The sequence below is a fragment of the Pseudomonas sp. F01002 genome, assembly GCF_004402115.1.
Taxonomy (GTDB): domain Bacteria; phylum Pseudomonadota; class Gammaproteobacteria; order Pseudomonadales; family Pseudomonadaceae; genus Aquipseudomonas; species Aquipseudomonas frigoris.
This window is the reverse complement of sequence record NZ_SOPU01000017.1, coordinates 23,121-80,632: the sequence shown is the minus strand read 5'-3', so window position 1 is coordinate 80,632 and position 57,512 is coordinate 23,121. Positions and strand designations below refer to the sequence as shown.

The following is a 57,512-nucleotide window of genomic DNA, read 5'->3' as shown; positions in this document are numbered from 1 at the left end:
GGCCTGGCGGCAGGCGTTTCCGCATGCGGCGTTCGGACCGCTGGCAGAACAGCGTTTCAGCCATGGGCATACAGGTTCGCCGGAAGATGTGATTTTCAACCGCGTGCGCTCCACCAGTTTTGTTGCAGCATTACCGGCGGTGGAGCGGGCGAAGGTGGATGAGCAGATCAGGGCTCTGATTGCGGCGGAGCCTGATCTGCGTGGCAGAGACGTAGTCGCTGTGCCCTATGAGACGGCGGCGTTTGTGGCAGAGAAGGGCAGTTAGATCGGTGGTGAGGCCATTCGCGAGCAAGCTCGCTCCCACATTGATTTTGTGGACGACACAGATCAAATGTGGGAGCGGGCTTGCTCGCGAAGAACGATGACTCGGTATTAGCTCAGTAGACGGATCGGTTCTCCCGCAGACCAGGCCTGAATGTCCTCAATCATCTGCGAAAAGAACTGGTGATAGTTCTGTTGGCTGACATACCCGACGTGGGGCGTGGCCAGCACATTGTCCAGGGTTCTGAACGGATGATGAGGCGGCAAGGGTTCCTGCTCGAAGACGTCCAGCGCAGCGCCTGCCAGTCGCCGTTTCTGCAACGCCTTGATCAACGCCGCTTCATCGACGATCGGCCCACGCGCCGTGTTGACCAGCAGCGCCGAGGGCTTCATCCAGTCCAGCGCCTGGGCGTCCACCAAGCCTCGGCTACGATCGCTGAGTACCAGATGGACCGACAGCACATCGGCCTGTTCGAACAGTTCCTGTTTGCTGACGTAGGACACGCCGACCTCGGCTGCACGTTCGGCGGTCAGGTTCTCGCTCCAGGCAATCACCCGCATGCCGAACACCTGACCGAACTGGGCAACGCGAGTGCCGATGCTGCCCAGACCCAGGATCGCCAGGGTCTTGCCGTGCAGGTCGCCACCCAGGCTTTGCTGCCATAAACCGGCGCGCAGGGCGTTGGCTTCGACCACCAGGTTGCGGGTCGTCGCCATGATCAGCGCCCAGGTCAGTTCCGGCGCGGCGTGCTTGTAACTGTCGGTGCCACAGACCTGAATGCCCAGCGCGGCGGCCGCTTTCAGGTCCAGGGCGGCGTTACGCATGCTGCCGGTGACCAGCAGCTTGAGTTTCGGTAAGCGTCGCAGCAGGTCCTCATCGAACCGGGTGCGCTCGCGCATCACGCAGATCACCTCGAACTCGCCCAACCGTGCCGCCAGGATTTCGTTGTCGGCAGGGTAGTCATGGATGAAATTCACTTGGCCGATGTCGTCCAGCACCGACCAGTCCACCACGTCACGGGCCACGTCCTGCCAGTCATCAATCACCGCAATCTGCACTGCCATCAGCCTTACCTCATCAATGAACGGGGTTGGTTTTGTTCAGCCAGGCGAGCAGGGCCTGGTGGAATTGCGCCGGTTCTTCCATTTGCGGCGCGTGGCCCATGCCGGGGAATTCGACCAGCGTCGACCGGGGAATCAGTTTCGCCACCTGTTTGCCGAGGACGTTGTAGTGACCGAGTTTCGCCTTGACCTCGGGCGGTGCGATGTCGCTGCCGATGGCCGTGGTGTCGGACGTACCGATCAGCAGCAGGGTCGGCATCTTCAGGTCCTTGAACTCGTAGTACACCGGTTGGGTGAAGATCATGTCGTAGATCAGCGCCGAATTCCACGCTACCTGGGTTTTACCCGGGCCTTTGCTCAGGCCCGCATACATGTCCACCCAGCGGTCAAACTCGGGTTTCCAGCGGCCGTCGTAATAGGTACTGCGTTGATAGTCATGGATGCCTTGTGCGGTGACCTTCAACTCGCGCTCATACCATTGATCAACGGTGCGATAGGGCACGCCGAGGGCTTTCCAGTCTTCCAGTCCGATGGGATTGACCAGCGCCAGTTGCTCGACCTGATCGGGATATTGCAAGGCATAACGAGTGGCGAGCATGCCGCCGGTGGAATGCCCGAGAACACTGGCCTTCTGAATGCCCAGGGCCTTGAGCAGTTGCTGGGTGTTGGTTGCCAGTTGCTGGAAACTGTACTGATAGTTGTCCGGTTTACTGGAGGTGCAGAAACCGATCTGATCCGGGGCGATGACCCGGTAACCGGCCTCGCTCAGGGCCTTGATCGAAGTGTCCCAGGTGGCACCGCAGAAGTTCTTGCCGTGCATCAGCACCACGCTGCGTCCATTGGCCTTGCCGTGGGCTGCGACATCCATGTAACCCATTTGCAGGGATTTGCCCTGGGACTCAAAGGCAAAATGCTTGACCGTGTAGGGGTACTCGAAGCCTTGCAGCTCCGGCCCGTATTCCGGGCCTTCGGCGTGAGCAATGACAGGCAATGCAGCGGTCAGCAGCAGGCCGGGCAGCCAGCGGGAGCGGGTGAGGGACATGGGTGAACTCCATTGGAAATCGGCCGATGCTGGATCGGCATGATTAGGGCGACATTAAACACAGGCAATCGCCGTGGATGATCGTTCAACCCATCCAGCCCAATGTGGCCATGGCCAACACACCATAACGGGTGCCTTTGGCAAGGGTCACGATCAGCAGGAATCGCCCCAGCGGCTCGCGCATCACGCCGGCCACCAAGGTCAGCGGATCACCGATCACAGGCACCCAGCTCAGCAGCAACGACCAATGACCGTAGCGCTGATAATGGACTCGGGCTTTTTCCAAATGGCGCGGGCTGACCGGAAACCAGCGCCGATCACGAAACCGCTCGATACCGCGCCCCAGCCACCAGTTCACCAGCGACCCCAGAACATTGCCCAATGTCGCCACGGCTAGCAGCGACCAGAGCCAATACTTGCCGCTGAGCAACAGCCCCACCAACACCGCTTCGGACTGCAAGGGCAGCAAGGTTGCCGCACCGAATGCGGCGAAGAACAGCCCGATGTACGCACCGAACATCAATGGGCGGGGTAGTCCGCCACTACCACGTCAGAGCCGTCCTTTTTCAGGCCGATCACTTGATACGCATCGCTCGTGCCGTCCACTTCCATGCCCGGCGACCCCATGGGCATACCGGGTGCGGCCACGCCCAACAGATCGTCGCGCTTTCTCAAGGCCAGCACCTGATCGGCAGGGACATGACCTTCAACGAATTTGCCGTTGATCAAACCGGTATGGCACGACGCCAGACGCGGAGGCACGCCGTGCTGTTGCTTGAATTCGCTCATATTGGCCTCGACGTGATCCTCGACTTTGAAGCCGTTGGCTTCCAGATGGCTGATCCATTTTTTGCAGCACCCGCAATTGGCATCGCGGTGAACCTCGATCGGGATCAGGTCGGCGGCCTGGGCCAGGGAGGAAATGAACAGGGCGCTCAGGGCGACCAGACGCAGGTGGGTTCGCATGGGGAATCTCGTTTCGAATTGCGGCCAAAAAAATGCATTCTGACCATTTTTTTTGGCCAGGCATTCAAGGAGTGTTTCGAAGTAATACAAAACTGGCCAGCTCGATCATCGTAGGCCTCATCTGTCAGCCAGATGAGGCGCACATTACAAGATTGTCAGGTTGGCCGCTGAGTGCCGGGGACGGCACTCAGGGTAGGGCAGAATTAACGAACTCTGAACCGCCCCATGATCGCGCTCACGCGACTGTTGGCTTCCAGCAGTTGTTGGGTATTGAGCTCGCTGGCCTGGCCGCTTTTCACCAGTTCGTCGACCATGTGACGGATTTGCACCATGCTGCGGTTGATCTCTTCAGTCACCGCGCTTTGCTGCTCGGCGGCCGTGGCGATCTGGGTGCTAAGGCTGTTGATGTGGCTGACGTTGCCGGCCATTTCATCCAGACCGGTGTTGACCCGTGCCGTGGCATCAGCGGCCGACTGGCAGCGGGTCTGGGTGTTTTCCATGGCGGTTACCGACGAACTCACACCCTGCGTCAGGCGGGTGAGCATTTCATTGATTTGCGACGTACTGGCCTGAGTGCGGGCGGCGAGGGCGCGGACTTCATCGGCGACTACGGCAAAACCGCGGCCCTGCTCGCCGGCGCGGGCGGCTTCGATGGCAGCGTTGAGGGCCAACAGGTTGGTTTGCCCGGCAATGGCGCCGATGACCCCGAGAATCTCGGTGATGCGTTGAGCGTCCTGTTGCATGCTTTCGACTTTATGGGTTGCGCTGGCCACTTCGTCGATCAGCGCAATCACGCTGCTGGACGCTTCGCCCACCACGACCCGCGAACGGTCGGCGTTTTCGTTGGCGCGCTGGGTGAAGGCAGCGGTTTCGGCGGCGTTTTGCGCAACGCTTTCGGCGGTCGAACTCATCTCGGTGATGGCGGTGACGGTCTGATCGGTTTCCGAGGCGTGACGCACCAGTATCTGGCTGGTGTGGGCGGAGGTGCGTTGCAGGTTATCCAGGCTGGAGGCCATGGCGCCGGTGGCCAGGGTGACTTCGCCGATCATGTTCTGCAAGTAGGTGATGAAGGCGTTGACCGAGTGGCCGATGGCGCCCAGTTCGTCTTCGGCGCGAATGGTGATGCGTTTGGTCAAGTCGGCGTCACCGGCTGACAGTGCGTCGATGTTGGCCTTCAGGGCTTTCATACGCTGGACCAGTTGGCGAATCGCATAGATCTGTAGCAACACCAGCAGGATCACCATCGGGATTTGCAGCAGGCTCAGGGTGCTGAGCACGTCGTCGCGCTGGGCGGTGATCAGCTTGGTCGGCAGGGCGGTGGCGAGGAACCAGGGTGTCCCTTCGATCGGGCGCATGAAGAAGGTGCTGGCTTCGCCGTTGTTGTCGAACTCGCCCCGCTGCGACTGGTCACGGTTTTGCAAGCCGGCCTTCACCTGGGTAGCGAACGGCGAGTTGCCGGCCAGCTCACTGATGTTCTTCAGTACGATCGGCCCGCTGATGCGCGAACTGTTGCTGATGATCTTGCCGTCGGCTTCGACGATCAGCATTTCGGCGCCGAGGTCTTTCTCCTTGCGTGCCACCAGGTCATTGAAAAAACCCAGGGTCACGTCGATGGTCGACACGCCGTAGGCCGCGCCATTCTTCTGGATGGCCATGGCGCAGTTGGTGCGTGGCTCGGCGCTGGCGTCATCTTTATAGGCTGCCGCCCACGCGCATTGGCCGCGCGGGGTTTGCATGCCGCCTTTGTACCAGGTCTGGTCGTAGTAGTTGGGCGCGGCATCGCTGTTCCAAAAGGTGTTAACGGCCAGTTTTCCCGAGGCATCCCGGTGCCAGAACGTGCTGAACTTGTTGCGCCCGGCTTCGCGCTGACCGGGCAGCGGCCAGATCCCGCCGCCGAACACTTTCAGCTCGCCGTACTGGTCGACCAGGCCCGGCAGGACGGTGTCGATGGCGGCGCTGTCGAGCAGGGGAATGGTCTGGGTGATGCTTCGCTGTTGCGCCTGAACCTTGTTCAGTTCGCCCTGGATTTGCTCGGCGACTTCGGCAATTCGGTTGAGGGCCACTTGTTCTTCGGTGTGACGTAGCTTCGGTGCGACCAATTGGCTGATGCCGACCACTGTCAGCACGGACAACAGCAGGATGAACAGGACCAGAAACAGCGTGTAACGAGCCTGAATGGTACGGAATGCGGGCATGGGACCGGTCCTTAGTGCAGCGTTCTTGTTGTGGTCGTCGGTATGAAGTCGACGCTTCCAAGGGCTATCGGCTCGCGAAAGCCGAGCTTTAGGTACCATCGTGCAGGAACGGTGCGGGGTGACGGGCGGTGCGCGGTATAGTGATGGATACAAACTAACTAACCAAAGCGTACGTACTACTTGGTTAGTTGCTATTTCACTTTCCAAGTTAATGCCTGGATCAATGAAAAAGGGCACTTGCCTGATTATATCGTAAATGTATGAGAATTGTAAAAAGTCGGAAATAATTGTAGGTGTGGCTAGTGGCCAGGCTGATACTCGCCCGCTCTAAACCAGATTAAACAAGGAGCTTTTTATGGTCGCCTCACACGGACGTCTGCACCAGGTAGCGCAGTCGGAAGTTCGGACATGACTATCGGCTATACCGGGGCCTGGACGGCCAAGGCAGGGTTGCTGGTCAAGGACACGGCGGGCGGCAAGCCTGTGACGCATAACGCCAGGGTCAAGCAGATGCTGGCATTGGTCGGTACCAATCCAACCTTGCTGAACACCGCGAAAATGGATGAGCAGAAACTGCACAGAAACATCAAAGGCTTCGACCCGGAAAACGTCACCCCCAAACAGCTGGGCAATCTCAGTGCCTTCTTGAGAGGCAAAGGCCTGATTTCCGATATTACGTCGATGACGCTAATGAATGCCGGTGACAAGTTTGACCGCTTTGGGATACAGAAAGACCCGGATGCGAAATTCAACGCACTGGAGTATTTCGCCACCCAACTGGACACCATTCAGAACAACAGTATCAGGGGTGACAAGTACGCCGTGGGCCTGATCCCGGAATACAAAACGGCGATCTACGTGCTGCAGAATTTACAAACTTACGGCAAGGGTAACGGCACGACGGTGCCGACCGACAAAGGCGTCAGTTCCAAGGCGTGACGCCCGATTGTCCTGGCCCACTCAACTTGTCGAATGGGCCAGGTGTCGGTTACCGGTCAAGTAACTCCATGACTTCTTCCGGGTAACGTAAACCGGCCGTGGCATTGGTCGGGAATATCGCTTCCAGCGCTTGCAAGTCTTCGCCGCTGAGCTTCACATCCAGCGCGGCCACATTTTCTTCCAGGTATTTACGCTGTTTGGTTCCCGGAATCGGGATCACGTAATCGCCCTGAGCCAGTACCCATGCGAGCGCCAGTTGGCCGGCGGTCACGCCTTTTTCTGCGGCCAGGTCCTGCACTTGCTGCACCAGCAACAGATTTTTGGCGAAATTCTCGCCTTGAAAACGCGGGCTGAAGCGCCGGTAGTCGTCTGCCGCGAAATCATCAGGACTTTTCAGCGCTCCGGTGAGAAAGCCACGACCCAAAGGGCTGTAGGGGACGAAGGTAACCCCCAGGCGCTGACACGCAGCCAGACAACCGTTTCCCTCCTGGTCACGGCTCCATAACGAATACTCGCTCTGCAGCGCACTGATCGGATGAACCTTGTGTGCCCGCTCAAGCGTTGCGACCGAGGCCTCGCTCAAACCCAGGTACCGAACCTTGCCGGCTTTCACCAGGTCGGCCATGGCGCCGACGGTTTCCTCGATGGCCACCTGCGGATCGATGCGGTGCTGGTAGTACAAATCCAGGGTCTCGACACCGAGGCGCCTGAGGGTGCCGTCGATAGAGGCGTGAATGTAATCCGGTCGGCCGTTGACGCCCCGCGCAACCGGATTGCCCGGGTCGCGGACGATCCCGAATTTGCTGGCCAGAAACACCTGGTCACGTTTGCCGACGATGGCCTTGCCGATCAGTTCTTCATTGGTGTGCGGGCCGTACATGTCGGCGGTGTCGAGCAGGTTGATCCCCAACTCCAGCGCGCGGTGCAGAGTGGCCGTGGCTTCGCGGATGTCCACGCCAGTCGTGTAGAAATCGCTCATGCCCATGCAGCCCAGACCTATCGCGCTCACTTGTGGACCGTTTTTGCCCAGTTGACGTGTTTGCATGAAATCAGCTCCTTGTGAATGTGGAGTCCATTGTTGACCTCGACAGAAACTAGATAAACCGGCTAAAACTGCTATCACTGTTCGTAATTTCTAAATAATCAGCCGGTAAGCAAAAGCAATGGACCGTTTTAACGCCATGCGCGTATTCACTCGAATCGTCGAACTGGGCGGCTTTGCCAAGGCGGCGGATAGCCTGCAATTGCCCCGGGCCTCAGTGACCATCCTGATCAAGCAGCTGGAGGCGCATCTCGGTGTGCAGTTGCTGCAACGCACGACGCGGCAGATCAGCCTGACGCTCGACGGTGCGGCCTATTACCCTCGTTGCGTACGGTTGCTGGCGGACCTGGAGGAAACCGAAGCGGTGTTCAGCGCTGCACGCAACAACCCCAAGGGGCTGTTGCGCGTGGACATGCCGGCGGGCGTGGGACGCTTGATGGTGATCCCGGCATTACCGCACTTTACTGCCCGGTATCCCTTGATCGAGCTGGAAATCGGCTTGAATGACCGGCCAGTCGACCTGATACGCGAAGGCGTCGATTGCGTGCTGCGGGGCGGCGACTCACTGGACGATTCACTGGTGGCGCGGCCGTTGGCCATGCTGGACCAGGTCACGTGTGCCAGCCCCGACTACTTGAAGCGATTCGGAACGCCTCAGTGTCTGGCTGACCTTGAAGGCCATCAGATGGTGGAGTACTTCTCCAGCAGCAACGGCAAGCGTTATGGGCTGGAGTTCATGGTCAATGATCAGGTTCAGGCTATTAATCTACCCAAGCAAGTCTCGGTCAACAGCGCCGATGGCTATCTGGCCGCTTGTGAGGCGGGGTATGGTCTGGTCCAGACCCCGTATTACCACGTAGCCCGCCAGCTGAGCGAAGGCCGTTTGTGTGAAGTCCTCAGGACGGTGCCGACACCGGGGATGCCGCTGACGGCGCTCTACCCGCCACACCGCCAGTTGTCCCGGCGGGTGAGGGTGTTTGTCGACTGGCTGGTGGAGCTTTGCGCGCAGCCGGGCAATGACTTTTATCGAAAAGACTCATGCGGCTGAGCGGGCTCTGTTCAGCGCTTCGGCGCAACTCTGCGTGTTGGCTTTTTGCTGTAAATCGTCATGCAAACGTTGCATGTGCGGGCAGTGCAGGTTGAGGTGTCGAGACTGCGCCCCTCGATGAAACAGGGCGAACCACCCATTGGTGTTTGATGTAGGCATCAGCCCGGTAAAGGTGAAGCCAAGGGCCGCCAAATTGCGAAAGTCCTGGGCAAAGTGCCGTGACATCTGAAGTTTGGCCGAGATCAGCCAGTGCCTGGGCAATTGACCGATCTGGTCAAGCAGACGTTTGGTCAAACGCTGAATGACCATTTCGAATCTTTTATGGTGTTGCTTGAGTTGCAAGGGCAGAGAAGACAACGGCGTCGTGTCCGGATGAGTCCCGAACACGGAACACAAGTGCTGCATAAACCCCCGGCAGCTGTCAGGCCATGGGATGTCGGGGAGTGGACGCGTATGTCCTTCGGCGACGTAACAACCCATCACGATGGTTTCCGGCAGCGGCTCAGCGAAGGGCGAAGGGACGTAGTCAGGAAGCAAACCCGTGCTGTGGAAGCCGATGTTTGCTGCCATGCGTTGCGTGTAGGGATGGTGTGTCACTTGTTTGATCGAGACGCTCTTGAACCCCATGGAACCTGACCGCGACAGCAACTCCCGTCCCAGACAGGTTGCGATACTCTGCCCCTGCGCGGCGGGATGCACCACACTGAGGGCCAGCTCGGTGGTGTCCGCAGGTGTGTCATGGCACAACGCGGCATGCCCTAGAACGCGTACGTCGTCCACCGCCAGCACCGACTTCCAGCGCCCCTCGGCATTGTGCTGATTGATCATATTCGGCAAGTAAACATCCGGCTGGACGTAATGATCGCCATAGACCTCGCGAAACAACTGGCTCACGGCACGTGCGTCGGATGGCCGATAGGGTCGAAAAATCAAATGAGGCATCATGCGGGCTCCGGCGACGGTGCGTCATACACGCGCAAGTCCAGGACCCGCAGTTGTTTGCCGGAGCGTGGGTGAAGCTTCAATGCGGTGACCGCACAGGACAACACTCGCAACTCCAACAGACCCTCGCGGCTCAGTTCCTCGATGGCGGGATAGTGTTCAACCAGCGCCTCGTACAACTCTCGGCACACCGGTACGGTGGCCATTGATAGCGCTGAGGGAACCCACTTCACACTCAAAATATCTTTGTATTCGTCATGTTCGATCAGCAATTGCCATTGGTCGTTGTGGGCAATGCGCTGGACGATCTGCTGGATGTCATCGATCAGCAGCGACAGCACCCCGACTCGCACTCGCTGGCTGTGCACACTACGTCCCTTGAGGGCGAATTTGCGCTTCGGGGTTGAGACGGGTTCGCGCCAGCACGCGCGGTCGCCCACCGGATAACGCAGCAGTGGCATGAGCCGGCGAGTCAGATTGGTCACCACCAATAATCCGGTGCGATCGCATTCTTCGATGACTTCACCGGTGAGTTCATCGACGATCTCCAGCAAGGTTTGTGGTTCAAACACCCGATGCTCGCCCAAGGCGCAGTCGCGACCGCTGGCCCCGATAAGGCCGGCGTCTACACTGGCGTAGCCAATGGAAGCAATGCGCACGTTGGGAAACATGTCGGTGAGGATTGCCACCTGCGGGGCAAACAGGCTTTCGCCGCCGTACAGCAACGTATCAACCCCGCACAGTACTCGCCGATGCTGGTTCAGGTAGGCCGCCAGTCGCAGCAGCTGTGCCGGGACACCGACCAGCACGTTGATCCGATGCTGATCAATCGCATCGGCCAATACATCCAGCTCGACTTGCCCGGTAAATGGAAACTCGCAGATCGATCGCCTGACGTGCGCCAGTGAGTCGTGGATGAACAGAAAACTGGCGTAAAGATCACCGGAAAAAAACAGATTGGCGACACGGTCGCCGTCGTTCAGCTGAGAGGAGAAACTTTCTCCGAACGTACTGACCAGTTCTTGCCATTCGTTATAGGTGTACACCGTCAGTTTGCCCTGGCTGGTCGATCCGCCGGTTTTAAACACCAGCGCATCGTCGACCTTTGCGGTCAGGACCGGCCAATGACTCAAGTCATTGCTGCCAGACCAATAGTCCACGGCGTTGGTGAGCGGTATATCTTGTAACGTAATGCCCTGCGACGGTAAGTGTTCCAGTTGTTGGCGGTAGAAGTTTGAATGTTGCCTTATATAAGGCAGTAGTTGTTCGAGCGAATAAGTTGATTTCACTGGGGTCTCTCTTTTTTTTATCAGGCGTCTAGAGGTTAAAAACAAGTTGTGAGTAGTCGGCGGTATTTTTATTTTCTTTTATCAATAACCATCGGTGTTTTGCCGCTGTGTTTGTTTCGAGTGAACGCTTGCTCCGTGCACACTTGAACTTCGACAGTTAACAGGTTGGCATTTACGGCATTTGCCAGCGCTTCATGGTTCAGCAATGCGTTGCGAACCTGGTTGATGTCTGCATCCGTTAGAACGTTGAGTCGCTCGACGCCATCAGGGGCGTGGTCCAGAACAATCTGAATGGGCGCGCCGACGCTATCCTGCAGAGCCGACGGCGAAATGAACTCCGTGCCCATTCGCACCAGTTTTCCGTGGCGCTGGAGCAGTTCGAATCGGGGTGAGTCCAGCCCGCACGGGCAAGGTCCGGGTATCCAGCGACCGGTGTCGCCCACGTCATATCGGCGCACGGTTTGGCCCTGCCGCGCTCGTGAAGTAAACAGCAGGCGACCGATTTCATTCGCCTGAACCGGTTCATCCTGTTCGATCTGCACAATTTCCAGATGCTGGGTATCGCACATCAAGTGAAACACCCCGTTCGCGGTGGCTGCGCACGCATGCCCCAAGGGACCTGCATCGACGGAGCCATAGATCGCCGAGCGGATCATCGAGACCCCGCAGCTTTCCATTAGGCTCAGGCTGGTTTGGCCCGGATGCTCGCCGCCGAGGAACACTTTGCCAATACCTGCGTACGTGCGGAGTCGGGCCTGCTCGTTGAAGAACAGACGATGCAAGGTGCTCGGCATGCCAATCAGCACGGTGACACGCTGGTCAACGATCAGTTGGGCGATTTCGCTGAAGTCATCGTCCTGGGGCGCACCCATGGGGAAATGTGTGACGCCCATCTGTTCCAGTATTTTGGTAAAACTGAGGAAGCCTCCGTACAGGCTGCCGCCGTAAAACAGGTTCATGACCCGGTCCTGTGAAGGATCGAGCCCGGCGGCGAACAGGCCGTCGGCCGCTGCGCGCATCTGCCGTTGAAAGTCGCGATAGCTGAAACCGGCGAGGGCTGGAGTACCGCTGCTCCCTCCTGAGCGAAAATACAATTGCGCCGCAGCGCCCATCGGCTGGGTCGTGAAGGTGTTTTTGTCCATGATCGGCGCACGGGGGGTTTCAGGGGCGGGCGGGACCGGGTCGAGCGTTGCCCGGCCAGGCAAAACATCCGGCGACAGGCTCACCGAGAGGCGGCGACTCAGACGCGTCAACGCGTAGACGCCATCATGGGGCTCACCGGCGTAGCCGTCATGAATCGCCGCGCAAGGCGCAATACGGGTGACCCCAGCGTTGACCAGCGTTCGCACAAGTCCTGACGTTTCTGTCGGAGAGCAAATCAGTGCGCAGCTTTGCAGGACAGTGCGCCAGGGCAACAGCGTCTCGGCGATCATGTGTTGCGGCACGGGCTTGAGCAGCACAGTACGAAACAGCGGTGAAGGCGCGAGCGTCTGATGGTGTTCCCAGATGATCCGCCATCCGTGGCCGGCCCAGACCTGGCCGGTCTGGATCGCAAAACAATAATCCAGTTGCGCCATGGCCGTGCGGGTGGTGATCTCGCACGCTTCCTGGTCCGTGGGCACCAGCGCCGGCCAGTGCGATGCGCGACGCTTGAAGGCTTCGCTCAAACGCTCGCCCAGGTCCTGCAGGATGGCCGGGTCGTTGCTGTCCACCAGCAGCCATTGCGGGCTGGAACACGCTTGCTGATCCAGACTGCAAACCTCATCCACCAACGCATCCAGCGCCGAAGAGTTGGCCGCGTCAGGCGACAGATAAGCGAAACTGATCCTGTGCCCCCAATCAATCCAGCGACATCCAGTGGGGATCTGCTGACGAATAGCCTTGAGCGCCTTTTCACCGCCCCAGGCTGACACGCCATCGGCCTGGGCGCAGAGTTCGGCAATCCAAGAGGTGTCAACGGGCAGCACCGCGACGAATTCGCCAAGCCTGCCACTGGTGTCGCACTTCACAAAGGCAGCCAGCAATTGCGCAGTCAAACCCGCATCGCTGGCGCTGGGGCGTAACCAGTTAATGTTACCGGCCAGCAGGCCTTCGAGAACCGCGCAGAACGCCAGCATCGGCGCATTGCCCGGCGTCACATGCACCACCAGTCCCAAGGGGTGCCAGCTTTCAAAGCGCGGCTGCCGGTAGTCGATACACCTCAGCGAACGGGGTTGCGAGCCCAGTTCCCGCTCAAGCTTCGTGCTCAGGTTGCTGCGCTGGCAGAACTCGATCAGTCCCTGACATTGATCGTCGTCCAGAGGCAGGTTCAGACTGCGAGTCTGTAGTTGCGTGGCGAAACGAGCCGCGGTTTCGATGACGGTCTCGCTGTCGATCGGTGCAGAAAGCAATCCGGGCAATTGTTTTCGAAGGCTGTCGAGGGCGCTTTTCGGGCTAACGTCGTCACGCAGTTGGCCATTGATGAGGTACATATCAAGCCTCTCCCAGCAGTTCTGAGGCCGCCATGGCGCAGTTGCGGCTGGCGGTGGTGCCTGCGCGTCCGTGCAGCTCGAACCAATCGGTCGTCAGGCCGCATCCGCAATGTGCGCCGGGGTGTAATGTCGCCAGATCGCCCATGACCACAGCATGAGCAGGGCTTGACGAAATGTACGGGGAGACGAATTCCAGCAAGCCGCGTTGGCCGTATGGCCGGACCGTGAAATCGGATGGGTTGCGCACGAAAACCTTCGAGTAAATGGGCGCATGAAAATGATGGTGGGCACATTGGATGTAGGGCACGGCATGCTCGACGGCGCCGTAACCATCCCGACAGCGGGACAGGTCGATGCCCAGTTGCCGGTTGATTCGGGCATACAACTCAAGCAAGGGAATCTCTTGTGCTGCCTGGGTTTTCCAGCCGCCTCCCAGAAACACCAGTGACTGGGCGGGTAGCTTGAGATTCGGTGCCGTGGTGTTCTCCATGTGCTGTAGCGCATGGGAAAGAAACGCAGGAAATCCGATTATCCGTACGGGCAATCCCTCGTCGGCAAACTCCTGCAAGGCGCGAATCACGCCAAACAGGTCGAACTCGTGACCTTTACCCGTCCGGCGCAATCCGTAGACGACTCGATTGACGGGCGCATAGCTGCAGAGAAACTGGTCGGTGTAAGCAGTGCCCAAGGTGATGGCCGCCTCGGGCTCGTAGCTAAGGAGCAAATAATTGCAGGGGCTTTGCGGAGTATCCCAGCCGTAGTGCCGGAAAATGTGGCTCACCATGCCTTGGGCCGCCGCCATGCTGCGAGGGTCATAGCGCATGCGACTCCTCTGGCCGCTGGTGCCGGATGAGGTCAGCTCCAGCGCGCCTTCGCCGGTGGGACCGAACAACAAGTGGCGTTTGAAATAGTTTGCGAAAATCGGTGGCAACCTGGACCAGTCATCCAGTGTCTCCAGGTCCTGGGCATCGAGCCCGTTGGCGTTTAGCCAGCGTTCGTAGCCAGGCGTGTGGTGACAATGAAACAGGCTGATTTCCCCCATCGCCTGGTCGAACAGACCCTCGGGTACGGAATCCAGGCAATAGGGTTGCGTTAACGCGCAGAGCGCATCGGTGTGGGGTAAATGGATCATCAAAAGACCTACTGTGTGGTGTCAGACGGCAAGCGCGATGTGAGCGCGCCGCAGAAAGAGGCGTAGGGGCGCCAGGCTCAGTAGCCCCGCGATACCCGCCATCAAAGCGAACGATTCGTGGCTGTCACCGGCACCGGCGGCCGCAATAAGGGAGCCGCCGCCACCCATGACGGCGATCGAGATCATGCCGATCATGGCCGAGACCAGACCTTTGCTGTCGTCGCTGGCGAACAGTGCAAGCCGGTACAGCGCGGCATTGCTCATGCCAAGCCCAACGGCGTAAAGCGCCAGGCAGCTGATCAGCACGACTGTCGAAGCGCCGTAGACGCTGATGGCGACTAACGCGATGAGCCCACCGCAAAACGGCCAAAGCGAGTATCGAATCAGTTGTGGCAATTCAGCGTTGGCAATCAGTCGGTTGAGGATCAGATTGCCGAGAATGACGGAGCGAACACCGGGATTTGCCACAGGCCATAGTGCAGAGTTGAAAGCCCCTGGTTGTGGATCAGCAAGAGCGGCGCCAACCCGATCCAGGCAATCAAGGGCAGGCTCATCACGCCCAGCGCGACTGCGGCGCAAAGGAATCGCGGGTTAGTCAGCAGCGCGGCATAGCGGCGCAGAGTGCTGTGCCATTCAAAGCGCACGGCTTCCAGTCGCTGACCGTCGTGGCGCAGGGTGCCCACGGTTTCCGGCATGAACAGGTAAAGCCCGAGCCAGACCATCACGCCGCCGATACCCAGCAGTAAAAACAATTCCCGCCAGGACAACCACTCCAGCAGCAGACTGCCGAGCAACGGCCCCAGAAGCGGGGAGAGCAGTGCTACGTTCCCCAGCAACGCCATGATTTTGACCGCGTCGGCTTCGCAGAAAACTTCTTGCAGGGCCGGGTAGCTGACCGCGATGACAAACCCCAACCCCATGCCCTGAATCAGTCGCAAGCCATTGAACGCATAAATGCTTTGCACGTTGAACGCGGCGGCACAGGCCAGGGCGAATACCGCGCAACCGATGAGCAACATCCGGCGGCGACCGAAATGATCAGACAGCGGGCCAATCAGCCATTGCAGAAGCATGCCGCCGGCCAGATATAGATTGAAGGCGTAGGGGACATGGTCGGGGCTGGCATCCAGTTGTCGGGTGACGGTCAACATGCCCGGCATGATCATGTCGCTGGCCATATAGGTCAGCAGTTCGAAAAAAGTTATTGCAAGGCAAAAGCCAAACAAATGGTGGGGGCTGATATTGATTAAAGGCTTGTGCATGGCATCCCTGTTCTTTGCTCAAAAGTTAATAACGGGTTTTATTGCAATGCGCCGAGAGTAATCATCGAATATCAATAGCTCAATTGGTCGATTAAGACCGAAAGCTTCAATGGTTATCGCTATGTTTCGATGTGCACAGGGAAGGAAACAAGAAGTGAATACGCATGTACGAAAAATGCCCGCGACAGGGCGGGCATTTGTTCAGTGGTTATTGGGTAGGGTATTTGTCTTACGAATGAGTGTTCAATTATTCACACGATATGAAACTGCCAACCGTTATCGATGCTGGTAATAACCCGGTCCGCCACGGTCGTAATGATGGCCGCCGTGCCAGCCGCCGTGGGGGAAAATGATGCAGCCGCTCAGGGAAAGTATGGCAAGCAGCGGAATCAGCAGTGTGATTCGACGGAACATTTCAAAATCCTCATGGTTATCGCCACTATGAAGCCAAAACTCTTCATCGGCTGTAACATGAGACCCCGTTTGTAGCGTTCCATCCCCGGAGAACGGTAGGGGCTTGGCATGCGCTCTGATACAAACCGGATACATTTTTCAGGTTCAGGAACTCGCAATGACTCAGTCGCAACGTTTGAAATACTCGATTCTGATCTCCCTCGTGGTGTTGGGGATCATGTTCGGCCTTTCGTATCTGCAAAACGCAGGCGTCATCAGCGAGAAGCTGTTTCAGTACATCGCCATCGGCGTGGCGGTGATCGTAGTGGTGATCAATGGCGTGATGCGCCGCAAGGTCAAACCCTGAGTGACGCAGCCAAGCTGATTACTCGCGATGGAGCATGGCTACAGCGTCGGGATGCAGGCTGTAGCTTTTGTCCGGGGTGAGCGTGATCACGCCTTCGCTGCACAAGCGTTTCAACACTTCCCGCACACTGAGAAAGGACAGGGGAATATCCAGGTCCAGCAAGTGGCTGTGCACGCCACGCACGCCAAGGCTACGGTCGCTTTCGGCGGCGCTCAGCAAGGCGTCGATGACTTTGAGGCGGATCAGACTGGTTCGCAGACCATAGCTTTTGAGCAGTAACCTGATCCGCTCGTTGCCATTGCGCTCACTGCGTTGACTGAAAACACCGGAGCCCATGGCAGAGCCCTTTGGCGCATTGCTACCGTCCGTTGGCAGTTGCGAGTTGTACATGCAAAAACTCCTTTTCCGAGCCGGCCAGGAAATGTGATGGGTGCTCTCATTCAATAAGACGTACGAGCAGGGCAAATAATGAAGCCCCAAATGTAGAAATTTTGTCGCCATCACGTCAGTGGCCTGTGAGATGTCCGTGAAAAGCGCCTTTCAGGGCCTAAATTTTTGTCATTTGTTTCGTTCCTAGGGGAAGGCGCAGTGCGTGTATGACGCAGGGTGTTTGTCTTTTCGATCAGGAGCGAGCGTGATTATTTCCAGGCAGTTAACCCGGTTGAGCCTTGCAGGCGTGTTGGTAGGCTTGAGTCTTGCGGCAAACGCACGCAGTCAGCAGGAGCAGGCGAGCGCCGACATTCGCCGGACCAGTTTCGGTGTGCCGCATATCCGTGCCGACAACGAGCGCGGGCTCGGTTATGGCATTGGTTACGCCTACGCTCAGGACAACCTGTGCCTGCTGGCCAATGAGATCACTACCGTGAACGGCGAACGTTCACGCTATTTCGGCCCGGATCAGTTCACGGTCGAAGAACGCGAAAACCTGGTCAGCGATCTGTTTTTCAATTGGCTGAACACGCCACAGGCCGTCGAGGGTTTCTGGCAGGCGCAAACCCCGCCAGTGCGCGATCTCATTGAAGGGTATGTGGCGGGCTATAACCGTTCGCTGACAGAACGTCGGGTGCAGGGTTTGCCGCAGCAGTGTCAGGGCGACTGGGTACGCGAGATTACCGCCCAGGATCTGGTCAAGTTGACGCGGCGCCTGCTGGTCGAAGGCGGAGTAGGGCAGTTTGCCGAAGCCTTGGCCGGTGCCACCCCCCCTAAAGCCGTTGCACATGTGGCAGTCGAACCGGTGTCGTTCCAAATGGCCGCCTCGCGCATGCAGCGGTTTGCCCTGGACCGCGGCAGCAATGCCGTGGCGGTCGGCAGTGAGCGTTCTTTCAACGGCCGCGGCATGTTGCTGGCCAATCCGCATTTCCCTTGGGTCGGCGGGATGCGTTTCTATCAAATGCACCTGACCATTCCCGGCAAACTGGACGTCATGGGCGCGGCGCTGCCGGGGTTGCCGATGATCAACATCGGTTTCAACCAGCACCTGGCGTGGACCCATACAGTGGATACGTCCAAGCATTTCACCTTGTATCGCCTGCAACTCGATCCCAAGGAATCGACCCGCTATCTGCTTGATGGCAAGTCCTTGCCGATGCAGAAACAGACCCTGACTGTGAACGTGAAGCAACCGGATGGCCAGACTCGGCCAGTTTCTCATGTGGTCTACAGTTCGCAGTTCGGCCCGATCGTGCAGTGGCCCGGAAAGCTCGACTGGGACAACCAGTTCGCCTACAGCTTGCGCGACGCCAATCTGGATAACGACCGGGTCTTGCAGCAGTGGTATGCAATGAACCGCGCGGTCAGCCTCAAGGACTTGCAGGCCTCGGTGCACAAGATCCAGGGGATCCCGTGGGTCAACACCCTGGCGACGGATGATCAGGGGCAGACGCTGTACATGAATCTCTCGGTCGTGCCGAACGTCAGTGCCGACAAACTGGCCAGGTGCAGTGATCCGCGGGCCGGTTTGCAGATGATCGTCCTCGACGGTTCCAACAGTGCGTGTGCCTGGGACATCGACCCGACGGCTGCACAAAAAGGCATTTTTGCGGCAGACAAGTTGCCGCAACTGTTGCGCAAGGATTTTGTGCAGCACTCCAACGATTCGGCCTGGATGGCCAACCCGGCGCAACCGCTCACCGGTTTTTCGCCGCTGATCAGCCAGGATGGCCAGCCATTGGGGCTGCGCTCGCGTTTTGCGCTGGATCGCCTGAACACGTTGAACAAGGCAGGTCCCATAGCAGCGACGGATCTGCAACACATGGTGATGGACGACCAGGTGTATCAGGCGGCACAAGTGATGCCGGACCTGCTGCAGTTCTGTGGGGCGGCACTGGGTACCGATGCGCCAGCGCTCGCGCCGCTGTGTGCCAGTCTCAAGGCCTGGGATCGCAGTGCGAATCTGGACAGCGGCCTGGGGTTTGTGCATTTCCAGGATGTCATGGCGTCGCTACAGGAAACGCCTGATCTGTGGCGTGTGGCGTTCGATCCGAAAGACCCGCAACACACCCCGCGTGGCCTGGCGGTCGATCGTCCGGAAGTCGCAAAGGCAGTTCGCGAAGCGATGCAGGCATCGATAGCGAAGATCAACAAGATGGGGCTCAAGGCCGATAGCCGCTGGGGTGATATCCAGGTGGTCAGCAGCGGTGGCCAGCAGACACCGATTCACGGTGGACCTGGCACTCTGGGGGTTTATAACGCCATTCAGAGCGTGCCGAGAACCGACGGTAAACTCGAGGTCGTCAGCGGGACCAGCTATTTGCAGGTGGTGACCTTCGATGACAAGGGGCCGCAGGCCCAGGGGCTGCTGGCATTCTCGCTCTCCAGTGACCCGGCCTCCAAGTACTCCAGAGATCAGACCGTGGCATTTTCCAGGAAGCAGTTGAGTGTGTTGCCGTTCACCGAACAGCAGATAACGTCCCAGTACCAGGTTCAGACGATCCGCGAGCAGGATGAAAAAGCCGGGAAGGTGGCCGTACAGTAACGCTGATGGTGTTTGAACGAAGAATGAAGGCCGCACCTTGCAAAGGTCGCGGCCTTCAGCTTTTTGGGGTTTGTTGCGGAATGGAATTGAGGACCGGATTGCCATCCTTGTTGCGGGTCAGGTAGACCGGTAACACCTTGGGCAGGGAAGCCACCAGGTTGTTGAGCTCTTTGATGTTGTAGATGCCGCCGATGCGAATCGAGCCAGTGCTGTTGTCGGCCACCATCACCGGTTTACTCAAGTAGCGATTGATCAATGGCAATGCGTCGGTCAGCGCCAGATCATCGAGCACCAGTTTTCCGCTGCGCCACGCCATTGAGTTGTCATTGTCGTAGGTCTGACTGATCCGGGGAGTGAAGTCGCCGCGTCTAAAGCTCGCCTGCATCGCGGGCTCAAGGCGCAAGCCGTCACCCGTCAGGGCATCATTGCTGCTCACCAGCACCGAACCTTCTATCAGGTTCACACGTACCTGATCTTCATACATCCAGACGTTGAATTTGGTTCCGGTGACCCGAATCCTGCCTTCGGCCGCTTTGACAATGAAGGGGTGCCGAGTGTCATGGCTGACGCTGAAGAAGGCTTCGCCTTTTTTCAGCGTAATCCGACGTTGATCCTTGTAGTTACTGAACGTCAGCTCAGTGCCCAGGTTCAGTTCCACCTGACTGCCATCGCTCAGGGTGACCTGGCGGACATTGTCGTTCGCCTCGAAATGTTGGTAGGAATTGGGTAGCCAGCCCAGGTTCCAGCCGGTATAGGCCGCCAGCGGCAATGCCATGGCGCAAACCGCGGCGGCGATACCCAAGGTGCGCCAAGGCGTAGCAGCTTTGGCGCGGACCATCGGGACCACGGTTTCTGGACGTGGCAGGTCCCCCGCGACATCCCAGATCTCCAGCATGGCCTCGTACTCGAACGCGTGAAGCGGATGAGCGTCATGCCATTGCTCGAACGCCAGCCGCTCTTCAGCAGTGCAATCGTTGGCGTGCAGACGCATGCACCAATGCGCAGCGGCATCGGTGACAGCGTCGTATTCGGCTTGCGAGAGAGGGGTGTCGGTCATTGACTCATCCTGATTTCCTGCATTCTAACCTTGTGAGGAAGTCTGCGAGAACAACCGTCATGGCAATGACCCACCAAATGGGAGTTTATTTTTCTGATTCACGGGGTGCTGGTGTGCAGTTGGCGCCCAATATGGCTGATGAGCCATGCAACGCTGTCGGCGTTGCCGAGTTGCACCTTGAGTCTGACCAGTGGATCTCTCTTGAAAATTTTGCGGGCACCGCTCAGGTTTTCTCCGCCGGTCAAGGTCAATATATGCGCTTTTACCCGATCAGTATTTTCATATGAAGTGCTGCCCGGATCCTCCCACACACCGGTATCAGGATCTTCGGTCATGAACAGCTGAGTCAGGGGTGTCTTGATCGAGAGTGCGGTGTCCTGAAGCGTGGTCAATGCGTGCTTGAGGTTACTGGCGGTTGCGCTGGCCGTTCCAATCAGATGGGAGAATGGTCCGCCAGAATCGAGGTAAGCAATGTCTTCGGTGTTGCAGACGAGGTGGGAAAGCTCATGAATAAGGGTTACTGCTCGGGCATGCGTGTTGATAGGGAAGGCAGAGTCAGTAAGATGTGGGCGGTAGATGTCGAAACCGGTGTCGAAGAATTTTTCTGCCAGATAAATTTTCCGCTTTGCATCCGTTGGAACGGTGAAACCGAATGAAGTTGCCGCGCCACTGACCAGCCTGCCGACTACAAAACGGCTGCTCTTCGGCTTTCTGAGTGAGGGGTCCAACAAGGCCGCAAAAATGTCGCCCAAGACTTTCTCAAGCTGCTCCACATGCGCGGACTGCACCTGCGGTACATCAAAAAAATCCATGATGAGTTGATGCACTGGGGTAACCGTTTTGTCGGAAGACTTCAGCAATTGCAGGTTTTGAAAGCAGTTCCAGGCATAGGTGGTTGCCAGGTCCAGCGCTTCGTCAATCTGACGAGCCTTTTGCGGAAACAGTCGACGGATTTCGGGCATTCCATTGGCATCGACGTTCATGCCCGCCCAAACTGAAAATGCGGTGCGCAACCGATTGCCGATGCTGAAACGGGGCGTTGGCGTTTGCCTATCTAGAACCCATTGTTTCGACACGTTCTGAGTCAGCCGAGGCCCACGAATTTTTGTGTCAGCGATGCGCCAGTGTGTGCCGCGCTTTGCGACCGGATATACCTTTCCTTCAACCGGTGCGTAGGTTTTTTTTGTCGTCGGATGGGTATAGAGCCCAAGACTTGAGTTCAATGTGAGCGAATTCAGATCGACGTCCATGCTTTCATGACGCTTCAACTGCGTACGTTCGGGGGCTGTAATGGCAACGTTCTGCCATTTGAATCGGGTATCGGGCGTTTCTGGCGCAGGTGTACTTGGCGTAGAAGATGACTTCGCTTGCGCTTCCAGCGATTGTCGCAACGAGGCCAGTTGCGCAATGCCGCTGATAAATTCCTTTATCGCCGCCCCCCATTTGTGCGTTTGAAGGTCTTCGGCGGATTGCTTGATGTCGCGATAACTGCGCCACACCGTGATCGGGTAGGCAAGCTTGCCCGTCAAGAACGTAAATGCCTCATGCAAATCTTCACTCAGCACATGCTTGATGGTTGCCCATTCACCCTGCTTGTTGTCATCGATCTGACAACCGAGCAATCGGACTAATAACCCGACGTTGTCGTTGAACAAGTGTTTGAACAGATTCCCCTTGATCGGATTGGACGCCAGCGTCACTTCGGGGAGGCGGTTACTGGAGGTCATCATCCTGTACTCAAGCTGTATCCGATCAGGCTGCGGGAGGTTCATGAGTACCCAGTCGAGCAGACCGCCGCGAGTCTTCAGTTCTGTCAGCAGTTGTGTTTCATTCTTATATTCTTTCACTCCGTGCCGAGGGCTGTGAGGCGCGACAAGGACTTGTGGCGCGGTGCTATCGGCCGATGAGCCAATCAGATAGACGCCTGGCACTTTGATCGCCTGTCCACTCTTGATGCCCAGGAGTTCAAGTGGGCGGATGATCGCGTGGGCACCGTCGACTGCCGCGCGGGCGATAGCGTCAGGCATGTCCATGACTTGGCGTATCAGATCAAACCCCGTCTCGCTCAGGCGCTCCTGCAGTTTTTCCGTGTGGGCGTAATGCATCAGCTGCCAGGGTAATTGCGTGTAAAACCGCTTCCTGCGGTCCGTTGCATTCGCCTGGGTGTCTGCAAAGGCTTCGTTCAATGTCTTTTGTTGATGTTCACCCAGCTTCAAGTTTCGTATCAGGGCTCTGATGTAGCTTTGGTCCATGTCCTCGGGAATCTCGGTGTTATCAAGCGACACCAGTGTGAAATGGGTTTTGTCCAGATCCTTGAGATGGGTCAGTGCAAAGTCGGTCAGGGTTTGGGTGCTGGGCGCAGACCTCGAGCGTGCGCTGATCAGGATCTGGACCTTATCCGGATCGATGTCGAACGTATCTGCCTTGAGTTGTTTTTCAAGTGCATGGTGCGCCGTGCGCGCCAGGGAGCGTATGCCGGTGAGGTAGTCCTGGTCGTCGGTGACGTTGTTGAGGTATTGCTGAAGCAACTCCCCATGCAGTATCTGGTCTTGAATGGACGCCTTGGCCAGCCATGCCGGCAGTTTTTGCTGGGTCGTCAGGGATTGGGCGATGTCCGTCGCGCGGTCTAACCCCGTCATCGGTTGACGCAGCGCCACCAGCTTCAAAAGACTGGCCAGGGTCGTCGCGGGAAGCTTCGTGGCCAGCGCACGGGTGACGCACGCCTGGTCCAGCTGGACATAGGGCTTTTGCACGTGATCGAGAAAATGCTCATCTATTCGCTGTAGCGGCGCCAGGGTGTAAGTCTGCCCAGCCACTCTCTCGCTACGCCCAAGGTTCTCCAGAAGGGTGGTGCGATCATCGGCGTCCTTGAGGCGTCGATCCAGCTCGGTCAGCAACGGAGTCAATGCCCCGAAGGCTTCAAATCCCGACGCCGGCGTCCACAAAATCGCCTTGCCCGAATGCTTTGGGTCCAGGCCTCCACGTTCAGTCAGCACAAAACAACTGGCCAGTTTCAACGGGGCCGTGGCTTCGCTTGCCTTCAACGCCAAGGAAAATACGTCCGGAAAAAAGCCGTTCAATGCAGCTCGATGCAAGCGTACCGGGGTATCAAGCACGGTTTTGATGATCGCCTGTTCCATCGCACTCAGGGTGCGCGTGACGGCGTGCAGCTTCAATTCACTGCGCAATGCCGTTGACAGGGTGTGAGTGAAACTCGATTGCAAGCTCCCGAGCGACGAACCGACGATGCGCTGCGCCTCGGTAATCGTGCGGGTTGTTGTGGGAATGACCGGATGGTTGTCGAGGAGTTGGTCGAGCGCCACCTTAACGGAGGAGAGTCGGGCCAGTTGCTCTTTGGCCGACTCGGCACGAACGGTGGCCGGTTGTGCGCTCCAGCGCTGGTCCGCGCGTGTACTCCAACGTCCTGCGGTATCGGCCGCCAGCAGTCGGTCGTCGATCAATCCCCGGACATCCAGTGCCTTGTCGATCAAGGCATGAGGATCCTGTGTACCTTCGCTTTCACGGTAACGGCTCAGCGCGTGGGACAGGTTCTCCCGTTGTTTGCCAAGGATGTCGTCCATCAATTGTTCAAACACCGGGCTGATGATCGGTTCACCGACAATGACGCGCTCATCCGGCTCCAATGAAAGAAACGTGCCGCGTTCGCCCAAAGACATGAAGTTGAGCAGCGTGTCTTCGTGGCCTTCGCTTTTCATCATCTCCAGGACGATTCTCCTGACAGCGGGCAGGTCGCTCGTCGCCTCAATGCCTCTGGACTGTGTGTACAGAAAGCCCAGGGTTTCGCGGCTGCCGATCATCAAGGTCGAGGCCAGCTGCGCGTAATGCTTGAAGGGCGCGGTGATACGCACTTTTTCGATGCGAAGAGGATCGACGGTTTCAGGTTCGAGGCTGACATTCATCAGTCGCAGGTATTCCTGCGTCGTCAGAACACCTTGCTGACGCTGAAGCAAAAGCTTCACGTGATAGGTGTCGCGCAAACCCTCGGCAAAAAACTCCGAGCGTGACTGCCCGTTGTTCATCGGTGTGTTCCAGAACGTCTTGAGCAGGCTCTGCAAGTGAGGGGTAAAACTTTGCGCGATCTCTTTGACTGCGCTTTCCCAGGCCTGGTTATCGGCGTCGCTGCTCACACTGTGTTGGGGATTGGAAAAGACTCTGGAATCGCCAGTCGGCCACTCGTTGGTCAGGTAGTAATGCAGCAGGGCATCGCTCAGTGAATGCGAGGAAAGCGTGTGCTGGTAATCGCTGCCGTCGGAGGCTGAAATCGTCCTGACAAAGCTCTTCAGTCGAGTAAGACGCTGGTCCAGTCTGGGGAACGGTTTGTGCAACGCGTTCTTGAGGGTATCGTCCAGCATCGATTGCAGCGTTGGCAGCTTGACCAGCTCACCCATCATCGTCTTGATGTTCTGAGCCTGATTGCGCTCGAGGGTGAGCTCCTGGTCCTGGAACACCGCACCTTCGACTATTTGCGTGGCAATGTCTGGCGCAGTGGTGGCGGGTAAAGCGCTGCGTTGTTCGATGGAGAGAAAGCGCAATAACTCACGCTTCCCGGTGGGCTGTGCCAACCATTCCTTGAGTCTGCTTTTGAGGTCCTCCATGTCCGCGAATTTGATCAGGCCTTTCCACGGTGTGTAGAGCGTGACTTCTCCATCGTTGGGCCGGCTCATGGCAAAAGCGCCGGCCAGGGGGATATCGGGTGCATCAGGCACGCTTAAAAGCAGCTGATCGACGTGCATAGGCTTGCTATTGGCGCCACGGATTGCATGCGTCGCCAGATAAACAACCTTCAACCACTTCAGGTCATCAATCGTGAAGGACAGTGCCATTTCACGTTCATCGGGCTGTCTGGCATTGGATGCAAGTTCTGCCTCGTCGAAAAAATACGGGAGTAGGGGAGCAGACATGGTTTTTCCTCGTTGTGCTGCGATCGGCGGGTAATTGCCGGTCGTTGGATTGAGGAAAAACAGTACGGTCAGTGGAAGGCTCGGGGGCGGTACATATTGCTTGATCCGAACAGACTGTCGAGACTTGACAGGAAGCCGGTAGAACAGCGCTTAATCGACAACTGTTTTGGGTTGCCCTGCAACCTCGCTTCACCCTGTTGCCCGTACTCAATAATAAAACTGGAGCTTCAGATGACCGCAACGCCCGAAGTGGCCGTCAGTTCGAACACTCAAACGCTCGATTTCGACGCGCTCGTTCTTTTGCTTGAGCAGATTTTTCAGCGCCATGGCACCTCCGCCGAGGTGGCCAGGATACTGGCCCTCAACTGCGCCGGCGCCGAACGCGATGGCGCCCATAGCCATGGCGTGTTCCGCATTCCCGGTTACGTGTCAACGCTCCAGAGCGGCTGGGTCAATGGCCAGGCCGTGCCGGTGGTCGAGGACGTGGCTTCGGGCTTTGTCCGGGTCGACGCCGGTAATGGTTTCGCCCAACCGGCCCTCGCCGCAGCACGCGGTTTGTTGGTGGAAAAAGCCCGGAGTGCCGGCATTGCGGTGCTGGCGATTCGTAACTCCCACCATTTCGCAGCCTTGTGGCCGGATGTCGAGCCCTTTGCCTATGAAGGGCTGGTGGCGCTGAGCGTGGTCAACAGCATGACCTGCGTGGTGCCGCACGGTGCCGATCGTCCGCTGTTCGGGACCAACCCGATTGCTTTCGCCGCCCCTCGGGCTGACGGCGATCCGATTGTCTTCGACCTGGCGACCAGCGCCATTGCCCATGGTGATGTGCAGATCGCCGCGCGCAAGGGTGAGCGTTTGCCGCCAGGCATGGGTGTGGACGGTCTTGGCCAGCCGACCCAGGACCCGAAAGCGATTCTTGAGGGCGGCGCATTGCTGCCGTTTGGCGGGCATAAAGGTTCGGCGCTGTCGATGATGGTGGAACTGTTGGCGGCGGCGTTGACCGGTGGCAATTTTTCCTTCGAGTTCGATTGGTCGAATCATCCGGGCGCCAAGACACCGTGGACTGGCCAACTGTTGATCGTGATCGACCCGAGCAAGGCGGCCGGGCAGAGTTTTGCCGAGCGCAGTCAGGAACTGGTCCGGCAGATGCACGGTGTGGGGCTCAAGCGTTTGCCAGGTGATCGACGTCACCAACAACGGGCCAAGTCCCGCACCGAAGGCATCCGGCTCGATGATCAGACGTTGGCGAGTTTGCGGGAATTGGCCGGACTCTGAGTACTGCATAAAACCCGGGCAAGAAAAAGGCGAGCTCGTTGCTTAATGCCGGTCAGTTAAGCAATTTCAGCTGCGACGCACTTCCTTGTAGCAGCTGCCGAAGGCTGCGTTCGGCTGCGCAGCAGTCGTGAAATCAGACGATGCGGTGTTTCAGGAAGACCGCAAACCCAGGTTTTACGACTGCTGCGCAGACGAACGCAAGCTTCGCCAGCTGCTACGGATTGTGTCGTTTCTTAACTGACCGGCATTAAGCTCAATGCTCGCCTTTTTGCTTTTGTACCTAAAGCAGAACCGCTTACCGCCGACCCAGCAACAACCCGACTACCAGGCCGAAACCGGCAGAGATCGCCACGGTTTGCCACGGATGACCACCGATGTAGGTTTCAGTGGCTTCGACCGCAGGTTTGGTCCGGTCTCGAACGCTGGTGACGGAGTCCCGAGCCTGCTGAAGTTTCTGGGCGATCTGCCCACGAAGTGTGTCCGCTTCCTCACCCACCATCGAGGCACTGCTCTTGAGCAGCTTTTCCGACTCTTCGATCAGAGCCTGAAGTTCGCTGAAGGCTTGATCCTTGATCTGGTCTTCGGCGACTTGTGCGGCGGTTTTTCGGGCCATTGAGGTACTCCTTGCAGATAAATGGACAGTGAACAATGGAGTCTGTCGTCAGCGAAAAAGTTGCAGTGGATTTTCGCGTTGACCCAACCCTGAGGAAAAATCCTGAGTCGGACATTTCTTCCTACAGTGTAAGATGGCGCCTATTTTACGCAGCAGGTAACTCCCATGAGCTTCAATCTGGCCGACAAACCCCTTGCCGAGCGCGCTGCGCTTGAAGATGAGAAATCCCGTCTGTTCGATCTCTGGCAAAGCAACCTGGGCAAGTCCAAGGGCGAGGCCGCGCGGTTGTTCGGTGAACGCGCCAAGCGCAAAGGCAAATGGGCGGAGTGGGTCCGTGCCGAACTTGACGGCATGTCGCCCCCGGAATTCGCGAACATGGTGCGCAGCGAGATTAATCGTCTGATGGCTGCCAAGTAACCTGAACCCGACACACATCTCTGTAGGAGCTGCCGAAGGCTGCGATCTTTTGATCTTGTTTTAAAAAAGCAAAATCAAAAGATCGCAGCCTGCGGCAGCTCCTACGCGCTCGCAAAACTCGCGACAATCGCTTCCCGTACTTTCAGCACCACCGGATCGAGCTGTGTACTGGTGCGCCAGCCCAGTTCGATCGGGTAACGCAGCAACGCCAAAGGGCAGGGCAGCAGTGCCAGCCCGCTGAGCGCTGCAATGCTTTGGGCCGCATGGGCCGGAATGGTCGCCACGGCCTGACTGCCCTTGAGCAAGTGCGGCAATGCCGCAAAGTGTGTGGTCGAAGCGCATACCCGCCGAGTCAACCCCAGCGCCGCCAGCCCCTCATCGGTGATCCCGATAAAGCCGCCCGACGACACCAGAATGTGCTCGCGGTCGACGAACTCATCAAGGCTGAGGGTTTGCTGTCCCTCGGCCAGGCTGAGCGGGTCCACCAAACACAGATAATCGCCTTCTCCCAACACCTGACGGCTGAGCAAGCGCTCGGCAAACCCACCGGCGGTGATCGCCAGATCAATACTGCGTTCCATCAACGCCTCGGCGACGATCTGGCTATGGGTCTGACGAAAGATCAACCGTAGCTTCGGCGCGACGCGGGCGATTTCTTCGATCAGCCGGCGCCCATAAGCGATCTCGAAATCATCTGACATCCCCACGGTCACCGAGCGCCCGTCGTAATGGTGGGCGGCCGGATCGACCATCGCCAGGCTCTGCCGGCATTTGTTCAGGGCATCGCTGACCACCGGTTTCAACTGGTTGGCCTTGAGCGTGGGCCCGAGTCCTCGACCGGTGCGCACGAACAACTGATCGCCATACACCTCGCGCAACCTTCGCAGTGCGGCGCTGACGGCTGATTGCGTCACGCCCAGACGCAACGCGGCCCGGCTGGCGCTGGACTCTTCGTGCAGCGCTTCGAAGACTTTAAGCAGGTTGAGATCGACGGTGGCGATATTCATTTGGTTCATATCATTCAGCAGTGAATGGGGCTTTATTCATGATCCCGTGGCGCCTGAGAATGAGCAACACCTCATTGCTTTCGGAGTTACTGCGATGCCCAAGTCAATCGTTGCTGCACTGCAAATCGGCTCTTTACCCGGCGGCAAAGCCGAGACCCTGGAACAGATCCTTGCCTGGGAAAACGCGATTATCGAATCCGGCGCTGCGCTGGTGGTCATGCCGGAAGCGTTGCTCGGCGGTTACCCCAAAGGCGAGGGCTTTGGTACTCAGCTGGGTTATCGACTGCCGGAAGGGCGTGAAGCCTTTGCCCGGTATTTCGCCAATGCGATCGACGTGCCCGGCGCGGAAACCGAAGCATTGGCCGGGTTGTCTGCGCGCACCGGCGCCAACCTGGTGATCGGTGTCATCGAACGCGCCGGCAGCACCTTGTACTGCACCGCGTTGTATTTCGACCCGCAGGCCGGGCTGGTCGCCAAGCACCGCAAACTGATGCCCACCGGCACCGAGCGGTTGATTTGGGGCAAAGGCGATGGCTCGACGCTGCCGGTGATCGACAGTCAGATCGGGCGGATCGGTGCGGTGATTTGCTGGGAAAACATGATGCCGTTGCTGCGCACCGCGATGTACGCCAAAGGCGTGGAAGTCTGGTGCGCGCCAACGGTGGATGAGCGGGAAATGTGGCAGGTCAGCATGCGCCATATCGCCCATGAAGGACGCTGCTTTGTGGTCAGCGCCTGTCAGGTTCAGGATTCACCGCAAGCCTTGGGCGTGGAGATCGCCAACTGGCCGGCGGACCGGCCATTGATTGCCGGTGGCAGCGTGATCGTCGGGCCGATGGGCGATATTCTGGCAGGACCTCTGCGTGACAGCGCCGGTTTGCTCACCGCAGAAATCGACACCGATGATCTGGTCCGTGCCCGTTACGACTTCGACGTGGTGGGGCACTACGCGCGCCCGGACGTCTTCGAATTGACAGTAGATGAGCGCGCCAAACCGGGTGTTAGCTTCACCGCATAACCCCCTGTGGGTGCGGGCTTGCTCGCGAAGGGGCCATAACATTCAACATCTATGCTGGATGTGCCGGCCTCTTCGCGAGCAAGTCGGATCGCCGCACCGCCGCTCCCACATTTGATTTGTGACGTTCACACCTGTTGTGTTCATGAATAGAGTTCGGTGTAGAGCGTGGGGGTGGCTTCCATGTTCTTTGTCGCTCCTTGAATCGAACTTACCAGGTGCCGGGCGTCGACGTTGGCAGGCTGAGTTTTCCACTGTCCACGAAACGCATGGTGCCGAACAAGCCGCCCGCGAGTTTGCCGCGCAGGACGTAGGGCAGGTTGTCGAGGGTTTGGGTTTTGCTCAGGCCCAGGGTCTGGCGCAGCACGGAGAACGCCGAAACACTTACCGGAACGGTCAGCACGGTTTCGGAAAAGCGTGCAATCGAGCCCGATTGATCGCTGACGCCAGAGGCGAGTGGCTGGCCGTTGACTTCCAGGTCGAGGGCCACGCCGTTGTAATTGATGGTGGTCTCGTTGGGGTTTTGTACGCGTATTTTCACGGCAAAGCGTACTTCCATGTCCTGGCTTTGCAGCGGCTCGAAGCCGACCACGTTGATGTTCAGCGGGTCGCGATTGGGGAACAGGGCACAGGCGCTCAAGGAGAGCAAAAGCAGGGAAAGGATAACGGCGTGGACACTGCGCATAAACGTGCTCTCTTAAAGAAAAGGCCGAACCGCCAGTGGCTCGGCCTCGAGCATTTTCTAGCGGTTCAAGGGTGCGACAGCGGCAGGCGAGACGGGTTCACCCTTGGCCGGGACATCCGGGTTTTCCATGACCCGCAGGATCGAGGCTTCCGGATCGAAATCGTCCTCTTCCAGCTCAATGAACCCTTCGGGCAGGAAGATATTCAGCACGATAGCGCACAACGCGCCGACGGTGATCGGCGATTCGAAGATGTTGTGCAGCGCCTTCGGCAACTCGCGCAGCACTTCCGGAACCGCCGCAACACCCAGGCCCATGCCGAGGGAAATCGACACGATCAGCATGTTGCGCCGATGCAGGCCGGCTTCGGCGAGGATCTTGATCCCGGCGACGGCGACGGTGCCGAACATCACCAGTTCAGCGCCACCGAGTACCGGTTTGGGCATCAGCTGCAGCACCGCGCCGATCATCGGGAACAATCCCAGTACCACCAATAATCCGGCAATGAAGAACGCCACGTAGCGGCTGGCCACGCCGGTGAGCTGAATCACGCCGTTGTTCTGGGCGAAGGTCACCATCGGCATGCTGTTGAACACGGCGGCCATGGCCGAGTTAAGGCCGTCGGCGAGCAGGCCGGACTTGATTCGGCGGATGTAGATCGGGCCTTTGACGGGCTGCCGGGAAATCATCGAGTTGGCGGTCAAGTCACCGGCGGCTTCCAGCGGCGAGACGAGGAAAATCACCGCCACTGGCACAAACGCCACCCAATCGAAGTTAAAGCCGTACTTGAACGGCACCGGTACGCTCATCAGCGGTACGTCGGGCAGGCTGGTGAAGTTGACGTCACCCATCAGCCAGGCCACGACATAGCCGAAGGTCAGGCCGATGACGATCGCACCGAGGCGCAGGAACGGCACATCGACCCGGTTCAACACCACAATCGTTCCGAGCACCAGGGCCGCCAGGGCCAGATGACTGGCCGCGCCGAGATCCGCCGCACCGAAGCCGCCAGCGATGTCGGTCATGGCGACTTTGATCAGCGACAGGCCCATCAGCGTGATGATCGTGCCGGTCACCACCGGGGTGATCAGCATCCGCAATTTGCCGATGAACTGGCTCAACACGACTTCGATGAAGGCGGCGAAAAAGCACACACCGAAGATCGTCGACAGGATTTCATCGGTGCCGCCACCCCGGGCCTTGACCATGAAACCGGCACTGAGAATCACGCTGATGAATGAGAAGCTGGTGCCCTGCAGACACAGCAGGCCGGAACCGATCGGGCCGAAACGTCGTGCCTGAACAAACGTGCCCAGCCCCGAGACGAACAGCGCCATGCTGATCAGGTATGGCACTTCGCTTTGCAGGCCGAGGGCGCCCCCCATGATAAGGGTCGGGGTGATGATGCCGACGAAACTGGCGAGTACGTGTTGCAGGGCAGCGAAGACGGTGGCGGTCAGATGCGGGCGATCGTCGAGGCCGTAAATCAGGTCGTTATTGCGCGGGGCAGGGGCTTTTTCAGAGGCGGTCATGGTGGTGTGCATGCCAGAAGGCGGGCCGGGTCAAAAAATGGAGGCGCAGGATGCCAGAACGGTCGGGCCACGGCAAAAAAACGACCGAAGCAAGATCAAAAGATCGCAGCCTTCGGCAGCTCCTACGCCAATCTCATGTAGGAGTTGCCGAAGGCTGCGATCTTTTGACCTTCAGGCAAACGCCGCCAACAAATCCTCTTCAAAGGCGTTTTGCGCATCCCCCGGCACCTGGGCGCGATGGCGGGCCAGATGGAATGCCACGTCGAAACTCATATCGCCACGACGCACGGCGCGCAGCAATTCCTTGTCTTCCCAGCTCCGGGCAAAGTGTTCGGGCAAATAACCGACATGCTTGCCGGAGAGAATGAAGGCGAGGGTGCCTTCGACTTGCTCCGAGCGCGCCGAACACATCTTCCCCTGGAAGGGCTCGTCGCTGCGCAGGAAACGGTAAGGGTGATCGACCCGATCACAAGCCTGTAGCGCTAGATCATCAGGTGCATCATTGGTGAACAACGGATGGCCGGCGGCGCAATACAGGTGCTGGGTTTCGGTAAACAGTTCGCGGTAGTCAAAAGCGCTTTGCACTTGTGAGAAATAGCCGATCGCCAGGTCCAGTCGTTGTTGCAGCAGCAACCGTTCCATTTCGCCGGGCATGGCGCTGATCAACTCGATACGTACCGACTCGTCCCGTTCACGAAAGCGCCGGATCGCATCGGCCACCCGTTGCAGCACGGATTGATCGAGTGCTTCGGACAGCCCCAGACGAACCTCGCCGATCAAACGCCCGGCCACACCATTGGATTGGTGGCGGAAGGCTTCGATGGACTCGAACAGGCTACGAGTCGCGTTGAGCAGTTGTTCACCCTTGGGCGTGATCTTGAAACCACCCTTGCCGCGACTGCACAGGCGATAGCCGAGTCGGATTTCCAGTTTGGCCATTTGCTGGCTGATGCTCGACTGGCTCAAGCCCAACTCACCCTGAGCCGCGCTGAAACCGCCGCACTCCACCACGTTGACGAACAGGCGCAACAGTTGCAGATCGAGATCATGGAGTTGGCCGAGCATCAAACATTACTCCGGGATAAAGTCAGGATAACAAACTTGATATTTCACCAATGTATCCGACGACGCATTCTGCATCCACTTCCTCTGGTCAGGTGTTCGTCATGGCTCCCACCTTCAAACTGTGTTTCCCCGCGCTGTTTCTCGCCATGGCCGTATCGGCTCAGGCCGAGGAAAAAGTCGTCAATCTCTACAGTTGGGCCGATTACGTAGCGCCGGAGACCTTGCAGCGGTTCGAGCAGGAAACCGGCATTCACGTACGTTACGACACGTTCGACGCGCCGGAAGTGCTCGAAACCAAACTGCTCACCGGTGGCAGCGGCTATGACGTGGTAGTGCCATCGTCCAGCGTGCTGGCCCGTGGCTTGGCGGCCGGTGCGCTGAAGGCCATTCCTCACGAAGGCCTGAAGGGCTACGCCAACCTTGATCCGGATCTGTTGGAAAAACTCGCCGCGGTCGACCCGGGCAATCTCTACGGTGTGCCCTATACCTGGGGCACGCTGGGGCTTGGGATGAATGTCGAAGCGGTGCAGAAACGCTTGCCGAACGTGCCGCTCAACAGCCTGGACCTGCTGTTCAAACCGGAGTACGCCAGCAAACTGAAGGACTGCGGCATCGCGATCATTGACTCGCCGCAGGAGGTGATCGGTCTGGCGTTGCACTATCTGGGTAAAGATCCCTACAGCACAGACAAGAACGACCTGGACGCGGCGCAAGCGTTGCTGCATCAGTTGCAGCCTAACGTGTTGTACATCGCCAGTGGCCGACAGATCAATGATCTGGCCAACGGCAGTGTCTGTCTGGCCCTGGCCTATAACGGTGACGCGAGCATGGCCGCCGATCAGGCGCGCAAGGCCAACAAACCCTATGAAATCGCCTACAGGATTCCCAAGGAAGGCACGATCGTGTGGCAGGACAACCTGGCGATCCCCAAGGACGCGCCCCATCCCGAAGCCGCACGCCAGTTCATTGAATTCATGTTGCGTCCGGAGTCCGTCGCAGCACTGACCAACACCTTGTTCTTTGCCACCGCCAACCAGGCCGCCACGCCGCTGGTGGATGAGGCCGTGCGCACCGACCCGGACATTTACCCACCCGCCGACGTGCGTGACCGGCTGTACGCCGACCGCAGCATGAGCCTCAAGGACATGCGTCAACGCACTCGCTTGTGGACCACTTTCCGTAGCCGCCAATAATAAGGAACCTGAGATGGACGTCCCGATGCAAAACGATCAGGCCATGACCCGCGACAGCCTCTATGGCACCGCCGCCGAAAGTACCTACGCCGGTATCACCAGTTTCATGCGTCGTCGCTACAGTCGCGACTTGCGCGGCGTTGACGTAGCGGTCACCGGTGTCCCGTTCGACACTGCCACCAGCAACCGTCCCGGTGCGCGTTTCGGACCACGCGGCATTCGTGCCGCGTCCACCGGGATTGCCTGGGAACGTCACTGGCCGTGGGCCTTCGACCCGTTCGACCACCTGGCGGTCATCGACTACGGCGATTGCGACTTCGATTACGGCACACCGCATTCGGTGCCGGAAAGCATCGAAGCCCATGCCGAACACATACTCAACGCCGGTAGCGCGATGCTGACGTTCGGCGGGGATCACTTCATCACGTATCCGCTGCTCAAGGCCCATGCGCGTAAACATGGTCCACTGTCGTTGATCCACTTCGACGCCCACAGTGACACCTGGCCGGACGAAGACGGCAAGCGCGTCGATCACGGCACGATGTTCTGGCACGCGGCCAAGGAAGGGTTGGTGGATCCGTCGCGTTCGGTGCAGATCGGCTTGCGCACCACCAATGATGATCACCAGGGTTTCCAGGTGCTGGATGCGCGACAAGTGCATCGACGTGGTGTTGATGCGATTGTCGAGGCCATTCGGGCGCGGGTCGGTGATAACCCGGTGTACCTGACGTTCGACATTGATTGCCTCGATCCTGCTTTCGCTCCAGGCACCGGAACGCCGGTGTGCGGCGGCTTGAGCACGGTGCAGGCGCTGGAAATCCTGGGTGGCTTGCGCGGGATTAATCTGGTGGGAATGGACGTCGTGGAAGTGGCGCCGGCCTACGACAGTGCGGACATTACCTCACTGGCGGCGGCGACGTTGGCGATGGAAATGCTGTGTTTGTATGCAGCTAAACATAAGGTCGACCGGTAACACACAAGAAAATGTGGGAGCAACTGTCATGGTTGTTTTTATTTTGGAGCTTTTTCAAAAGACAACCGGGTTCCCACAGTTTCAACCCGTGTGATTCCCTACAACCCCAGTCGAATATGCCCCGCCGCGCCCAGTTCCGCGGCAACGGCCGTCAAGTCGCTTTCCCGTTCGCAAGAGAAAGGCCGACCATCGGCGTCATCGCTACTGCCACTTTCTGACAGGGTCCTCTGCTAAGCTCCGACAACTTTTACGGACAGAGCCTGCTGATCGTGTCGCGTACCACTCGTTTACTGACCTTGTTGCAAGTGCTGCGTGGCAAAAGTCGTCCAGTGACCGCGGCAACACTTGCTGGCGAATTGGAGATTTCCGAGCGTACGCTGTACCGCGACATCGCCGAACTCACCGCCCTTGGCGCGCCAATCTACGGCGAAGCGGGGATCGGCTACGTGCTGCGCAGCGGTTTGTTTCTGCCGCCGTTGATGCTTAACGCCGATGAAACCGAAGCCATCGTGCTGGGGTTGCGCTATGTGGATCAGCGCGGCGATGAGGTGTTGAGCAAGGCTGCGGCAGATGCGTTGGCCAAGATTGCCGCGGTATTGGCGCCTGAAGCGCTGGACGCGTTACGCAACCCGACGGTGTTGCCGGGGCCGCCCGGCTATGGCTTTGCGCCCAACGTCGTGCCACTGAATGTGTTCCGCCAGGCCATCCGCGATCAGGCCAAGCTGCACATCGATTACGCGGACGCCAACCAGGTGCCAAGTCAGCGGTTGATCTGGCCGCTGGCCCTGGGGTTTCTAAACGAGGTGCGAATCATCGTCGCCTGGTGTGAATTGCGCAGCGCCTATCGCACCTTTCGCACTGACCGGATCTCGGCATCGAACGAGCAGGGCGAGCGTTATCCGGGGCGGCGCAGCGACCTGTTGCGCACTTGGCGCAAGCAGATGCAACTGGACGAAGCAGGACGCTTCACTCCTGACAAGAACTGACACAGGCTTGTTTTAGCATGGCTCCAGAATCAACAAACAAGGAGCCGTAACCATGTCCAATCCCGCCTCTTCACTGGCACCCGCCATCGCCGCCTACATTGCTGCCGCCAATGCCCGCGACACCTCGCGGGTCGCCAGTTTTTTCGCTGAGGATGCCAATGTGTTCGATGAAGGCCAGCACCAGGTCGGCACTCAGGCCATCGCGCAATGGATGCAAGACACTGCCCAGCGTTACCAGCCACGGGTTGAAGTGCTCGACGTGCAACTGCGCACCGGCAAGGTGCTGGTGCATAACCTGATCTCCGGAACGTTTCCGGGCAGCCCTCTGGAGTTGCGCTACATGTTTCGCCTGAATGAACAGGGCAAGATTGCCCGGCTAGACATCTCTCTCTAACCAGACCGCGTGGCATACTGCCGCGCATGAATGTCGACTCCCCCTTAAGCGCCTGGCAACACGCCATCGAACAGAAGGGCTTCGTCCAGGACGAAGCCCAGGAGCATGCCGTGTGGGCGCTGCAGAAATGCTACGAAGCGCTGCATGAAGGGCGCACGCCGATCACTGGCGTGTACCTCTGGGGCCCGGTCGGGCGCGGCAAAACCTGGTTGATGGACCAGTTTTACCAAAGCCTGAAGGTCCCGGCCCGTCGCCAACACTTTCACCACTTTATGGGCTGGGTCCATCAGCGTTCGTTTCAACTGACCGGCACCGCCGACCCGTTGAAGGCGCTGGCTCGCGAACTGAGCGAGGAAGTGCGGGTCCTGTGCTTTGACGAATTGTTCGTTAACGACATCGGCGACGCGATCATTCTCGGGCGTTTGTTTCAGGTGATGTTCGAGCAGGGCGTGGTGGTGGTCTGCACCTCCAATCAGCCACCGGACCAGCTGTACGCCGATGGTTTCAATCGCGACCGGTTCGTGCCCGCCATCGAGGCCATCAAGAAACATATGCAGGTGATTGCGGTGGATGGCGGCGAAGATCATCGCCTGCACCCAGGCAAAGGTTTGCAACGTTACTGGGTGGCGGCACCGGGGCAACCCAGCGCTCTGGGAGAAGTGTTCAAGGCATTGACCGTCGGCCAGTCGGTGTCCAGTGACCCAATCAAGGTGGGCTACCGCCCACTCAATGTCGTGCAGGCCAGCCCAACCGTACTCTGGACTCGTTACGCCGATCTCTGTGAACAGCCTTTTGCCGCCATGGATTTCATCGCCCTGTGCGATACCTTCAGCGCTATTCTGTTGAGTGACGTGCCCAACCTTAGCGCGCAAAAGCGCGAAGGGCGCATCGCCCGAGGCACTGAAGACGGCGTCGAACGGGTGGTGGCGGGTGATCGCGAGCTGCCGCAATTGTCGGTGCATGACGACGGTGTACGGCGTTTCATCGCCCTGGTGGACGAGTGCTACGACCGCAAGGTGCCGCTGTGCCTCGAAGCGCAGGTGCCCATGGAATCGTTGTACACCGAGGGCTATCTGGAGTTTCCGTTCCGCCGCACCCTCAGCCGTTTACAGGAAATGCAGCTGCAACGTTTCGCCGAAGCTTGAACAAGGAGCCGCGAACATGAATCAGCCTTTGTCGCACCATCTGCTGACCATGGCCTATCAAAACGCTTGGGCCAATCATCGACTCGCCAAGGCCTGGAGCCAGTTGAGCCCGGCCGATCTGGCGGCACCGCGGGTCAGCTTCTTTCCCAGTCTGCGCGCGACCCTCAATCACATCCTGACCTGCGACTGGTTTTACGTGGATGCGCTGGAGCGGGAGTTGCGCGGCGACGATCCGCATCCCGACTGCTACGTGTTTTTCAATCAGGACGAGCCGTTTACGCAAGCGGTACACCTCAAGCGCGAACAAGCGCTGGTGGACCGTCGACTGATCGCCTACTGCGAGCAAATGCGCGACGCCGACCTCGGCAAGATCGTGACCATTGCCCGGGACACGCCGCAACATGAGAGCCGCGTACGCATGCTCTCCCATCTGTTCGAGCACCAGATTCATCATCGCGGGCAGGTTCACGCCATGCTCAGCGGTACCTCGGTCAAACCACCGCAACTGGACGAGTTTTTCTGTGCTGGTGAGTCAGGCCTGAGGGCTGAGGATTTTGCCGAGCTGGGGTGGACCGAGGCGCTGATCTGGGGCGCTTGAGCGAAAAATTACAGCAGGATCGGGTTGTCGACACGGCTGTGCCCGCGATATTGTCGGTCGGCCCTTCAGTGCGAGATGCACTGGGGCAACTTAATGTGTGAACGAGGGTGGAAATGGAATCCGCAGAAATTCTTGTACTTCAGGCCAGCTATACCAATCCAGTGCATGCCGAGGCTATTGGACTGGTGCTGAATGCTTACGCCGAAGACCCGATGGGTGGCGGCCACTCGTTGCCCGCCGACTTGTTGAAGCAACTGCCGGCGGCACTGGCCAAACGTCCCCACGCGTTCAGCGTTCTGGCCTTTGTCGGTGGCGAGCCGGCCGGACTGGTCAATTGCTTTGAAGGTTTCTCGACCTTCGCCTGTCGGCCGTTGGTCAATGTGCACGATGTGGTGGTGGTGAAGAAGTTTCGCGGCTTGGGGTTGAGCCAGAAGATGCTGCAAAAGGTCGAGGACATCGCTCGCCAGCGCGGTTGCTGCAAAATCACACTGGAGGTGCTGGAAGGTAATGCAGTCGCCCAGGCTTCCTATGGCAAGTTCGGTTTTGCTGCAGGCATGTTCGACCCGGCGCACGGTCGGATGCTGTTCTGGACCAAGGCGCTTTAAGGTATTACGGGCAAAGAAAAAGGGCGTCCATCAGGACGCCCTTTGTCGTTACGGTTTGTAGTGCTCTGTCACTTGCGCAGTTTGATCATCCGGAACCCTGATTTCAGCGGTGTTGCTGGCGTTACTTTGATTCGCCTCTTGGCTGAGCCGCAGGCTCTCAAAGTAGTACCGCATGCGTTCAGCGCCACCTTCGGCGAATGCAGCTGTTGAACTGAACATCATCAGGCCGGCGAGGATCATGGTTGTACGTTTCATGGTGTGCCCCACTACGAGTTGTCGGGTCCTTTCTTCCATGAAGCAATGTCGAAGGGACATTATCCGCCGATTCCGTTAAATGGGAATTACCTGCGTCTAGAGCTTCCAGTCCAGGCTCAGGGTCACCGTGCGCGGGTCACCCCAAAACACACCGTTATAGAACCCGACGTTGTCGTAATACTTCTTGTCGAACAGGTTATCGACGTTCAGCGAGGCGGACAGGTGCTTGTCGAACTCATAACGCGACATCAGTTTGACCACGGTGTAGGCCTCCTGCCGGATCTTTGCGCTTTCGGTGATCAGCGTGCCATCTGCGTTGCGTCCGTCCGGGCGTTTCGAGTTGCCAAAGACGTCACTCTGCCAGTTCACCGCGCCACCCACGGTCAGTGCCTGCCAGTCGCCGGGCAGGCGATAGGCCGTGGAGAGTCGGAACATATTCAGCGGCTGGTTGGTATTGGCGCGTTTCTTCTCGCCATTGGCCGAGTGGGTGTAGGTGTAGCCGGCCGTTATATTCCAGCCGGCCATGACCTCGCCAGAGACCTCGACTTCGAAGCCCTGAACCTTGTTGCCTTTGCCGCCTGACTTGAAGAACTCCTCGCCGGTCACCGGGTCCGGCGGTACCGAGTCGTCGTGTTCGGCAACGTTGTCCTGCTTGCTCCAGAACAACGCGGTGGCGAGGTTCAGACGTTCTTCAAGCAGGCTGCCCTTGAGGCCCAGTTCATAGTTGCTGCCCACCACTGGCTTGAGGTATTTGCGATGGCTGTCGCGGTTGTCTTGCGGGTTGAAGATGTCGGTGTAGCTGATGTACGCCGTGTATTCGGGGGTGAGGTCGTAGAGCAGCCCGGCGTAGGGCGTCCACATGTCGTTGTGTTCCTGACGGGTAGCATCGACGCTGCTCAACTGCAGGTTGTCGTCGTAGCTGTTGGTCGTGCTCGAGGCTTTCCAACTGCCATAACGACTGCCGAGCACCGCGTGCAGGTCATCCGTCAGGCTCAGGCGAGTGGCCAGATAGCCAGCCTTCTGGCGGGTATTGTTTTTTGAACCTGAAAGGTGGGTGACGGTGTCGGGATACTTGGCGATGCCGCCCATGTACTTCCAGTCGGGGATGTTCAAGTAACCCGACGGCTGTGCGCCCTCAACCATGTAGGGACTTTCTTCGCGGCGTTCGGCCTCGCCATACCCGAACATCATTTCGTGTTCCCGACCGAACAGCGAGTAGGGGCCTGCCACGTTAAAGTCGTAAGCCTTCATTTTCTGCGTCCCGAGCATATGGCCCAAGTAGGCGCTCATGCCACTGCGGTCCTCATTCGGGAAGCCGCCACCGCCGTAATACAAGTTGCCGTCCGTATCGCTTTCGCGGTGCGTGTAGGCTGCTTTGAAGTGCCAGCCGGCGCCCAGTTGTTGGTCCAGAGTGGCGAACGCTGTCTTGTCCTTTAACGGCCAGGAACTCCAGGACGTGGCCATGTTGGTGGAGCGTCCCAGGTTCGCTTTGCCTCCGTCAGCGTTCCAATAGGGCGTGGTGCCATAGGAGGAGCCCTGGACGTGTTTGTTCTGATAGTCGTAACCCACCGCCAATACGGTGTCATCGGTCAAATCGGCTTCAAGAATCCCGTAGCCGACTTCACGTTGTTGCTGGTACTTGTCGCGGAACGAATGGCTGTCGCGATAGGCCAGCACGCTGCGTCCGCGCAGGCGTCCGTCGAAAGCCATTGGGCCTCCGACATCCAGATAGCTGTAGTAGTCGTCATAACTACCACCGCTGGCCCCGGTTTGGACTTCCCACTGCGACGTCGGCCGTTTACGCACCATGCTGATGGTGGCCGAAGGGTCTCCGGCGCCAGTGGTCAGGCCGGTTGCTCCGCGAACCACTTCGATGCGGTCGTAGATGATGGTGTCCGAGTCGGACTTTATGTAGCTGAAGGTGTTCAGCATGCCATCGACCTGGAAATTTCTGATCGTGTAACCCCGGGACGAATAACTGACCCGATCCGAATCGTTGTGCTGAACCACCACGCCGGTGGTCTGGCCCATGGCTTCGGAAAGCGTACCGAGTTTGAAATCGTCCATTTGCTGACGCGTGACCACGGACACCGATTGCGGTGTTTCCTTGATCGACAGGTCAAGCGCGTCGCAGTGCTCATGGCGCCGGTGGTGTATGACTCGGTGTTTTCGGTGGTGCTGCCCAAGCCTTGGGCGGTGACATTGGTGGCGCCCAGTTCGAGGGTGCGGCCAGGTTCTTTGTCAGGGCCGGTTTCAGCCAGCAAGTCGGGGCACAGGGCGGCACTGCACAGGCCCAGGGTAAAAGTCATGGAACGGGTGATAGGCGCGAACATCGCAGCCGACTCCTTGTCTTCGAAGAAAAAATTCCGTTTGTTAAAAGACGAAGGGGAGAGGCGGGATTTAGCTCTAAACGAGAATAGTTATTATCTTTAGGGGGTGTCTGACAGAGCAGTCGCGCAATGGCGTAGGGAAAGGGGGATGGCAGGTCGGAAACAGCACTGGGCTGCTTCCGAATCAAGCGAGGGGATCAGGCGTGAGGCACATGGTGAGTGACGGGCAAAGGCTGGGCCTGATTGCTTTGTGTCAACAAGCGCAATTGCGCGAGCTCCTGCTTCAACTGGTCGCGCTCGTCTTTCAACTGGCGCAATTCATCGCGACGGATCGTGACGTAAAGGGTTTGTGCTGGCAGTGCTGCGTGTACTGTGCCCATTGCTCACCTCGCAAATGGCTGTCTCAACTGTAAATCCGCCCCGACATCGGTGCTTATTTACTATCGGCTGCGATTTTGATTTCTTTTGCCCCGGAAGGGAACTTTTTTATTTTTTATGGTCGTTGTGTCTTCGGCGCGATTACCGACGTTATCAATCTGGATCGGGCACAATGCCCGGAAACTATGTGCCCCAACGCTGGACTAAGTCGAATGAGTCGCGTTGGGCTATAACCTTTGACACACATTATTTGTAGTAGGGAGCATCAGCACATGCAACTCGGGATTATTGGACTGGGCCGCATGGGCGGTAATATTGCGCGGCGCCTGATGCTTAACGGTCATACCACCGTTGTTTACGATCGCAATACCGCCTTTGTCGACACCCTGGCCGCAGAAGGCGCCTCTGGCGTCATCGACCTGCCGGCGCTGGTCGCTGGCCTGGCCAAGCCACGTGCGGTGTGGGTCATGCTGCCGGCCGGCGCACCGACCGAAGACACCATCGACACCCTGAGCACCTTGCTCGAAGCTGGCGATACCATCATCGACGGCGGCAACACCTTCTATAAGGACGACATCCGCCGGGCGAAAACCCTTTCGGAAAAAGGCCTGCACTACGTCGACGTCGGTACCTCCGGCGGCGTCTGGGGCCTGGAGCGGGGCTACTGCATGATGATCGGTGGCGAAGCCGAGGTGGTTAAACGCCTTGATCCGCTGTTCGAGAGCCTTGCACCGGGCCTGGGCAACATCCCTCGCACCAAGGACCGCAAGTCCGAAGACGATCGTGCCGAACGCGGTTACATCCACGCAGGCCCGGCCGGTTCGGGCCATTTCGTGAAAATGATCCACAACGGCATTGAATACGGAATGATGCAGGCCTTCGCTGAAGGCTTCGACATCCTCAAGACCAAGGCCAGCACCAACCTGCCGGAAGATCAGCGTTTCGACCTGAACGTAGGCGACATCGCCGAAGTCTGGCGTCGTGGCAGCGTCGTGTCGTCCTGGTTGCTCGACCTGACCGCCGACGCGCTGGCCAGCGATCCGAAACTCGACGGCTATTCTGGCTCCGTGGCCGACAGCGGTGAAGGTCGCTGGACCATCGAAGCCGCCATGGAGCAATCGGTGCCGGTACCGGTGCTGTCGAACTCGCTGTTCTCGCGCTACCGTTCGCGCGGGCAAGGCACCTTTGGCGACAAGATTCTCTCGGCCCAGCGCTTCGGCTTCGGCGGCCACGTGGAGACTTCGAAAAAATGACCCGTCTGATCCGCAATAAATCCAAGGCAGAACCCGCACCACCGACCACGCTGTTCCTGTTCGGTGCCCATGGTGACCTGGTCAAGCGTCTGCTGATGCCGGCGCTGTACAACCTGAGTCGTGACGGTCTGCTTGGGGATGGACTGCGGATCATTGGCGTTGACCACAACGCCATCACCGATGAAGCCTTTGCGAAAAAACTCGAAGACTTCATTCGAGCCGAAGTGGCCACCAAGGTCGGCAAGGGCGATCAGGCCCTTGACCCGGACTTGTGGGCCAAGCTGGCCAAAGGCATCAGCTACGTCCAGGGTGACTTCCTGGACGACAGCACCTATCAAGCCCTGGCGGCGAAAATCGCCGCCAGCGGCACCGGCAACGCCGTCTTCTACCTGGCCACCGCGCCACGTTTCTTCAGCGAGGTGGTGCGTCGTCTCGGCGCCGCCGGCTTGCTGCAAGAGTCGCCAGAAGCGTTCAGAAGGGTGGTGATCGAAAAACCCTTCGGTTCCGATCTGCATACTGCCGAAGCCTTGAACGCTTGCTTGCTCAAGGTGATGACGGAAAACCAGATCTACCGGATCGATCACTATCTGGGCAAGGAAACCGTGCAGAACATTTTGATCAGCCGGTTTTCCAACAGCCTGTTTGAAGCGTTCTGGAACAATCACTACATCGACCACGTACAAATCACCGCCGCCGAAACCGTTGGCGTGGAAACCCGTGGCAGTTTTTATGAACACACCGGCGCCTTGCGGGACATGGTGCCCAATCACCTGTTCCAATTGCTGGCGATGGTCGCAATGGAACCGCCGGCCGCCTTTGGCGCCGATGCGGTACGCGGTGAGAAAGCCAAGGTGATCGGTGCGATTCGTCCCTGGACAGTCGAAGAAGCGCTGGCCAACTCGGTGCGCGGCCAATACGCGCCCGGCGAAATCGATGGCAAGCCGTTGCCGGGGTATCGCCAGGAAAACAACGTGGCGCCCGACAGCAATACCGAAACCTACGTCGCGCTGAAAGTCATGATCGACAACTGGCGCTGGGTCGGCGTGCCGTTTTACTTGCGCACCGGCAAGCGCATGAGCGTGCGCGACACCGAGATTGTCATTTGCTTCAAACCGGCGCCGTATGCGCAGTTCCGCGATACCGAGGTCGATGAGCTGCAACCGACCTATCTGCGAATCCAGATTCAGCCTAACGAAGGCATGTGGTTCGATCTGCTGGCCAAACGGCCCGGGCCGGCCTTGAAAATGGCCAATATCGAACTGGGCTTTGCCTACAAGGATTTCTTTGAAATGCAGCCGTCCACCGGCTATGAAACCCTGATCTACGATTGCCTGACCGGCGATCAGACGCTGTTTCAGCGCGCCGACAACATCGAGAACGGCTGGCGCGCCGTACAGCCTTTCCTTGATGCCTGGCAGCAGGACGTGAGCGTGCAGAGCTATGCCGCTGGCGAAGACGGCCCGCAGGCTGCGGAAGATCTGCTGACTCGCGACGGTCGCGTCTGGCACGGTCTCGGATGAGTGATACCACGTCGCAACCCATCCGTTTTCTGCTCAGTGATATGGACGGCACCTTGTTGCTGCCTGATCACAGTCTCAGCCAACGCACCATAGAAGCGGTCCGTTCCTTGCGCGAGGCGGGCGTGTTGTTCAGCCTGGCCACCGGCCGTCCACCCAAAGCCATGTTGCAGCAGATTGAAGCCCTGGGCGTCGACCTGCCGACGGCAGCCTTCAATGGCGGCACCATCGTCAATCCGGACGGCAGTTTGCTGGTCGCGCATTACTTGCCGGCAACGGCGGCGTTGACCACGTTGGCGCTGTTTGCCGACCGGCCGGACATCGAAATCTGGGTGTTCAGTGGTGGCGACTGGTTGCTGAAAGATCCGAACGGCCCAATGGTGCCTCGTGAACAGCACGGCCTGGGTTATCCGCCAGTGGTGGTCGAGAGTTTTGAGCCGTACCTGGAACGCATCGACAAGATCGTCGCCACCAGCAACAACACGCAGTTGTTGATTGAGCTGGAAGCGCTCCTGCTGCCCAAAGTGGAAGGCCAGGCACAGGTCTCCCGTTCACAGCCGATTTATCTGGACGTGACCGCGATGCAAGCCAACAAGGGTGCAGCGCTGGCGACACTGGCCGAATTTCTCGGTGTGCCGCTGGAGCAGACCGCGGCGCTGGGCGATGGCGGCAACGACCCGGCGATGTTTCACCGCGCAGGCTTGTCGATTGCCATGGGGCAGTCGGAAGAGGCAGTGAAGCGCCAGGCGGACGTGGTGACGGGCGCCAATACCGAGGACGGCGCGGCGCAGGCAATCGAGCGCTACATCCTGAAACGCTGAAACCCCTGTAGGAGCTGTCGAGTGCAACGAGGCTGCGATCTTTTGATGTTGCTTTTACAAGCGGGATCAAAAGATCGCAGCCTCGTTGCACTCGACAGCTCCTACAGGTTGATTGGTGTTACAGCCAGAAACTCACTGCATACCAGCCAAGAACACCCATCACCACGGTGTACGGCAACGCCATCCACACCATCCGTCCGTACGACAGTCGAATCAGCGGTGCAATCGCCGAGGTCAGCAGGAACAGAAACGCAGCCTGACCATTGGGCGTCGCCACGCTCGGCAGGTTGGTGCCGGTGTTGATCGCAATCGCCAGCGTCTCGAAATGCTCACGGCTCATGTGGCCGGAGATGAAGGCCTGTTTGACTTCGGTGATGTAAATGGTCGCGACGAACACGTTATCGCTGATGGCCGACAGCAAGCCGTTGGCAATAAACAGCATGCCCGGCTGTTGATCCGCTGGCAGCGCCAGCACCCACTGGATCAAAGGCGTGAACAGTTGCTGATCGTGAATCACCGCCACCACCGCGAAAAACACCACCAGCAGCGCTGTGAACGGCATGGCGTCCTTGAACGCGTTGCCGATACGGTGCTCGTCGGTGATGCCAGTGAATGCGGTGATCAGCACGATCACCATCAAACCGATCAGGCCGACCTCAGCAACATGGAACGCCAACCCCGCAATCAGAATCAGCGCTGCCAATCCCTGCACGATGAGCGCTGCACGTTGGCGCGAGGTGCGTTCGGCATTGTCTTCGGCGGCGTAATTGGCCAGAACCGCACGCACGTTGTCCGGCAACAGCGTGCCGTAACCGAACCAGCGAAGTTTCTCCAGCAGGACGCAGGTCACCAGGCCGGCCACCAGGACCGGCAATGAAACCGGGGCGACTTTCAGAAAGAACTCAGAGAAGTGCCAGCCCATCTCGTGGCCGATCAGCAGGTTCTGCGGCTCACCGACCAATGTGCAAACACCGCCCAGTGCGGTACCCACGGCACCGTGCATCAGCAGGCTGCGCAGAAAGGCGCGGAATTGTTCGAGGTCGGCGTGATGGAGTGTGGGCAGGTGCTGGTCATCGCCAAACGCGCTGTCCTGACGCGGATCATTGCCGGAGGCGACGCGGTGATACACCGAGTAAAAGCCGACGGCTGCACTGATGATCACGGCGGTCACGGTCAAGGCATCAAGAAACGCCGACAGAAACGCCGACAGGAAGCAGAACATCAACGCCAGCAGCGCCTTGGAGCGAATCCCGAGCAGCAGCCGTGAGAACAGAAACAGCAGCAGGTCTTTCATGAAGTAGATGCCGGCCACCATGAACATCAGCAGCAGGATCACCGGAAAGTTGTGCACCAGCTCGTCGTAGAGTGCCTGGGGCGTGGTCATCTTCAGCAACAGTGCTTCGATCAACAACAGGCCGCCGGGCATTAACGGATAACACTTGAGCGCCATGGCCAGGGTGAAGATGAACTCCAGCACCAGCAGCCAGCCGGCCACCACCGGGCCTACGGTCCACAGCGCCAATGCGTTGAGAATCAGGAAACCGACAATGCTTGCCTTGTACCAGCGGGGTGAATGCCCGAGAAAATTGTGCGCGAACGCCTGAGCCATTGAACCGGGCATCGGCTACTCCTTGTATTAAGAAGCGCGCAACTTGCCGTAAGGGGAACGGAAGATCAAGTGTAGGAAAACTGTGCAGGCCTACCCAAGATAGCGTGCGACGATCGATCGATAGTTGCCGTCCAGTGAATAGCCTCCGACGACGATGTTTCCATCGGCCTGCATGACCACTGAAGTCGCGGTATCCAGGCTGCGGCTCAGGCGGGTGCGAACCCAGCCGGCGCCATTGCCGAAGCTGCGATCGAGTTGCCCGTCGGGTAGATGTCGCGCCAGAATGAAATCCGCCTCGACGCCGCCGATCGTGGCTCCGACCGTCACCACGCAGCCGTCCGGCAGTGCCTTTGCGTCGGTCCACTGGCAGCCGCTGTGACCGATTTCCAGCAGTTGGGCCTGGCCTCCATTGCAATGAATGTCCGGGCGGCCGTTGCTGTGTACTTTCAGTGCCAGGCAATGCATCGGGTCGCGGCTGCTGCCAAAGCACTGCACATCGCCATTTTCCTGTTGGACGATCCGGCTGACCTGAGCGCTATACCCACGTGCCTTGAAGGTCATGAAACCATCCACGGCGAAGCAATCGTCGAGCCTGCCGTCGGTGTGATAACGGGCCAACAGACCTTCTTCAGGGAAGTTGATCGACCCGCCCACCAGGATCCGGCCGTCTCGTTGCACCATCAGGCTGCTGAGCCAAGTATTCATCAACAAGTGCCTGACAATCACGAAGCCACGACCGTTGAAGGTGTCGTCCAGCGAGCCGTCGGTGTTGAGTCGTATCAGCATGCCGACATGATCGGCAAGTTCGAAGTGATGATTGGCCTGCAGCAAGATTCGGCCATCCTCCTGCACGCAGACATCACAGGCTTCTGCTCCCGGTACGCCGGGTGGTAGCCAGGTGTCACGCACGCCTTGGGAAAGCCCCCCCGGCAGACGCACGACGCAGCGGCCATTGTCGCCAAAACATTGAACCGGCCGACCATGCTGATCAAACAGGGCGAGGGCGGGCAGTGTCCGGTGAGCATTTTCGTAGTGCAGGCCGGCAACCAGAATGTGCCCATCGGGCAGTACGTGGACTTTGCCGGCCATGGCCTCGAAGCCGTGTTCAAATTGCCCGATGACGCTGCCTTGATTGCCGAACGCCAGATCCGCCGAGCCGTCCTCGAGCAAGCGTGCCACGCCGAAGCGGCTACCGCCTGGCGTTCCGACCTTCGCCGCGACTAACAACCTGCCGCGTGAATCAATCGCGACCCCGTTGGCCATGCTTGAGAGGCTGCCAGCGAAATACACCTGGGTTTTGCCAGACGAGGCAAAGGTTGTATCAAGTTTGCCGGCGTTGTTCCGGGTTTCCGGTAATGCAAGCGCGGTCTGGATTGACATGCACGCAGCTCCTTGCGAGTCGTCCTGAACCGGGAGTTTGGGTGGCGACTGTATAAGGAAACATTCAATCCCTGAACGCCTGGATGCACAACTGTCATAACTAACAGGCGGAGGGTCGCTGTGTGCCAGAACAGTGTCTTTTCGACCCACTGACAAGCCTGCCAAGTAGTTGGGTGCGTGCAAGTTCGAAGAATAATCGGGGAGGGTGCGGGTTACCGTTTAGTAACCCGCAAAACGCTTAGTGTGGCATCGACCACGATTGGAGTTTGTAACCCTCCTCGCTCAATTCCGCACGTGCCGCTTCAAGCAGGCATTCAAGTTGCGCAGGATCGGTATAGGCACTGCTTGGGATCTGCTTGCGGCCGATGCTGCGGGTGTTGGTGCGATCGATAACGGTCAGGCTGAGTTCGCCATTGCCGTCTTGTGGGGCCCAGGCCACGCATTGGAACGGTTGGAATGCGCGGTCGGCAATCAAAAGAGCTTCGTTGATGCGGAGCGGGGCGTTCATGGGTTTTTCTCTCTGTATGCCCAATCAAGTGATGTGCCGTCGGTTGGGCTTACCGTTCGGCTGGTTACTTGTACTGATGCCCGCAACCGGGGGGTGGGTCACATACAATTAAAAGAAATATCAACTTTCTTTCATTGGCTCAAGGTTTGGACAGGGTTTGAAAGCTGAATGAAAGGCAGGACTCGTTAGGTAACTAACTAAGTCGCTTCTTATAACTAATAACGCAACTGCTCTATAGTCAAACGGTACAAGGTCACGTCAAATTATTGCTAACGTTACAGCCAGGTCCGCCAAACGACTGTTTTTAATAATATTTCATAAATTTGGCGCCAAGGAACAGTCATGATCGAAGCGCCTGCCTTACGACGTCTGTTAGTAGTGGACCCTTGCGACGACTGTCATCGTCTGCTGCCGGTTTTGCGCTCTGTGGGTTGGGACGTTGACAGCTGCACCCTGGAAAACGTTGCCGACAAAACCTGCGATGTCGGCCTGTTGCGTTTGCAGCCTTTTCACCTCGAACGCCCGGAAGCCGTCAAAGAGCTGATCAGCCGAAGCGGTACCGAGTGGATCGCCGTACTCAACCAGGAAGTCCTGCGATTGCAGAATGTCGGGGACTTTGTCTGCGAATGGTTTTTCGATTTCCATACCTTGCCATTCGATGTGTCCCGGGTTCAGGTGACGCTGGGCCGAGCGTTCGGGATGGCACGCCTGCGTGGGCAGGGCACGGTTCACATTGATCAGCCTGAACACGAGCTGCTTGGCGACAGCAAACCCATTCGCGAACTGCGCAAGTTGCTGAGCAAGCTGGCGCCCACCGAGTCTCCGGTATTGATCCGTGGTGAAAGCGGTACCGGTAAAGAACTGGTCGCCCGCACGCTCCATCGACAATCCCAGCGTCACAGCAAACCCTTTGTTGCGATCAATTGCGGCGCAATTCCCGAACACTTGATCCAGTCCGAACTGTTTGGCCACGAGAAGGGGGCCTTTACTGGCGCCCATCAACGCAAGGTCGGGCGGATCGAAGCGGCTAATGGCGGCACGCTGTTTCTCGACGAAATCGGTGATCTGCCCCTGGAGCTGCAGGCGAACCTGTTGCGTTTCCTCCAGGAAAAGCACATCGAGCGGGTGGGCGGCAGTCAGCCGATTCCCGTGGATGTGCGGGTGTTGGCCGCGACCCATGTCGATCTTGAGGCCGCGATCGAGAAGAAACGCTTTCGCGAAGATCTGTACTATCGCCTGAACGTGTTGCAGGTCGCGACCGCACCCCTGCGTGAGCGCAATGGCGATCTGTCGATGCTGGCGAACCACTTTTCCCATTTCTACAGCCATGAAACCGGCCGCCGTCCGCGCAGCTTCAGTGAAGATGCCTTGATTGCCATGGGCAAGCATGACTGGCCGGGCAATGTGCGCGAGCTGGCCAATCGGGTACGTCGCGGGTTGGTACTGGCCGAAGGCCGGCAGATCGAAGCGCGAGACCTGGGGCTGATCAGCCAGCAGGCCATTGCCGCGCCGATGGGCACGCTGGAGAACTACAAGCACCGGGCAGAGCGCCAGGCCTTGTGTGATGTACTTAACCGCCACAGCGATAATTTGAGCATCGCCGCCAAGGTGCTGGGGATATCCAGGCCTACCTTCTACCGTTTGTTGCACAAGCATCAGATACGTTAGACGCAAGATCTAAAAATCAAAAGATCGCAGCCTCCGGCAGCTCCTACATTGGAATGGGTTCACCCTGTAGGAGCTGCCGGAGGCTGCGATCTTTTGATCTACAACAAAAAAAGCCCCGCTGGGATTGAAGTCGCAGCGGGGCTTTGTTGTTGTGGATTAGAAGTAGTACGGGAATTTCAGGCTGAAGGAAAAGTCTGGCGAGTCGTCGGTCAGTCCGATGGACAGGTTGGGAACGATGGTCAGGTTATTGGTTGCTGCCAGGGTCATGCCGATGTTGAAGTTGGCCGAGTTGTAATCGCTGTTGGTAATCGATTGCCAATCGCCACCGTCCGGCTTGATCTTGCTCTTGCGGGCGAACTGATCGGTGAACGAGAACGACATACTCATCTTCTCGTTCAAGGCGAATGCAATGCCTGCGCCGACCTGCCAGGAATCGCCCAGTTTCACGTCCCCGCGTACCTTGGAGTTGACCTGAGGGCTGATGTCGCTGAAAGAGTCTTGCATGTTGTAGGTGTAGGCCAGGCTGCCGAACAGCACGGCCGGGTCGAAGGTCTTGACCAGCGAGATACCCGGGGTGATGGACCAGACACCATTGCCGGTAGGCAAGTCTTCGGGTACCGAGAGGTTATCATTGCCCGAGTCCTTGACCAGCTTGATGCCGTATGGATCCTTGCCGGTCGGCGCCTTGACGCGCAGTGTAGCGACCGCGTCGGGCAGGCTGGCCGACTCATCCAGAAACTTGTAAGCAACGCCAAAGTTCACATCACCGATGGTCGGGTCGCGGGTAACGGTTGCGTCCGACGTCACCGGGCCTGCGCCACCTGCGCCACCGGAGGAATACGTTGATTCGCGATAAACCACGGGGACGTTAATGTCGAACTGCCAACGTTGTGCCACGTTGTAGCGGCCGGTCAGGTCCAGTGTCCAGTTATCCGCCTTGATACGGTCGATATCAATGTTGCCGAGAAAAATCGAGTCCAGTGCCAGAAAGCCATTGAGCGTCAGCGCACGGGTATCGTAGTGCGTGTAGGTGATGCCGGTTTCGAGGCTGAACTTGCCGCCACCGAAGAAGCCGCTGGCTTCGTCATACAGGTTGGAAACGCTTTGCGCAGGCTCCGAATCATCCTTGAGCGATTGGCCGTATGAACTGCCTGTGGTTCCCGGCGCACCGGCGGCCACCGTCTGGGCACCCTTGGTCGTTTCGGCAGGGGATTTGGTCAGGCGTTTGGGAGCCGGTGTCGCAGGTGTTTCTTCGACTTGGCGAACGCGTTGCTCGAGTACCATCAGCGCGTTCTGTTGTGCTTCGTAACGCTGTTTCAACTCCATTAGTTCTTGTTTTAGTATTTCGACCTGGGGGTCCGGTGCTGCGTGTAGCAGTGCCGCCGGGGCCAGGCTACTCAAACAAACGATAGCTCTGAACGTTAACGATCGGTGCATAGGTTAGCCGTCCCTTCTGACTTCATCTGATGAGACTGAGCGTAGATCAGAATCCTTGAGTGCGAAGACCTTTGAGCTGGTCCAGGTTGCCATTCAGCGACCCGCCTGTCGCCACGTTGTCACTCAGCACGACATTGAGGGACGTGAAGTTGCGGACCTGGTTACCACCGCCGAGCAAAGTCGTGTTCTGCATCAGCCCACCCTGTGCCAGGCGTTGTTCGGTACTCCCCTGGTTGTTGTTGGCCACGATGTTGAGTTGCACACCCGTACCGGTCGAGGAAATGCTCAGCGAGCCCGCGCCATTGGCGCCGACCAACGTCGAGCCTGCGGCCAGTGCCTGGCCATGCTGTTGCGTTGCTGGTGCTTGGTTAGCTTTTGTGACGTTGATATCAACGTTGTTGTAGGCAGTGTTATGGTCGCCGGCAGCGCGCACGACCTGAGTGACGCCTTCGGTGCTGTTGAGGCCGCTGCCGCCAATGACAGTGCCGGTGCCTTGCGAACTCGCTGAACCGTTACCTTTTTCGTCGATCATCAATACATAGAACTGTGGCTTGATGGTCGATTGTTGAATTTGCATCGAGGAAGTTGCCCCGATCACTTCACCGTTGGCATTTTGCCAAGTACTGGTCATGACAATGCCAAAACTGACGATCCGTCCCGGCATGACATAGCGGCCTCGCAGGGTCGCCAATTCCTGATCATTCAGTTCAATGGGTTTGAACGTCTGTGCCTGGGTCGGCAGGCTGGCGGCCAGGCAAACCACGGCCAGCCAGATTGGAGTCTTCATTGGAATGCTCCCGGAGCGTCGTGCTCCCTTGTTATTAGAAGAAGTCGCTTTGGATGAATCCGAAATCCATCAACTCTGCGTCTTGCACCGGGCTGAAGGTGTTGATGCGGTTTTTGGCGGTCAGTGGCAGTGGGGGGGCGAGCAACGCATTGGCTTTGTCGTAGCCCTGGCCGATGACGGCAAAGATGATGCCGTTCCAGCCTTTTACAAAGTCTTCGACTTTGTAACGTTTATGACCGAGTACCGGATCTCCGATATATACCCAGCCCTGATGGACTCTTTGCATGACCACAAAATGTTTGTAGCCACGGATATCCATGAGTACCACGACCGGAATTCTGATCTCGCTCAACGTTTCCGGCGCTACCCGGTAGCCACGGGCCCGCATGCCGATACTTTCCACGTAGCGCTTCATGTCGAGCATGGAAAAGCCCTGGACGCGGACAAGATCCTGATCGGAGTGTGACAGCATGCCTTCGATGATTTGTTCTTCGTTCACGTCCAGCCAATAGGCCTGGCGCAAGACGGTAGCCAGCGCAGCTGCGCCGCAACTGAAGTCGGTTTTCTGTTGCACCAGGTCGGCAAACTTGCGCTCACGCACGCTTTGGATCGGCTTGAACACCACCGCGCCGCCCGGCAGGACGGAAAGCGGCAGTTGTGCAGCCTCGATCACACTGGCCACGCAAAGCAAAAATGCCAAGGCGATAATGCGCATAGTGGGACGCCTTCTGGTTGTGTTGAAAAAGGCCCCCATAAGGGGGCCTCCAGAGACAGCAATTAGAACGACTGGTTGGAAATGGCCAGCGAGTTGCTTTGTTGGTTACCCACACCGGCAGCCACGTTGACGCCCAGGTTGCCACTGCCGCCATTCACCGAACCGCTCAGGGTTGCAGTGTTGGTCACAGGGTTGGCCCAGCCAGTTGGAGTCAGCACTTGATAGGAATAGGTGTTGCTCAAATCAAATGAACTGCTCTCACTGAAGCTTCCCGCTTTTGCGAACTCGGATTCGGACGATTTACTGCCCGATTTTTCGAACGAGGAGGCATTCGATTTCTCGAACGACTTATCGAACGATTTTGCGAACGAGGAATCGCTCGATCTGTCGTACGAGGAATCGCTCGATCTGTCGTACGAGGAGTCGCGAGATCTGTCGAAGGAGGAATCGCGCGATTTGTCGAACGATTTGTTTACCGCTACGTTAAGCGTTGCGTCAAGCGATGCGGTAAGCGATGCGTCGGAACTGCTGCTGCGGGTGCGATCGCCATTGCCATTATTGACGGTAGTGGAATGGGAAGCCGCAGTAGCAGCGTCCAAAGTAGCGCTCAAGGAAGCATCCAAGGATGCACTCGAAGAACCGCTTGCACTACTGCTGTTGGAACCGCTCGCAGAACTGCTGTTAGAACCGCTCGCAGAACTGCTGTTGGAACCGCTCGCATTGCTGCTCTTCGAACCGCTTATATCAACGCTAAGGGAACCGCTGGAATTAGAGCTCTTGGCACCGGCCGCGGCCCAGCTCGAAGAAGCGCTTTCACTGCCGCTAACCTCGAACGACTTATCTTTAGAGAAACTACCGCTGGCCGTGTTGGTAACGGTAATCGTATCCACGCGGTAGGTCCGATCAGCGGTGTTATTCACTGTCAGGCCAGGACCGCTTTGATTGGCAGAGGCGCTGGCTGTTGCGTTACCCAGCGGGGCATTGGAGTTGGCAATTGCCATGGTGTTTTTCTGCTGGTTGAGGTCGCCGCCAGCAATGTTGATACCCATGTTGCCGCTACTGCCATCGCCCGAACCGCTCATCACGGCAGAGTTTGTGACGCCGTAGTTGTTGACCTTGTTATTGTTGCTGAATTGCGAGACTCGAGCGGTGGCTTCGGAAGTGCCGAACACGAAGCTGTTATCGAGACTGGAGGTGGAGCCAGCGTTTGCGATGGCGGCCGCGTTGTCTTGTTGGTTGCCGGCGCCTGCTGCCACGTTGACGCCGACGTTGCCGCTCGCGCCTCCGCCAGAGCTGCTCATCTCGGCTGAGTTCCGAGTCCCTTCGTTGTGGATGCGGTTGCCGGTACTGGTCTGCCTATCGTTCGCATTGGCGGTCGCGTCGGTATGGATCCATGTTGGAGGAGGGGTGTGGTGACCGTTGTTATGGTGATTACGTCGATCGTTCTGTCCAGCTTGAGCAGCAACAGCCAAGACCGCAGCGATTGCAAAAACCAGAGGTTTTATTGCCATCGAAGGTTTCATGGTGATTCTCCGTACTTATTTTAGGTTAAGTGTTGTACCTACCTGTTTGGGTCAATCCGTGACCCGTACGCTCAGGGTATTGGCCGTTCGGTTTCCCACCCCGGCGCTCTGATTCAACTGGATCACCCCACGGCTACCGGTGAAGGCCTGATCGCTGGTAGCGACCTGGCGATAGCCTGGTGCAGAGTCAGTTGGATCGGAGTTAGTGATCAGCGTCACGTTCTGTTGCCTGAGGACGCTGTCGTCGATGCTTTGCGGCTGTGTACTGATGCTTATCCGCAGGGCATTGGCTTGCTGGTTGCTGGCGCCCGCGCTCTGGTTGACGCCCAGTACGCCGTTGCCGTGGCTGAAGGAGTCGCCTTGAATGCTGGATCGAGCATCGATCCTGGGGTCGACCACCGTACGCAGCCGTTGGCGAATCTGTGTGGTCGCGCTGGCCCCATGGCCCACGGCGATGGCCCGGGCGTTAGCCTGTTGCTGTAGATCGCCGGCAGCCTGGTTGACCGCGAGGTTGCCCTGGTACTGCGTGCCCGAGCCGTCGATTTCGGCGTTGTTTATGACGGGAGATTGGGCAAAGGTCGATGCACTGCAAAACATGGCGATAATCAGCAGCGTACGATTCATCTTAACGGTCTCCCGTTATGACTTTCAGAGCACCCAGGCCTTGCTGGACGCTTGAATTGACCATGTTTGCAATACCGTTGCCCGAATTTCCCGAACGTCCGGCGGGGAGGTTGGAAAGCTGGGTCTGGTTGCTGATATTGCCGCCCAGGTTGTTGGTGTTTTGAGTGATCAGGCGGGAGATGCCTGCACCACTGGCGACACCGGCAAAGTCGCCGTCGCTCAACTCGTTCGTTTGACTGATGATTTGTTTGGACGGATTGGCATTGGCGGTCGTGGGGCTAGGGTCGGGCATCAACGGCGCACGCGTTGCCATGCGTGGTTGGACATCACGTTTGATAATGATGATGCCGTTGTCAGCCTGTACAGGCAGGCAGACACTTGAGCCCAGTGCGCATCCGATCAGCAAGAGGCTATAAATGCTTTTATCAAATTTCCCCACAGCGGCAATTCCTTCTGTAAGTGAAACGCTGGCCCTTATCCGCGTTACGAGGAAGAGAGCAGAAGGTGTGCCGGTTCTTGTTTTTCTTTTAAAACCAGTTGGTTGGCTTTAATTGTCGAGGTGGTCAAAAAAATTTTGTAACGCCACTGAGACAAGAGCCACGCAAAAACGCCGTCCATGCTGGCGGCATTGCTCGCCAAGGGCGCTGAAGGCAGGTTGTATCAGTGGCTTAACATTTTCTTGCTGGAGTGCTCGGGCCGCTTCAGCTCGCAGGTTTGCGCAGGGGGGGGTGTTTCAGGAATGGACATTTGCGGCAGGGCTGGGTACCCCTGTCAGGCCTTGAGCAAGCGCGTCACAGCCTCGAATGCCGCGTCCTTGCGCTGTTTCCAATCACCTTGCAGTACCTGGCAAGGCTGGCGGTGCAGGTCAAGCCATTGGCGGCTGGCCTGGAAAAACGCCTGGCGTGCTGCCAGTTGCGGTTGGCAACGCTGCCCGTCGTCATGCCAGGCCACGGTTTCGGGGCTCAGCAGCAAATGCAGGTCGTAGTGCCGTGCCAACAATGCTTGCTCTATCCACGTCGGGCAAGCGCCAAACAAGGTCTGGCTCCAGAGGATGTTGCTCAACAAGTGAGTGTCGAGAATCAGCAAATGCGGCTGTCGGGCGCGTGCCTCGTCCTCCCATTTCAGCTGTCCTCGGGCGATTTCCGGAATGTCGGCCAGGCAGGTGTCTCGTGGGTTCTGTTCGATGAACCAGCGTACATATTCGTCTACCAGGACACCGCCGAAATGCTGTTGTAACTCGGCTGCCAGCCAACTCTTGCCGCTGGATTCGGGGCCTGTGAGTACCAGAACTTTCATGTGCGCAACGCCGGATCGGCCCGCCATTCCCGCCAGCCTTGCACGGCAATCAGGGCGAACAGCGCGTAGAGCCCAGCGGTCAGGTACAGGTCTTTGTAGATAAACAGCCCGACGAAGATCACATCCAGGGTGAACCACAGCGGCCAGCATTGAACGCGTTTTTGCGCCATCCATAACTGCGCCACCAGGCTGAAACCAGTCAGTGCCGCATCGAGCCAGGGTTGTGCGGCATCAGTCCAGTTCGCCATTGCAGCGCCCAGCAACAGACTGCCGATCGCTCCAATGACCAGACTGATAGCGACCGATTTAGCGTCGAGTAGGCTGACCTGCCGACCATGGCGCGCGTCCCCCACATGCGTCCACTGCCACCAGCCATAGAGCTGCAATGCGGCGTAGATCACCTGCAGGAGCATGTCCGAGTAGAGCTTCACCTCAAAAAAGATCCAGCTATAAAGCAGCACCATGACCAGACCGATCGGCCAGCACCAGGGGTTCTGTTTGACCGTCAACCAGACGGCAATGACACCGAGGGCAGCGGCAAACAGTTCA

50 protein-coding genes and 4 pseudogenes (1 of these 54 only partly in view) are annotated in these 57,512 nt (G+C 58.2%); 19 read left to right on the top strand and 35 right to left on the bottom strand.

The annotated features are described in order from the left end of the window. Nucleotides 1-265, top strand: the 3' end of a protein-coding gene (locus tag E3W21_RS12530) for a class I SAM-dependent methyltransferase (RefSeq protein WP_134420084.1). It extends 509 nt beyond the left edge of the window; the window shows 265 of its 774 coding nt (coding positions 510-774); the start codon falls outside the window, past its left edge; the stop codon is at nt 263-265. Nucleotides 266-372: 107 nt separating this feature from the next. Here E3W21_RS12530 and E3W21_RS12525 read toward each other — a convergent pair whose 3' ends face one another. The 6 genes and pseudogenes from E3W21_RS12525 to E3W21_RS32335 form a co-directional block, all read right to left on the bottom strand. Beyond that, nucleotides 373-1,326: a D-2-hydroxyacid dehydrogenase family protein gene (locus E3W21_RS12525; protein ID WP_134420082.1), complete on the bottom strand. Its 954-nt coding sequence runs from the start codon at nt 1,324-1,326 to the stop codon at nt 373-375. Between the two features lie 13 nt (nt 1,327-1,339). Then, complete coding sequence (locus tag E3W21_RS12520; RefSeq protein WP_134420080.1) at nt 1,340-2,365, bottom strand: alpha/beta fold hydrolase; 1,026 nt, start codon at nt 2,363-2,365, stop codon at nt 1,340-1,342. Nucleotides 2,366-2,450: 85 nt separating this feature from the next. Continuing rightward, the gene (locus E3W21_RS12515) at nt 2,451-2,885 is read right to left on the bottom strand and encodes a YqaA family protein (RefSeq protein ID WP_129444441.1); all 435 of its coding nucleotides are present in this window, start codon (nt 2,883-2,885) and stop codon (nt 2,451-2,453) included. Next, nucleotides 2,885-3,331: a DUF411 domain-containing protein gene (locus E3W21_RS12510; RefSeq protein ID WP_134420078.1), complete on the bottom strand. Its 447-nt coding sequence runs from the start codon at nt 3,329-3,331 to the stop codon at nt 2,885-2,887. Before E3W21_RS12510 ends, E3W21_RS12515 begins: the two co-directional genes overlap by 1 nt. Before the next feature lie 203 nt (nt 3,332-3,534). After that, a pseudogene (locus tag E3W21_RS32340) lies at nt 3,535-4,062 on the bottom strand (methyl-accepting chemotaxis protein); the annotation flags it as partial. Nucleotides 4,063-4,395: 333 nt separating this feature from the next. Beyond that, a pseudogene (locus tag E3W21_RS32335) lies at nt 4,396-5,526 on the bottom strand (cache and HAMP domain-containing protein); the annotation flags it as partial. Between the two features lie 408 nt (nt 5,527-5,934). Here E3W21_RS32335 and E3W21_RS12500 point away from each other — a divergent pair. Then, entirely contained in the window at nt 5,935-6,465 is a 531-nt protein-coding gene (locus tag E3W21_RS12500) for a hypothetical protein (protein ID WP_134420076.1), read from the top strand. 49 nt (nt 6,466-6,514) lie between these two features. Here the strand turns inward: E3W21_RS12500 and E3W21_RS12495 are convergent, their stop codons facing one another. Then, on the bottom strand, nt 6,515-7,510 hold the full coding sequence (locus E3W21_RS12495; protein ID WP_134420074.1) for an aldo/keto reductase: 996 nt from the start codon (nt 7,508-7,510) through the stop codon (nt 6,515-6,517). A gap of 118 nt (nt 7,511-7,628) precedes the next feature. Between E3W21_RS12495 and E3W21_RS12490 the strand changes: the two genes are divergently transcribed. Beyond that, a complete protein-coding gene (locus tag E3W21_RS12490; protein WP_134420072.1) occupies nt 7,629-8,555 on the top strand; it encodes a LysR family transcriptional regulator in 927 nt (308 codons plus the stop codon). On the opposite strand, the gene E3W21_RS12485 is transcribed toward E3W21_RS12490, so the two are convergent. From E3W21_RS12485 to E3W21_RS31150, 6 genes and pseudogenes are all read right to left on the bottom strand, one after another. Next, nucleotides 8,544-9,497 carry a GNAT family N-acetyltransferase gene (locus E3W21_RS12485; RefSeq protein ID WP_134420070.1) on the bottom strand — a complete coding sequence of 318 codons (954 nt, stop codon included), beginning with the start codon at nt 9,495-9,497 and terminating at the stop codon, nt 8,544-8,546. The genes E3W21_RS12490 and E3W21_RS12485 overlap by 12 nt on opposite strands. After that, nucleotides 9,497-10,786 carry an AMP-binding protein gene (locus E3W21_RS12480; protein WP_134420068.1) on the bottom strand — a complete coding sequence of 430 codons (1,290 nt, stop codon included), beginning with the start codon at nt 10,784-10,786 and terminating at the stop codon, nt 9,497-9,499. The genes E3W21_RS12485 and E3W21_RS12480 overlap by 1 nt, the downstream gene beginning before the upstream one ends. Nucleotides 10,787-10,854: 68 nt before the next feature. Beyond that, complete coding sequence (locus tag E3W21_RS12475; RefSeq protein WP_134420066.1) at nt 10,855-13,257, bottom strand: acyl-CoA reductase; 2,403 nt, start codon at nt 13,255-13,257, stop codon at nt 10,855-10,857. Between the two features lies 1 nt (nt 13,258). Further along, entirely contained in the window at nt 13,259-14,389 is a 1,131-nt protein-coding gene (locus E3W21_RS12470; protein ID WP_134420064.1) for an acyl-protein synthase, read from the bottom strand. 21 nt (nt 14,390-14,410) lie between these two features. Further along, a pseudogene (locus E3W21_RS12465) lies at nt 14,411-15,651 on the bottom strand (MFS transporter). 276 nt (nt 15,652-15,927) lie between these two features. Beyond that, complete coding sequence (locus tag E3W21_RS31150) at nt 15,928-16,065, bottom strand: hypothetical protein (protein WP_165353291.1); 138 nt, start codon at nt 16,063-16,065, stop codon at nt 15,928-15,930. Between the two features lie 157 nt (nt 16,066-16,222). Between E3W21_RS31150 and E3W21_RS12460 the strand changes: the two genes are divergently transcribed. Further along, complete coding sequence (locus E3W21_RS12460) at nt 16,223-16,411, top strand: hypothetical protein (protein ID WP_008024801.1); 189 nt, start codon at nt 16,223-16,225, stop codon at nt 16,409-16,411. Between the two features lie 18 nt (nt 16,412-16,429). Here the strand turns inward: E3W21_RS12460 and E3W21_RS12455 are convergent, their stop codons facing one another. Next, entirely contained in the window at nt 16,430-16,801 is a 372-nt protein-coding gene (locus E3W21_RS12455; RefSeq protein WP_129444411.1) for a fe2+ zn2+ uptake regulation protein, read from the bottom strand. Nucleotides 16,802-17,045: 244 nt separating this feature from the next. On the opposite strand from E3W21_RS12455, the gene E3W21_RS12450 reads away from it, so the two are divergent. Further along, entirely contained in the window at nt 17,046-19,385 is a 2,340-nt protein-coding gene (locus tag E3W21_RS12450) for an acylase (RefSeq protein ID WP_134420062.1), read from the top strand. 55 nt (nt 19,386-19,440) lie between these two features. Here E3W21_RS12450 and E3W21_RS12445 read toward each other — a convergent pair whose 3' ends face one another. Together E3W21_RS12445 and E3W21_RS12440 are read right to left on the bottom strand one after the other, a co-directional pair. Further along, the gene (locus tag E3W21_RS12445) at nt 19,441-20,442 is read right to left on the bottom strand and encodes a FecR family protein (protein ID WP_134420060.1); all 1,002 of its coding nucleotides are present in this window, start codon (nt 20,440-20,442) and stop codon (nt 19,441-19,443) included. Nucleotides 20,443-20,540: 98 nt separating this feature from the next. Beyond that, nucleotides 20,541-25,364 (bottom strand): dermonecrotic toxin domain-containing protein, encoded by a 4,824-nt coding sequence (locus E3W21_RS12440; protein ID WP_134420058.1) that lies wholly within the window; start codon nt 25,362-25,364, stop codon nt 20,541-20,543. A 231-nt stretch (nt 25,365-25,595) separates the two neighbouring features. Here E3W21_RS12440 and E3W21_RS12435 point away from each other — a divergent pair, with 231 nt between their 5' ends. Then, nucleotides 25,596-26,636, top strand: coding sequence for an Ldh family oxidoreductase (locus tag E3W21_RS12435; RefSeq protein WP_134420056.1), 1,041 nt, complete (start codon nt 25,596-25,598; stop codon nt 26,634-26,636). A gap of 295 nt (nt 26,637-26,931) precedes the next feature. Here E3W21_RS12435 and E3W21_RS12430 read toward each other — a convergent pair whose 3' ends face one another. After that, nucleotides 26,932-27,249 carry a YqjD family protein gene (locus tag E3W21_RS12430; RefSeq protein WP_134420054.1) on the bottom strand — a complete coding sequence of 106 codons (318 nt, stop codon included), beginning with the start codon at nt 27,247-27,249 and terminating at the stop codon, nt 26,932-26,934. Nucleotides 27,250-27,414: 165 nt separating this feature from the next. Here E3W21_RS12430 and E3W21_RS12425 point away from each other — a divergent pair, with 165 nt between their 5' ends. Then, nucleotides 27,415-27,666 (top strand): hypothetical protein, encoded by a 252-nt coding sequence (locus tag E3W21_RS12425; RefSeq protein WP_129444401.1) that lies wholly within the window; start codon nt 27,415-27,417, stop codon nt 27,664-27,666. A gap of 101 nt (nt 27,667-27,767) precedes the next feature. On the opposite strand, the gene E3W21_RS12415 is transcribed toward E3W21_RS12425, so the two are convergent. Next, a complete protein-coding gene (locus E3W21_RS12415; RefSeq protein WP_134420052.1) occupies nt 27,768-28,682 on the bottom strand; it encodes a LysR family transcriptional regulator in 915 nt (304 codons plus the stop codon). Nucleotides 28,683-28,767: 85 nt separating this feature from the next. Here E3W21_RS12415 and E3W21_RS12410 point away from each other — a divergent pair, with 85 nt between their 5' ends. Then, nucleotides 28,768-29,691, top strand: coding sequence for a carbon-nitrogen hydrolase family protein (locus E3W21_RS12410; RefSeq protein ID WP_129444397.1), 924 nt, complete (start codon nt 28,768-28,770; stop codon nt 29,689-29,691). A gap of 208 nt (nt 29,692-29,899) precedes the next feature. Here E3W21_RS12410 and E3W21_RS12405 read toward each other — a convergent pair whose 3' ends face one another. The 3 genes from E3W21_RS12405 to E3W21_RS12395 form a co-directional block, all read right to left on the bottom strand. Further along, nucleotides 29,900-30,373: an LEA type 2 family protein gene (locus tag E3W21_RS12405; protein ID WP_134420050.1), complete on the bottom strand. Its 474-nt coding sequence runs from the start codon at nt 30,371-30,373 to the stop codon at nt 29,900-29,902. A 57-nt stretch (nt 30,374-30,430) separates the two neighbouring features. Continuing rightward, nucleotides 30,431-31,903, bottom strand: coding sequence for a nucleobase:cation symporter-2 family protein (locus E3W21_RS12400; RefSeq protein ID WP_134420048.1), 1,473 nt, complete (start codon nt 31,901-31,903; stop codon nt 30,431-30,433). A 171-nt stretch (nt 31,904-32,074) separates the two neighbouring features. Further along, nucleotides 32,075-32,968, bottom strand: a complete 894-nt coding sequence (locus E3W21_RS12395) for a LysR family transcriptional regulator (protein ID WP_134420046.1) — start codon at nt 32,966-32,968, stop codon at nt 32,075-32,077. A gap of 101 nt (nt 32,969-33,069) precedes the next feature. Here E3W21_RS12395 and E3W21_RS12390 point away from each other — a divergent pair, with 101 nt between their 5' ends. From E3W21_RS12390 to E3W21_RS12360, 7 genes are all read left to right on the top strand, one after another. Continuing rightward, nucleotides 33,070-34,161 carry a polyamine ABC transporter substrate-binding protein gene (locus tag E3W21_RS12390; protein ID WP_129444389.1) on the top strand — a complete coding sequence of 364 codons (1,092 nt, stop codon included), beginning with the start codon at nt 33,070-33,072 and terminating at the stop codon, nt 34,159-34,161. 13 nt (nt 34,162-34,174) lie between these two features. Continuing rightward, nucleotides 34,175-35,134, top strand: a complete 960-nt coding sequence (speB, locus tag E3W21_RS12385; protein ID WP_134420044.1) for an agmatinase — start codon at nt 34,175-34,177, stop codon at nt 35,132-35,134. A gap of 269 nt (nt 35,135-35,403) precedes the next feature. Then, nucleotides 35,404-36,120, top strand: coding sequence for a YafY family protein (locus tag E3W21_RS12380; protein WP_134420042.1), 717 nt, complete (start codon nt 35,404-35,406; stop codon nt 36,118-36,120). Between the two features lie 52 nt (nt 36,121-36,172). Continuing rightward, complete coding sequence (locus tag E3W21_RS12375) at nt 36,173-36,514, top strand: nuclear transport factor 2 family protein (protein WP_007897370.1); 342 nt, start codon at nt 36,173-36,175, stop codon at nt 36,512-36,514. A gap of 26 nt (nt 36,515-36,540) precedes the next feature. Beyond that, nucleotides 36,541-37,659, top strand: a complete 1,119-nt coding sequence (gene zapE, locus E3W21_RS12370; protein WP_134420040.1) for a cell division protein ZapE — start codon at nt 36,541-36,543, stop codon at nt 37,657-37,659. A gap of 16 nt (nt 37,660-37,675) precedes the next feature. Next, on the top strand, nt 37,676-38,257 hold the full coding sequence (locus E3W21_RS12365; RefSeq protein ID WP_134420038.1) for a DinB family protein: 582 nt from the start codon (nt 37,676-37,678) through the stop codon (nt 38,255-38,257). A gap of 113 nt (nt 38,258-38,370) precedes the next feature. Continuing rightward, the gene (locus E3W21_RS12360) at nt 38,371-38,862 is read left to right on the top strand and encodes a GNAT family N-acetyltransferase (RefSeq protein WP_134420037.1); all 492 of its coding nucleotides are present in this window, start codon (nt 38,371-38,373) and stop codon (nt 38,860-38,862) included. A gap of 48 nt (nt 38,863-38,910) precedes the next feature. Here E3W21_RS12360 and E3W21_RS12355 read toward each other — a convergent pair whose 3' ends face one another. From E3W21_RS12355 to E3W21_RS12345, 3 genes and pseudogenes are all read right to left on the bottom strand, one after another. Continuing rightward, entirely contained in the window at nt 38,911-39,117 is a 207-nt protein-coding gene (locus E3W21_RS12355; protein WP_046054123.1) for a hypothetical protein, read from the bottom strand. A gap of 96 nt (nt 39,118-39,213) precedes the next feature. Next, a pseudogene (locus E3W21_RS12350) lies at nt 39,214-41,450 on the bottom strand (TonB-dependent siderophore receptor). Nucleotides 41,451-41,644: 194 nt separating this feature from the next. Further along, entirely contained in the window at nt 41,645-41,827 is a 183-nt protein-coding gene (locus tag E3W21_RS12345; protein ID WP_134420035.1) for a DUF6026 family protein, read from the bottom strand. Nucleotides 41,828-42,097: 270 nt separating this feature from the next. On the opposite strand from E3W21_RS12345, the gene gnd reads away from it, so the two are divergent. The 3 genes from gnd to E3W21_RS12330 are packed head-to-tail and all read left to right on the top strand — an operon-like array spanning nt 42,098 to nt 45,416. Then, nucleotides 42,098-43,078, top strand: coding sequence for a phosphogluconate dehydrogenase (NAD(+)-dependent, decarboxylating) (gene gnd, locus E3W21_RS12340; protein ID WP_134420033.1), 981 nt, complete (start codon nt 42,098-42,100; stop codon nt 43,076-43,078). After that, nucleotides 43,075-44,598, top strand: a complete 1,524-nt coding sequence (gene zwf, locus E3W21_RS12335; protein WP_134420031.1) for a glucose-6-phosphate dehydrogenase — start codon at nt 43,075-43,077, stop codon at nt 44,596-44,598. Before gnd ends, zwf begins: the two co-directional genes overlap by 4 nt. Then, the gene (locus E3W21_RS12330) at nt 44,595-45,416 is read left to right on the top strand and encodes an HAD family hydrolase (RefSeq protein WP_134420029.1); all 822 of its coding nucleotides are present in this window, start codon (nt 44,595-44,597) and stop codon (nt 45,414-45,416) included. The genes zwf and E3W21_RS12330 overlap by 4 nt, the downstream gene beginning before the upstream one ends. 118 nt (nt 45,417-45,534) lie before the next feature. Here E3W21_RS12330 and nhaB read toward each other — a convergent pair whose 3' ends face one another. From nhaB to E3W21_RS12315, 3 genes are all read right to left on the bottom strand, one after another. Next, nucleotides 45,535-47,037, bottom strand: coding sequence for a sodium/proton antiporter NhaB (nhaB, locus tag E3W21_RS12325; protein ID WP_129444371.1), 1,503 nt, complete (start codon nt 47,035-47,037; stop codon nt 45,535-45,537). A gap of 78 nt (nt 47,038-47,115) precedes the next feature. Then, nucleotides 47,116-48,405: a hypothetical protein gene (locus tag E3W21_RS12320; RefSeq protein WP_134420027.1), complete on the bottom strand. Its 1,290-nt coding sequence runs from the start codon at nt 48,403-48,405 to the stop codon at nt 47,116-47,118. Nucleotides 48,406-48,643: 238 nt separating this feature from the next. Next, entirely contained in the window at nt 48,644-48,913 is a 270-nt protein-coding gene (locus E3W21_RS12315; RefSeq protein ID WP_008149930.1) for a hypothetical protein, read from the bottom strand. Between the two features lie 342 nt (nt 48,914-49,255). Between E3W21_RS12315 and E3W21_RS12310 the strand changes: the two genes are divergently transcribed. Continuing rightward, nucleotides 49,256-50,581 (top strand): sigma-54 dependent transcriptional regulator, encoded by a 1,326-nt coding sequence (locus E3W21_RS12310; RefSeq protein WP_129444367.1) that lies wholly within the window; start codon nt 49,256-49,258, stop codon nt 50,579-50,581. 156 nt (nt 50,582-50,737) lie between these two features. On the opposite strand, the gene E3W21_RS12305 is transcribed toward E3W21_RS12310, so the two are convergent. The 8 genes from E3W21_RS12305 to pnuC form a co-directional block, all read right to left on the bottom strand. Next, nucleotides 50,738-52,018 (bottom strand): hypothetical protein, encoded by a 1,281-nt coding sequence (locus tag E3W21_RS12305; RefSeq protein WP_134420025.1) that lies wholly within the window; start codon nt 52,016-52,018, stop codon nt 50,738-50,740. A gap of 46 nt (nt 52,019-52,064) precedes the next feature. After that, a complete protein-coding gene (locus E3W21_RS12300) occupies nt 52,065-52,805 on the bottom strand; it encodes a hypothetical protein (RefSeq protein ID WP_134420023.1) in 741 nt (246 codons plus the stop codon). 34 nt (nt 52,806-52,839) lie between these two features. Beyond that, nucleotides 52,840-53,520 (bottom strand): C39 family peptidase, encoded by a 681-nt coding sequence (locus E3W21_RS12295; protein ID WP_134420022.1) that lies wholly within the window; start codon nt 53,518-53,520, stop codon nt 52,840-52,842. 62 nt (nt 53,521-53,582) lie between these two features. Next, nucleotides 53,583-55,043: a heme utilization protein gene (locus E3W21_RS12290; protein ID WP_134420020.1), complete on the bottom strand. Its 1,461-nt coding sequence runs from the start codon at nt 55,041-55,043 to the stop codon at nt 53,583-53,585. 51 nt (nt 55,044-55,094) lie between these two features. Next, a complete protein-coding gene (locus tag E3W21_RS12285; RefSeq protein ID WP_129444357.1) occupies nt 55,095-55,667 on the bottom strand; it encodes an adhesin in 573 nt (190 codons plus the stop codon). A gap of 1 nt (nt 55,668) precedes the next feature. Further along, nucleotides 55,669-56,106 carry a hypothetical protein gene (locus E3W21_RS12280; RefSeq protein WP_134420018.1) on the bottom strand — a complete coding sequence of 146 codons (438 nt, stop codon included), beginning with the start codon at nt 56,104-56,106 and terminating at the stop codon, nt 55,669-55,671. A gap of 332 nt (nt 56,107-56,438) precedes the next feature. Next, on the bottom strand, nt 56,439-56,963 hold the full coding sequence (locus E3W21_RS12275; protein ID WP_134420016.1) for an AAA family ATPase: 525 nt from the start codon (nt 56,961-56,963) through the stop codon (nt 56,439-56,441). Beyond that, nucleotides 56,960-57,512, bottom strand: a 553-nt coding sequence (pnuC, locus tag E3W21_RS12270; protein ID WP_134420388.1) for a nicotinamide riboside transporter PnuC, incomplete at its 5' end; no start/stop codon positions are given. The genes pnuC and E3W21_RS12275, both read right to left, overlap by 4 nt.

Bases quoted from the DNA above. Each gene is read 5' to 3' on its own strand.
- E3W21_RS12525 (WP_134420082.1), bottom strand. From the start codon at position 1,326: ATGGCAGTGCAGATTGCGGTGATTGATGACTGGCAGGACGTGGCCCGT.
- E3W21_RS12520 (WP_134420080.1), bottom strand. From the start codon at position 2,365: ATGTCCCTCACCCGCTCCCGCTGGCTGCCCGGCCTGCTGCTGACCGCT.
- E3W21_RS12515 (WP_129444441.1), bottom strand. From the start codon at position 2,885: ATGTTCGGTGCGTACATCGGGCTGTTCTTCGCCGCATTCGGTGCGGCA.
- E3W21_RS12510 (WP_134420078.1), bottom strand. From the start codon at position 3,331: ATGCGAACCCACCTGCGTCTGGTCGCCCTGAGCGCCCTGTTCATTTCC.
- E3W21_RS12500 (WP_134420076.1), top strand. From the start codon at position 5,935: ATGACTATCGGCTATACCGGGGCCTGGACGGCCAAGGCAGGGTTGCTG.
- E3W21_RS12495 (WP_134420074.1), bottom strand. From the start codon at position 7,510: ATGCAAACACGTCAACTGGGCAAAAACGGTCCACAAGTGAGCGCGATA.
- E3W21_RS12490 (WP_134420072.1), top strand. From the start codon at position 7,629: ATGGACCGTTTTAACGCCATGCGCGTATTCACTCGAATCGTCGAACTG.
- E3W21_RS12485 (WP_134420070.1), bottom strand. From the start codon at position 9,497: ATGCCTCATTTGATTTTTCGACCCTATCGGCCATCCGACGCACGTGCC.
- E3W21_RS12475 (WP_134420066.1), bottom strand. From the start codon at position 13,257: ATGTACCTCATCAATGGCCAACTGCGTGACGACGTTAGCCCGAAAAGC.
- E3W21_RS12470 (WP_134420064.1), bottom strand. From the start codon at position 14,389: ATGATCCATTTACCCCACACCGATGCGCTCTGCGCGTTAACGCAACCC.
- E3W21_RS31150 (WP_165353291.1), bottom strand. From the start codon at position 16,065: ATGTTCCGTCGAATCACACTGCTGATTCCGCTGCTTGCCATACTTTCC.
- E3W21_RS12460 (WP_008024801.1), top strand. From the start codon at position 16,223: ATGACTCAGTCGCAACGTTTGAAATACTCGATTCTGATCTCCCTCGTG.
- E3W21_RS12455 (WP_129444411.1), bottom strand. From the start codon at position 16,801: ATGTACAACTCGCAACTGCCAACGGACGGTAGCAATGCGCCAAAGGGC.
- E3W21_RS12445 (WP_134420060.1), bottom strand. From the start codon at position 20,442: ATGACCGACACCCCTCTCTCGCAAGCCGAATACGACGCTGTCACCGAT.
- E3W21_RS12440 (WP_134420058.1), bottom strand. From the start codon at position 25,364: ATGTCTGCTCCCCTACTCCCGTATTTTTTCGACGAGGCAGAACTTGCA.
- E3W21_RS12435 (WP_134420056.1), top strand. From the start codon at position 25,596: ATGACCGCAACGCCCGAAGTGGCCGTCAGTTCGAACACTCAAACGCTC.
- E3W21_RS12430 (WP_134420054.1), bottom strand. From the start codon at position 27,249: ATGGCCCGAAAAACCGCCGCACAAGTCGCCGAAGACCAGATCAAGGAT.
- E3W21_RS12425 (WP_129444401.1), top strand. From the start codon at position 27,415: ATGAGCTTCAATCTGGCCGACAAACCCCTTGCCGAGCGCGCTGCGCTT.
- E3W21_RS12415 (WP_134420052.1), bottom strand. From the start codon at position 28,682: ATGAACCAAATGAATATCGCCACCGTCGATCTCAACCTGCTTAAAGTC.
- E3W21_RS12410 (WP_129444397.1), top strand. From the start codon at position 28,768: ATGCCCAAGTCAATCGTTGCTGCACTGCAAATCGGCTCTTTACCCGGC.
- E3W21_RS12405 (WP_134420050.1), bottom strand. From the start codon at position 30,373: ATGCGCAGTGTCCACGCCGTTATCCTTTCCCTGCTTTTGCTCTCCTTG.
- E3W21_RS12400 (WP_134420048.1), bottom strand. From the start codon at position 31,903: ATGACCGCCTCTGAAAAAGCCCCTGCCCCGCGCAATAACGACCTGATT.
- E3W21_RS12395 (WP_134420046.1), bottom strand. From the start codon at position 32,968: ATGCTCGGCCAACTCCATGATCTCGATCTGCAACTGTTGCGCCTGTTC.
- E3W21_RS12390 (WP_129444389.1), top strand. From the start codon at position 33,070: ATGGCTCCCACCTTCAAACTGTGTTTCCCCGCGCTGTTTCTCGCCATG.
- speB (WP_134420044.1), top strand. From the start codon at position 34,175: ATGGACGTCCCGATGCAAAACGATCAGGCCATGACCCGCGACAGCCTC.
- E3W21_RS12375 (WP_007897370.1), top strand. From the start codon at position 36,173: ATGTCCAATCCCGCCTCTTCACTGGCACCCGCCATCGCCGCCTACATT.
- zapE (WP_134420040.1), top strand. From the start codon at position 36,541: ATGAATGTCGACTCCCCCTTAAGCGCCTGGCAACACGCCATCGAACAG.
- E3W21_RS12365 (WP_134420038.1), top strand. From the start codon at position 37,676: ATGAATCAGCCTTTGTCGCACCATCTGCTGACCATGGCCTATCAAAAC.
- E3W21_RS12360 (WP_134420037.1), top strand. From the start codon at position 38,371: ATGGAATCCGCAGAAATTCTTGTACTTCAGGCCAGCTATACCAATCCA.
- E3W21_RS12355 (WP_046054123.1), bottom strand. From the start codon at position 39,117: ATGAAACGTACAACCATGATCCTCGCCGGCCTGATGATGTTCAGTTCA.
- E3W21_RS12345 (WP_134420035.1), bottom strand. From the start codon at position 41,827: ATGGGCACAGTACACGCAGCACTGCCAGCACAAACCCTTTACGTCACG.
- gnd (WP_134420033.1), top strand. From the start codon at position 42,098: ATGCAACTCGGGATTATTGGACTGGGCCGCATGGGCGGTAATATTGCG.
- zwf (WP_134420031.1), top strand. From the start codon at position 43,075: ATGACCCGTCTGATCCGCAATAAATCCAAGGCAGAACCCGCACCACCG.
- E3W21_RS12330 (WP_134420029.1), top strand. From the start codon at position 44,595: ATGAGTGATACCACGTCGCAACCCATCCGTTTTCTGCTCAGTGATATG.
- nhaB (WP_129444371.1), bottom strand. From the start codon at position 47,037: ATGCCCGGTTCAATGGCTCAGGCGTTCGCGCACAATTTTCTCGGGCAT.
- E3W21_RS12320 (WP_134420027.1), bottom strand. From the start codon at position 48,405: ATGTCAATCCAGACCGCGCTTGCATTACCGGAAACCCGGAACAACGCC.
- E3W21_RS12315 (WP_008149930.1), bottom strand. From the start codon at position 48,913: ATGAACGCCCCGCTCCGCATCAACGAAGCTCTTTTGATTGCCGACCGC.
- E3W21_RS12310 (WP_129444367.1), top strand. From the start codon at position 49,256: ATGATCGAAGCGCCTGCCTTACGACGTCTGTTAGTAGTGGACCCTTGC.
- E3W21_RS12305 (WP_134420025.1), bottom strand. From the start codon at position 52,018: ATGCACCGATCGTTAACGTTCAGAGCTATCGTTTGTTTGAGTAGCCTG.
- E3W21_RS12300 (WP_134420023.1), bottom strand. From the start codon at position 52,805: ATGAAGACTCCAATCTGGCTGGCCGTGGTTTGCCTGGCCGCCAGCCTG.
- E3W21_RS12295 (WP_134420022.1), bottom strand. From the start codon at position 53,520: ATGCGCATTATCGCCTTGGCATTTTTGCTTTGCGTGGCCAGTGTGATC.
- E3W21_RS12290 (WP_134420020.1), bottom strand. From the start codon at position 55,043: ATGAAACCTTCGATGGCAATAAAACCTCTGGTTTTTGCAATCGCTGCG.
- E3W21_RS12285 (WP_129444357.1), bottom strand. From the start codon at position 55,667: ATGAATCGTACGCTGCTGATTATCGCCATGTTTTGCAGTGCATCGACC.
- E3W21_RS12275 (WP_134420016.1), bottom strand. From the start codon at position 56,963: ATGAAAGTTCTGGTACTCACAGGCCCCGAATCCAGCGGCAAGAGTTGG.